Annotated in this window: 55 protein-coding genes and 2 tRNA genes (1 of these 57 only partly in view); 20 read left to right on the forward strand and 37 right to left on the reverse strand. The window is 67.9% G+C overall.

What is annotated here, in order from left to right; genetic code table 11:
* A partial coding sequence (locus NHG85_RS19845; protein WP_370363004.1) for an SPOR domain-containing protein occupies positions 1-177 on the forward strand: 177 nt, incomplete at its 5' end.
* Between the two features lie 42 nt (positions 178-219).
* On the opposite strand, the gene NHG85_RS08935 is transcribed toward NHG85_RS19845, so the two are convergent.
* The 9 genes from NHG85_RS08935 to NHG85_RS08975 all read right to left on the reverse strand — a co-directional run bounded on the left by NHG85_RS08935 (position 220) and on the right by NHG85_RS08975 (position 9368).
* The gene (locus NHG85_RS08935; RefSeq protein ID WP_253331603.1) at positions 220-1230 is read right to left on the reverse strand and encodes a hypothetical protein; all 1011 of its coding nucleotides are present in this window, start codon (positions 1228-1230) and stop codon (positions 220-222) included.
* 115 nt (positions 1231-1345) lie between these two features.
* A complete protein-coding gene (locus NHG85_RS08940; protein WP_253331605.1) occupies positions 1346-3547 on the reverse strand; it encodes a 3-hydroxyacyl-CoA dehydrogenase NAD-binding domain-containing protein in 2202 nt (733 codons plus the stop codon).
* Between the two features lie 52 nt (positions 3548-3599).
* Complete coding sequence (locus NHG85_RS08945) at positions 3600-3977, reverse strand: hypothetical protein (protein WP_253331606.1); 378 nt, start codon at positions 3975-3977, stop codon at positions 3600-3602.
* A gap of 130 nt (positions 3978-4107) precedes the next feature.
* A complete protein-coding gene (locus NHG85_RS08950) occupies positions 4108-5319 on the reverse strand; it encodes an acetyl-CoA C-acetyltransferase (RefSeq protein ID WP_253331607.1) in 1212 nt (403 codons plus the stop codon).
* Positions 5316-5963 carry a glutathione S-transferase family protein gene (locus NHG85_RS08955; RefSeq protein ID WP_253331609.1) on the reverse strand — a complete coding sequence of 216 codons (648 nt, stop codon included), beginning with the start codon at positions 5961-5963 and terminating at the stop codon, positions 5316-5318. Before NHG85_RS08955 ends, NHG85_RS08950 begins: the two co-directional genes overlap by 4 nt.
* Before the next feature lie 267 nt (positions 5964-6230).
* Positions 6231-6443 carry a hypothetical protein gene (locus NHG85_RS08960; RefSeq protein ID WP_253331611.1) on the reverse strand — a complete coding sequence of 71 codons (213 nt, stop codon included), beginning with the start codon at positions 6441-6443 and terminating at the stop codon, positions 6231-6233.
* Between the two features lie 55 nt (positions 6444-6498).
* Entirely contained in the window at positions 6499-8277 is a 1779-nt protein-coding gene (locus NHG85_RS08965) for an acyl-CoA dehydrogenase C-terminal domain-containing protein (protein ID WP_253331613.1), read from the reverse strand.
* Between the two features lie 115 nt (positions 8278-8392).
* Positions 8393-8791: a MerR family transcriptional regulator gene (locus NHG85_RS08970; protein WP_253331615.1), complete on the reverse strand. Its 399-nt coding sequence runs from the start codon at positions 8789-8791 to the stop codon at positions 8393-8395.
* 208 nt (positions 8792-8999) lie between these two features.
* Positions 9000-9368, reverse strand: coding sequence for a MerR family transcriptional regulator (locus NHG85_RS08975; RefSeq protein ID WP_253331617.1), 369 nt, complete (start codon positions 9366-9368; stop codon positions 9000-9002).
* A 117-nt stretch (positions 9369-9485) separates the two neighbouring features.
* Between NHG85_RS08975 and NHG85_RS08980 the strand changes: the two genes are divergently transcribed.
* From NHG85_RS08980 to NHG85_RS08990, 3 genes are read left to right on the forward strand one after another with little or no spacing between them, the layout of a single operon-like run.
* Positions 9486-9929: a PaaI family thioesterase gene (locus NHG85_RS08980; RefSeq protein WP_253331618.1), complete on the forward strand. Its 444-nt coding sequence runs from the start codon at positions 9486-9488 to the stop codon at positions 9927-9929.
* Positions 9926-10432, forward strand: coding sequence for a PaaI family thioesterase (locus tag NHG85_RS08985; protein WP_099278232.1), 507 nt, complete (start codon positions 9926-9928; stop codon positions 10430-10432). The genes NHG85_RS08980 and NHG85_RS08985 overlap by 4 nt, the downstream gene beginning before the upstream one ends.
* Complete coding sequence (locus NHG85_RS08990) at positions 10425-11741, forward strand: MATE family efflux transporter (RefSeq protein ID WP_253331619.1); 1317 nt, start codon at positions 10425-10427, stop codon at positions 11739-11741. Before NHG85_RS08985 ends, NHG85_RS08990 begins: the two co-directional genes overlap by 8 nt.
* On the opposite strand, the gene NHG85_RS08995 is transcribed toward NHG85_RS08990, so the two are convergent.
* Together NHG85_RS08995 and NHG85_RS09000 are read right to left on the reverse strand one after the other, a co-directional pair.
* A complete protein-coding gene (locus NHG85_RS08995) occupies positions 11738-12787 on the reverse strand; it encodes a quinone-dependent dihydroorotate dehydrogenase (protein ID WP_253331620.1) in 1050 nt (349 codons plus the stop codon). The genes NHG85_RS08990 and NHG85_RS08995 overlap by 4 nt on opposite strands.
* A complete protein-coding gene (locus NHG85_RS09000) occupies positions 12784-13122 on the reverse strand; it encodes a DUF952 domain-containing protein (protein ID WP_253331687.1) in 339 nt (112 codons plus the stop codon). The genes NHG85_RS08995 and NHG85_RS09000 overlap by 4 nt, the downstream gene beginning before the upstream one ends.
* 148 nt (positions 13123-13270) lie before the next feature.
* Between NHG85_RS09000 and NHG85_RS09005 the strand changes: the two genes are divergently transcribed.
* Entirely contained in the window at positions 13271-14833 is a 1563-nt protein-coding gene (locus tag NHG85_RS09005; RefSeq protein WP_253331621.1) for a bifunctional metallophosphatase/5'-nucleotidase, read from the forward strand.
* Between the two features lie 74 nt (positions 14834-14907).
* Here the strand turns inward: NHG85_RS09005 and NHG85_RS09010 are convergent, their stop codons facing one another.
* A complete protein-coding gene (locus tag NHG85_RS09010; RefSeq protein WP_253331622.1) occupies positions 14908-15192 on the reverse strand; it encodes an SH3 domain-containing protein in 285 nt (94 codons plus the stop codon).
* Between the two features lie 155 nt (positions 15193-15347).
* Between NHG85_RS09010 and NHG85_RS09015 the strand changes: the two genes are divergently transcribed.
* Positions 15348-16010, forward strand: a complete 663-nt coding sequence (locus NHG85_RS09015) for an SOS response-associated peptidase (protein WP_253331624.1) — start codon at positions 15348-15350, stop codon at positions 16008-16010.
* A gap of 45 nt (positions 16011-16055) precedes the next feature.
* Positions 16056-16129: transfer RNA gene (locus tag NHG85_RS09020), tRNA-Gly, on the forward strand.
* Positions 16130-16178: 49 nt separating this feature from the next.
* Here the strand turns inward: NHG85_RS09020 and NHG85_RS09025 are convergent.
* The 3 genes from NHG85_RS09025 to NHG85_RS09035 form a co-directional block, all read right to left on the reverse strand.
* The gene (locus tag NHG85_RS09025) at positions 16179-17387 is read right to left on the reverse strand and encodes an alpha-hydroxy acid oxidase (RefSeq protein WP_253331626.1); all 1209 of its coding nucleotides are present in this window, start codon (positions 17385-17387) and stop codon (positions 16179-16181) included.
* Between the two features lie 117 nt (positions 17388-17504).
* Positions 17505-18296 carry a tryptophan synthase subunit alpha gene (gene trpA, locus NHG85_RS09030; protein ID WP_253331628.1) on the reverse strand — a complete coding sequence of 264 codons (792 nt, stop codon included), beginning with the start codon at positions 18294-18296 and terminating at the stop codon, positions 17505-17507.
* 65 nt (positions 18297-18361) lie between these two features.
* The gene (locus tag NHG85_RS09035) at positions 18362-18796 is read right to left on the reverse strand and encodes a VOC family protein (RefSeq protein ID WP_253331630.1); all 435 of its coding nucleotides are present in this window, start codon (positions 18794-18796) and stop codon (positions 18362-18364) included.
* A gap of 135 nt (positions 18797-18931) precedes the next feature.
* Here NHG85_RS09035 and ychF point away from each other — a divergent pair, with 135 nt between their 5' ends.
* Complete coding sequence (ychF, locus tag NHG85_RS09040; RefSeq protein WP_253331632.1) at positions 18932-20029, forward strand: redox-regulated ATPase YchF; 1098 nt, start codon at positions 18932-18934, stop codon at positions 20027-20029.
* A gap of 69 nt (positions 20030-20098) precedes the next feature.
* Here the strand turns inward: ychF and NHG85_RS09045 are convergent, their stop codons facing one another.
* Both NHG85_RS09045 and NHG85_RS09050 read right to left on the reverse strand, forming a co-directional pair.
* Positions 20099-21547, reverse strand: coding sequence for a UdgX family uracil-DNA binding protein (locus tag NHG85_RS09045; protein ID WP_253331633.1), 1449 nt, complete (start codon positions 21545-21547; stop codon positions 20099-20101).
* Between the two features lie 12 nt (positions 21548-21559).
* Positions 21560-22792, reverse strand: coding sequence for a putative DNA modification/repair radical SAM protein (locus NHG85_RS09050; protein ID WP_253331635.1), 1233 nt, complete (start codon positions 22790-22792; stop codon positions 21560-21562).
* Between the two features lie 90 nt (positions 22793-22882).
* Between NHG85_RS09050 and NHG85_RS09055 the strand changes: the two genes are divergently transcribed.
* Positions 22883-23770 carry a metallophosphoesterase gene (locus NHG85_RS09055; protein WP_253331637.1) on the forward strand — a complete coding sequence of 296 codons (888 nt, stop codon included), beginning with the start codon at positions 22883-22885 and terminating at the stop codon, positions 23768-23770.
* 76 nt (positions 23771-23846) lie between these two features.
* Positions 23847-23936 (forward strand) — tRNA-Ser (locus NHG85_RS09060).
* 268 nt (positions 23937-24204) lie between these two features.
* On the opposite strand, the gene NHG85_RS09065 is transcribed toward NHG85_RS09060, so the two are convergent.
* The 3 genes from NHG85_RS09065 to NHG85_RS09075 form a co-directional block, all read right to left on the reverse strand.
* Entirely contained in the window at positions 24205-25686 is a 1482-nt protein-coding gene (locus tag NHG85_RS09065) for an inorganic phosphate transporter (protein WP_253331638.1), read from the reverse strand.
* Between the two features lie 93 nt (positions 25687-25779).
* Positions 25780-26253 carry an NUDIX hydrolase gene (locus NHG85_RS09070; protein WP_253331640.1) on the reverse strand — a complete coding sequence of 158 codons (474 nt, stop codon included), beginning with the start codon at positions 26251-26253 and terminating at the stop codon, positions 25780-25782.
* A gap of 56 nt (positions 26254-26309) precedes the next feature.
* Entirely contained in the window at positions 26310-26474 is a 165-nt protein-coding gene (locus NHG85_RS09075) for a hypothetical protein (protein WP_253331642.1), read from the reverse strand.
* Positions 26475-26534: 60 nt separating this feature from the next.
* Between NHG85_RS09075 and NHG85_RS09080 the strand changes: the two genes are divergently transcribed.
* Positions 26535-26741, forward strand: coding sequence for an RSP_7527 family protein (locus NHG85_RS09080; protein ID WP_253331644.1), 207 nt, complete (start codon positions 26535-26537; stop codon positions 26739-26741).
* A gap of 53 nt (positions 26742-26794) precedes the next feature.
* Here the strand turns inward: NHG85_RS09080 and NHG85_RS09085 are convergent, their stop codons facing one another.
* Positions 26795-30226: an indolepyruvate ferredoxin oxidoreductase family protein gene (locus NHG85_RS09085; RefSeq protein WP_253331646.1), complete on the reverse strand. Its 3432-nt coding sequence runs from the start codon at positions 30224-30226 to the stop codon at positions 26795-26797.
* 129 nt (positions 30227-30355) lie between these two features.
* Between NHG85_RS09085 and NHG85_RS09090 the strand changes: the two genes are divergently transcribed.
* Positions 30356-30820, forward strand: coding sequence for an Lrp/AsnC family transcriptional regulator (locus NHG85_RS09090; protein WP_253331649.1), 465 nt, complete (start codon positions 30356-30358; stop codon positions 30818-30820).
* A 4-nt stretch (positions 30821-30824) separates the two neighbouring features.
* Here NHG85_RS09090 and NHG85_RS09095 read toward each other — a convergent pair whose 3' ends face one another.
* The 11 genes from NHG85_RS09095 to paaG all read right to left on the reverse strand — a co-directional run bounded on the left by NHG85_RS09095 (position 30825) and on the right by paaG (position 40710).
* The gene (locus tag NHG85_RS09095) at positions 30825-31433 is read right to left on the reverse strand and encodes an acyltransferase (protein WP_253331650.1); all 609 of its coding nucleotides are present in this window, start codon (positions 31431-31433) and stop codon (positions 30825-30827) included.
* On the reverse strand, positions 31433-33478 hold the full coding sequence (paaZ, locus tag NHG85_RS09100; protein WP_253331652.1) for a phenylacetic acid degradation bifunctional protein PaaZ: 2046 nt from the start codon (positions 33476-33478) through the stop codon (positions 31433-31435). Before paaZ ends, NHG85_RS09095 begins: the two co-directional genes overlap by 1 nt.
* 3 nt (positions 33479-33481) lie before the next feature.
* Positions 33482-34552 (reverse strand): ferredoxin--NADP reductase, encoded by a 1071-nt coding sequence (locus NHG85_RS09105; RefSeq protein ID WP_253331653.1) that lies wholly within the window; start codon positions 34550-34552, stop codon positions 33482-33484.
* Positions 34552-35037 carry a 1,2-phenylacetyl-CoA epoxidase subunit PaaD gene (paaD, locus tag NHG85_RS09110; RefSeq protein ID WP_253331654.1) on the reverse strand — a complete coding sequence of 162 codons (486 nt, stop codon included), beginning with the start codon at positions 35035-35037 and terminating at the stop codon, positions 34552-34554. The genes NHG85_RS09105 and paaD overlap by 1 nt, the downstream gene beginning before the upstream one ends.
* Before the next feature lie 5 nt (positions 35038-35042).
* Positions 35043-35792, reverse strand: a complete 750-nt coding sequence (gene paaC, locus NHG85_RS09115) for a 1,2-phenylacetyl-CoA epoxidase subunit PaaC (RefSeq protein ID WP_253331655.1) — start codon at positions 35790-35792, stop codon at positions 35043-35045.
* Complete coding sequence (gene paaB / locus NHG85_RS09120; protein WP_253331656.1) at positions 35792-36076, reverse strand: 1,2-phenylacetyl-CoA epoxidase subunit PaaB; 285 nt, start codon at positions 36074-36076, stop codon at positions 35792-35794. Before paaB ends, paaC begins: the two co-directional genes overlap by 1 nt.
* Before the next feature lie 5 nt (positions 36077-36081).
* Positions 36082-37053 (reverse strand): 1,2-phenylacetyl-CoA epoxidase subunit PaaA, encoded by a 972-nt coding sequence (gene paaA / locus NHG85_RS09125; RefSeq protein WP_253331657.1) that lies wholly within the window; start codon positions 37051-37053, stop codon positions 36082-36084.
* Positions 37054-37210: 157 nt separating this feature from the next.
* Entirely contained in the window at positions 37211-38062 is an 852-nt protein-coding gene (locus NHG85_RS09130; RefSeq protein WP_253331658.1) for a PaaX family transcriptional regulator, read from the reverse strand.
* Between the two features lie 57 nt (positions 38063-38119).
* Positions 38120-39430 (reverse strand): phenylacetate--CoA ligase PaaK, encoded by a 1311-nt coding sequence (gene paaK, locus NHG85_RS09135; RefSeq protein WP_253331659.1) that lies wholly within the window; start codon positions 39428-39430, stop codon positions 38120-38122.
* Between the two features lie 42 nt (positions 39431-39472).
* Positions 39473-39916 (reverse strand): hydroxyphenylacetyl-CoA thioesterase PaaI, encoded by a 444-nt coding sequence (gene paaI / locus NHG85_RS09140; protein ID WP_253331660.1) that lies wholly within the window; start codon positions 39914-39916, stop codon positions 39473-39475.
* Positions 39913-40710, reverse strand: coding sequence for a 2-(1,2-epoxy-1,2-dihydrophenyl)acetyl-CoA isomerase PaaG (gene paaG / locus NHG85_RS09145; RefSeq protein WP_253331661.1), 798 nt, complete (start codon positions 40708-40710; stop codon positions 39913-39915). Before paaG ends, paaI begins: the two co-directional genes overlap by 4 nt.
* 171 nt (positions 40711-40881) lie before the next feature.
* Here paaG and NHG85_RS09150 point away from each other — a divergent pair, with 171 nt between their 5' ends.
* The 5 genes from NHG85_RS09150 to NHG85_RS09170 are packed head-to-tail and all read left to right on the forward strand — an operon-like array spanning position 40882 to position 45427.
* Complete coding sequence (locus NHG85_RS09150) at positions 40882-42024, forward strand: ABC transporter substrate-binding protein (RefSeq protein ID WP_253331663.1); 1143 nt, start codon at positions 40882-40884, stop codon at positions 42022-42024.
* Positions 42025-42035: 11 nt separating this feature from the next.
* Entirely contained in the window at positions 42036-42908 is an 873-nt protein-coding gene (locus NHG85_RS09155; protein ID WP_253331665.1) for a branched-chain amino acid ABC transporter permease, read from the forward strand.
* Positions 42908-43939 (forward strand): branched-chain amino acid ABC transporter permease, encoded by a 1032-nt coding sequence (locus NHG85_RS09160; protein WP_253331667.1) that lies wholly within the window; start codon positions 42908-42910, stop codon positions 43937-43939. Before NHG85_RS09155 ends, NHG85_RS09160 begins: the two co-directional genes overlap by 1 nt.
* Complete coding sequence (locus NHG85_RS09165) at positions 43936-44724, forward strand: ABC transporter ATP-binding protein (RefSeq protein WP_253331668.1); 789 nt, start codon at positions 43936-43938, stop codon at positions 44722-44724. Before NHG85_RS09160 ends, NHG85_RS09165 begins: the two co-directional genes overlap by 4 nt.
* Positions 44717-45427, forward strand: coding sequence for an ABC transporter ATP-binding protein (locus NHG85_RS09170; protein ID WP_253331670.1), 711 nt, complete (start codon positions 44717-44719; stop codon positions 45425-45427). Before NHG85_RS09165 ends, NHG85_RS09170 begins: the two co-directional genes overlap by 8 nt.
* Before the next feature lie 56 nt (positions 45428-45483).
* Here the strand turns inward: NHG85_RS09170 and NHG85_RS09175 are convergent, their stop codons facing one another.
* The 5 genes from NHG85_RS09175 to NHG85_RS09195 form a co-directional block, all read right to left on the reverse strand.
* On the reverse strand, positions 45484-46503 hold the full coding sequence (locus NHG85_RS09175; RefSeq protein ID WP_370363003.1) for an ABC transporter ATP-binding protein: 1020 nt from the start codon (positions 46501-46503) through the stop codon (positions 45484-45486).
* Positions 46500-47477 (reverse strand): ABC transporter ATP-binding protein, encoded by a 978-nt coding sequence (locus NHG85_RS09180; protein ID WP_253331674.1) that lies wholly within the window; start codon positions 47475-47477, stop codon positions 46500-46502. Before NHG85_RS09180 ends, NHG85_RS09175 begins: the two co-directional genes overlap by 4 nt.
* 4 nt (positions 47478-47481) lie before the next feature.
* The gene (locus NHG85_RS09185; RefSeq protein ID WP_253331676.1) at positions 47482-48390 is read right to left on the reverse strand and encodes an ABC transporter permease subunit; all 909 of its coding nucleotides are present in this window, start codon (positions 48388-48390) and stop codon (positions 47482-47484) included.
* Positions 48390-49397: an ABC transporter permease subunit gene (locus tag NHG85_RS09190; protein WP_253331678.1), complete on the reverse strand. Its 1008-nt coding sequence runs from the start codon at positions 49395-49397 to the stop codon at positions 48390-48392. Before NHG85_RS09190 ends, NHG85_RS09185 begins: the two co-directional genes overlap by 1 nt.
* A gap of 332 nt (positions 49398-49729) precedes the next feature.
* Positions 49730-51313: an ABC transporter substrate-binding protein gene (locus NHG85_RS09195; protein ID WP_253331680.1), complete on the reverse strand. Its 1584-nt coding sequence runs from the start codon at positions 51311-51313 to the stop codon at positions 49730-49732.
* 226 nt (positions 51314-51539) lie between these two features.
* Here NHG85_RS09195 and NHG85_RS09200 point away from each other — a divergent pair, with 226 nt between their 5' ends.
* From NHG85_RS09200 to NHG85_RS09210, 3 genes are all read left to right on the forward strand, one after another.
* A complete protein-coding gene (locus NHG85_RS09200) occupies positions 51540-52976 on the forward strand; it encodes a hypothetical protein (RefSeq protein WP_253331682.1) in 1437 nt (478 codons plus the stop codon).
* Positions 52977-53047: 71 nt separating this feature from the next.
* Positions 53048-54100, forward strand: coding sequence for a quinolinate synthase NadA (gene nadA, locus NHG85_RS09205; protein WP_253331684.1), 1053 nt, complete (start codon positions 53048-53050; stop codon positions 54098-54100).
* Positions 54101-54107: 7 nt separating this feature from the next.
* Positions 54108-54702, forward strand: part of the annotated coding region (locus NHG85_RS09210; RefSeq protein ID WP_253331686.1) for an L-aspartate oxidase (this coding region is incomplete at its 3' end). 529 nt of the annotated region lie beyond the right edge of the window; 595 of its 1124 annotated nt are in view.

The following is a 54702-nucleotide window of genomic DNA, read 5'->3' on the forward strand; positions in this document are numbered from 1 at the left end:
GCCAATGCCGAGCGCGCCGCGGCGCGGCTCAGGGCGATGGGGCTTCAGGTCGCGCGCGGCCAGAGCGGCGGGCTGCAGATCGTGGCGACCGGTCCCTATGCCGATGGCGCACCGCTGGCGCGGGCGCTGTCCACGGTGCGGGCGGCGGGCTACAGCGACGCCTTCGCGCGCAACTGACCTGCGGTCCGGCGTCCCGGCGCCGGATCCCGCCTTTCGGGGTCAGTCGCGGCAGATGCCCTGCAGGCTGACCCAATCGCCATCGGAGATGACCGGCCCCGCCGAACCGGCGGGTTCGGCGGCCACGAGAACCGCCGAAACATCGCCGCGCGGGTCGGTGGCGCGGGCCCAGGGGCCGATCGGTACGCCGGCCGCCGCGAAACCGTCGAGCAGCAGATCATCCTCGGCGCGCGGCGCGGGCGTCGAGATCAGCTGCTCGGCCCGCTCCTGCAGCTTTTCGGTCGGGATGTCGCCCGTGGTCAGAAGCTTGAGCACGGTGGCAAAGCCCGCCTCGCGCAGCAGCGCATCGAGCGGGTCGTGTTCCATGCGGCTTGCCTGCGTGGCCAGCACATGGCCCGCGATGACGGCGGGGTCCTCGGTGCTTTCGACAAGCTCCTGTGGCAGCACGAGGATGCCGCCGGGCAGGTAGAGCGGCCCGGCCAGCCCCTCGGGCAGCACCACGATCTGCCCGCCATCGCGGCCCAAAAGCCGGTCGCGCATGCGGCCCAGCGCCTCGCTGCCCAGAGGGTCGCGGCAGCTGGGACCGGTGGTCTTCTGGATCATACCGAGCAGCGTCGCGCCGATCTCCGAGCGCTTGCCGGGCGGCACCACGCTCAGGGTCTGCTGCATCAGCGCGCCGGGCAGCCAGAACAGCGCAAGCCCGAGGCCGAGCACAAGCCCGCCCGCGATCATCCCCTGCCGCAACCGCCCGGGCCGGGGCTGGCGCGCGGCGACGGCCCGGCTCACCCGCTCCAGCGCGCCGATCATCGTGTCGTCCTCGATCTCCAGCGTCTCGCTCGCCTCGGCGTCGGGGGCATAGAGCGCAGGGCGCACGCCGGGGTTGAGCCGGTGCAGCGCGGGCAGGGACCAATGGGTGACCGGAAGGCCGCTGTCGTCGGAGAGCACCAGCGTCGCCTCGCCAAAGGAGATGGTCACCGCGCGCGGCTCCGCCCCCGGTTCGCAGAACCAGATGCCATCCGTTTCCAGCCGGGCGAATTCCTTGAGTGCGGTCATCGTTCCTTTCGCGGGCCCGACGTCCCGGACTGCCGTTTGGATGAGCATAGCCATGGGTGTGGCCGAGGAACAGGGGGCGCGTGTGGCGGCGCGAGGGCCGCCACAGGCTTGTGGTTCAGGCGGCTTTGGCGGCGCGGCCGTCGCCGAAACGGTCATAGAAGCCCGCGCCCTGCGCGGCCATCTCGCGCAGCAGATCGGGGCAGGCGAAGCGCGGCCCGTGCTGCTCAGACAGCGCGTCGCAGCGCTCGGCGGCAAAGCCCGCGCCGATCATGTCGAGCCAGGAGAAGGGCCCGCCCGACCACGGCGCGAAGCCCCAGCCGAGGATCGCCGCCACGTCGCCCTCGCGGATGTCGGTCAGCACCCCGTCCTCGAAGGCGCGCACCGCTTCGAGCACCTGCGCGAACAGGAGCCGCTGCTGCACCTCGACGAGGTCGGGCTGCTCCCCGGCCACCGCGAAGCGCTCCGTAAGCCCCTCCCACAGCCCGGTGCGCTGGCCCTTCTCGTCATAGGCGTAGAAGCCGGAGTTCGACTTGCGGCCCATCCGGCCCTGGTCGGCCATCCAGAACAGCACCTCGTCCACCGCCTCGTCCGGATAGGCATCGCCCATCGCGGATTTGGTCGCCTTGGCGATCTTCACGCCGAGATCGATCGAGGTCTCGTCGACGAGCTGCAGGGGCCCCAGCGGCATGCCGACGAGCCGCGCCGCATTCTCGATCAGCGCGGGCTCGACGCCCTCGGCCACCATGCGGATGCCCTCGTTGATGTAGGGGATGATGCAGCGGTTGGCGTAGAAGAAGCGCGCGTCGTTGACGACGATTGGCGTCTTGCGGATCTGCCGGGTGAAGTCGAGCGCCTTGGCCACCGCGCGATCGCCGGTCTTCGCGCCCTTGATGATCTCGACCAGCATCATCTTGTCGACGGGCGAGAAGAAGTGGATGCCGATGAACTGATCGGGGCGCGCGCTGGCCTTGGCGAGCTCGGTGATCGGCAGGGTCGAGGTGTTGGTGGCGAAGATGCAGTCCTCGCCGATCACGGCCTCGACACGCTTGGTCATCTCGGCCTTGACGCCGACATCCTCGAACACCGCCTCGACGATCAGGTCGCAGCCCTTCAGCGCCTCGATCTCGGTGGTGGCGGTGATGCGGGCCAGCACCTCCTCCTTCTTCTCGGGGGTGACCTTCTTGCGCTTGATGCCCTTGTCGAGCAGCGCCTCGGCGTGGGACTTGCCCTTGTCGGCGGCGGCCTGCTCGCGGTCGATCAGCACCACCTCGATACCCGCATTGGCCGAGACATAGGCGATGCCTGCACCCATCATGCCCGCGCCGAGGATGCCGACCTTCTTCACGCTCTGGTCCGGGGCCTCGGGGCGGTTCGCGCCCTTTTCCAGCGCTTCCTTGTTGAGAAAGAGCGAGCGGATCATCGCGGTGGAGGAGGGGTCCATCAGCACCTTGGTGAACCAGCGCGCCTCGATCTTGAGCGCGGTGTCGAAGGGCACCAGCGCGCCCTCGTAGACCGCCGAGAGGAGCGCCTTGGCCGCCGGATAGACGCCCTGCGTCTTGCCATGAACCATGGCGGAGGCACCGACGAAGGTCATGAAGCCCGCCGGGTGATAGGGCGCGCCGCCGGGCATCTTGTAGCCCTTGGCATCCCAGGGCTTCACGATATCGGCGTCCTTGGCCCCAAGCACCCAGGCCTTGGCGGCGGCGAGCGGGTCGTCCACCACCTCGTCGATCACGCCGAGCGCCTTGGCCTTCTTCGGGTCGTTCAGCTTGCCTTCGAGCAGCAGCGGCGAGGCGCCCATCGCGCCGAGCTTGCGCGCCAGCCGCGTGGTGCCGCCGGCGCCCGGAAAGATGCCGACCATGATCTCGGGCAGGCCGATCTTGGCCTTCGGGTTGTCGGCGGCGAAAATGCGGTGGCAGGCGAGCGGGATCTCCAGCCCGATGCCCAGCGCCGTGCCGGGCAGGGCCGCGGCGACGGGCTTGCCGCCCTTGTTGGTCTTGGGGTCCAGGCCGGCGCGCTCGATCTTGCGCAGCACGCCATGCATGCGCATCACGCCCTCGAACACGGCCCGGGCGGGCTCGTCGCCGCCCGCCTGCTTCATCCCGGCGATCACGCCGAGATCCATGCCGCCGGCGAAATCCTTCTTGCCGGAGGTGATGACGATGCCCTTGACGGTGTCGTCGGCCAGCGCCTCGTCGAACAGCGCCTCGAGCTCCTCGAAGCCCTGCATCGACATGACGTTCATGGAGCGGTCGGGCACGTCCCAGGTGATGACGGCAACGCCGTCGGCATCGCGCGCGATGGTGAAATCGGTCATGTCGACCTCCTGTTGGCAGGATATGTGGGTTGGGGGCGGCCCGCGGGCCGCGTCAGTCGTCCGTCCGGGGCGGCGCGCCAAACTCGATCATCTCGATCACCGGGCGCGGCGTGTCGAAGCGACAGTAGTAGATGATCGAGAGGTCGACGCGCTCGTGCCCCTCGCATCCGAAGCTGCGCTCGATCCAGACCCGAAACCGGCCCTTTCGCGGCAGCTCCAGCGTATGGATGCGCATCACGTCCTCGCGCAGGCGCCGGGTGCCGAGATCGGCCTGCCAGCCCAGCAGCCAGTCGCGGTAATTCTCGCGCGTGGCGAGGACCCGTATCCCGTCCATCCCCTGCACGGGCAGGGGATATTCGCAGTCGTCGAGCATCTCCTCGATCCGCCCCTCGCGGAACAGCCTGCCGTGGCGTTCGATGAATTCCGACATGAGGCAGGACATGCTGTCGATCCTCCCGGGCGTTGGGTTTCGCAACGTACAGGACACTAATCCGCGCGGAGGCGATGTCCACGCGGCGGCTCCCGGCGCCTCGGAAGAGAGGGGTGCATTGCGTCATCATTCAGACCCGTTCGATGATCGTCGCCGCACCCATGCCGGAGGCGACGCAGAGCGTGGCGAGACCGGTGGATTGTCCCGTACGCTCCAGCTCGTCGAGCAGGATGCCGAGGATGATCGCGCCGGTGGCGCCGAGCGGATGGCCCATGGCGATGGCGCCGCCATTGGGGTTGAGCACGGCGGGGTCGATGTCGAAGGCCTGCATGAAGCGCAGCGGGATCGCCGAGAAGGCCTCGTTGACCTCGAACAGGTCAATGTCCGAGATCGCCATGCCGCTGTCGGCGAGGATCTTCTCGGTCACCGGCACCGGGCCGGTGAGCATGATGGTCGGATCGGTGCCGATCTTGGCTGTGGCGCGGATGCGTGCGCGCGGCTTGAGCCCATGCGCCTTTCCGAATTCCGCATCGCCGATCAGAATGCCGGCGGCGCCGTCGACGATTCCGCTCGAGTTGCCCGCGTGGTGCACGTGGCGGATCCGCTCCAGATGCGGGTATTTCATCAGCGCGACCTTGTCGAAGCCGGGCATGACCTCGCCCATCGCCTTGAAGGACGGCTCGAGCGATCCCAGCGCCTGCATGTCGGTCTGGGGCCGCATGTATTCGTCGCGGTCGAGAATGGTCAGCCCGTTGATGTCACGCACCGGCACCACGGAGCGGTCGAAATGCCCCGCATCCCAGGCCGCCTTGGCGCGGCGCTGGCTCTCGACGGCGAAGGCGTCGACATCGTCGCGCGAAAAGCCGTACTGGGTCGCGATGATGTCGGCCGAGATGCCTTGCGGCACGAAATAGCTCTTCATCGCGAGCGAGGGGTCGACCGCGATCGCCGCGCCGTCCGAACCCATGGGCACGCGGCTCATCGCCTCCACGCCGCCTGCGATATAAGCGCGGCCCGCGCCCGCGCGCACCTGGTTGGCGGCGAGGTTCACCGCCTCCATGCCGCTGGCGCAAAAGCGGTTGATCGACAGGCCCGGGATGCGCTCGTCGAGCGAGGAGGCCAGAACGGCGGAGCGGGCGAGGCAGCCGCCCTGTTCGCCCACTTGCGTGGCATTGCCCCAGATCACGTCCTCGAGCACGTGTCCCTCGATGCCGTTGCGCTCCGCCAGCGCGTCGAGCACGCCTGCCGAAAGCTTCAGGCTCGAAACCTCGTGCAGCGCGCCGTCCTTGCGGCCCTTGCCGCGCGGCGTGCGGATCGCGTCGTAGATGAAGGCGTCGGTCATGTCGTTGCTCCTTCCCGGTCCTTGGGCGAGCCGGGCATCAGGTCGTAGGGATGTTTCCAGCCGGGCAGGGCCGCGATGCGGTCGAGCCAGCGGTCGATATTGGGGTGCTCGGCGCGGTCGAAGCCGAAGGGTTCGGGGTAGTAGAGATAGCCGCAACAGGAGAAATCGGCGTTGGTCGGCCCGTCGCCCACCAGCCAGTCGCGCGAAGCGAGCGCACGGTCGAGCGTGGCATAGGTCGGCGCGAGGCGGCCCTTGAGCCAGGCGATCACCTGCTCGGGCCGCTTTTCAGGCGGCAGGAAGTTCATCAGGAAGCGCAAGCCCCCCGCCTGTCCCGAAAGCTTGTGGTTGTCCCACAGCACCCAGCGCAGCACCTCACGGCGCTCATCGGGGGTGGTGCCGCCGAACTTGCCGGTGCGTTCGCTGATCCAGTCCTGGATCGCGCCGGACTGGCTGAGCCGGAGGCCATCGTCGGTTTCGAGCACCGGCACCTCGCCCATCTCGTTGAGGGCGCGAAATTCGTCCGAACGGGCCGCGCCCGCGAAGAAATCGACCTTCACCGGCTCCCAGTCGAGCCCGGCGAGGGTCATCGGCAGGGCCGCCTTGTAGGCGTTGCCGCTTTCGCCGAAGCAATGCAGTCGGATCATCTCGTCTCCTTGGATCGTGGCGCCCCGCCAGAGCCGGGCCTTTGCGTATTTGAAGAAAGATGAAAGGGAAGAGGCGTCCTTAACCCATCGTCAACATCCTGCCGGCAGGCTCGCAGTCGCGGTACAGGCTGGCGAGCCGATGGCCGTGGAAGATGAACCCCGCGGCGCCCGCCTCTTCGATCGGATGCCATGCGCGGCGGGGGGAACGCCGGCCCGTTCATCTTTCTAAAAATACGCAAGTCCTCCATCTGCCCTCCCGCGCAGGCCTCACCGCTTGCGCGCCTCCAGCTCCGAATTGAACAGCCTCAGCCTGTGGCCGAAGGTCTCCTCGTCGAGCACGCTGTCGAAGTTCTCGAACAGGAAGGAGAGCGCCTCGCCCTCATCGAGTCCGGCCTCGCGCGCGAAGCGCTTCAGGCGACGATAGCCGTCCTCGCTCATCGCGACGGGAAATCTGCGGGTCAGTCTCAGGCGCTTTGGCATCTCGTCCTCCGGGTCCGTCCGGGGCGAGCCTCGCCCCGGACGAACCGCGCGTCCATCAGAAAGCGTCGGCGTCCAGCGCCATCACCGGGGCGGCGCCGCTCTCGATCCGAGCGAGATGCATCTTCGTCGCCGGAAGCTGGCGCGCCATGTAGTAGCGCCCGGTGGCGATCTTGGTCTCGTAGAAGGCGCGGTCTCCGGTGCCAGCATCGAGCCCGGCCTGAGCCGCGCGGGCCATCTTGGCCCAGGTCCAGCCCAGGCAGACATGTCCCATCAGATGCATGAAGTCGGTGCTGCCCGAGAGCGCGGCCTCGGGGTTCTTCATGCCGCTTTGCATGAAGAACATCGCCGCCTGCTGCATGTCCTTCGACGCCGCTTTCAGCGGATCGACGAAATCGCGCGCGAATTCGGCATCCTTGGCGTTCTCCTTGCAGAAGACCTTGATCTCCTCGATCAGCGTCATCATCGGCTTGCCGCCCTGCGCCGCGAGCTTGCGGCCGACGAGGTCGAGCGCCTGCACGCCGTTGGCGCCCTCGTAGATCATCGCGATCCGGGCATCGCGCACGAATTGCGACATGCCCCATTCCTCGATGTAGCCATGCCCGCCGAAGACCTGCTGCGCCTGCACGCACATCTCGAAGCCCTTGTCGGTCAGGAAGCCCTTGATGATCGGGGTGAGCAGGGAGATCATCGCCTCGGCCTGCGCGTCGCCGGTCCTGTGGCTGCGGTCGATCAGCATCGCGCCCCAGTAGGTGAAGGCGCGCGCCGCCTCGTTGAAGCTTTTCTGGTCCATCAGGCTGCGGCGGATGTCGGGATGCACGATCAGCGGATCGGCGGGGCCGCTGGGGTTCTTCGCACCGGTCACGGCGCGGCCCTGCAGCCGGTCCTTGGCATAGGCGAGCGCGTTCTGATAGGCGGCCTCGGACTGAGCCCAGCCCTGCAGGCCGACGCCCAGCCGCGCCTCGTTCATCATGGTGAACATCGCGCGCATGCCCTTGTGCGCCTCGCCCAGCAGGTAGCCCTCGGCCTCGTCGTAATTCATGACGCAGGTGGCGTTGCCGTGGATGCCCATCTTCTCTTCGAGCGCGCCGCAGGCAACGCCGTTGCGTGCGCCGAGCGTGCCGTCCTCGTTCACGAGGACCTTCGGCACCACGAAGAGCGACACACCCTTGATGCCCTCGGGGCCGCCGGGGATCTTGGCCAGCACGAGGTGGACGATGTTCTCGGCCATGTCGTGCTCGCCGGCCGAGATGAAGATCTTCTGGCCCGAGATCCTATAAGTCCCGTCCTCCTGCGGCACCGCCTTGGTGCGCATCAGGCCGAGATCCGTGCCGCAATGCGGCTCGGTCAGGTTCATCGTGCCGGTCCATTCGCAAGAGCCGAGCTTCGGCAGCCAGCGGGCCTTCTGGTCGACGGTGCCGTGGATGTTGATCGCGGTATAGGCGCCGTGGGTCAGGCCCTGATACATGTTGAGCGCCATGTTGGCCGAGACCATCGGCTCGTTGGCGGCGGTGTGCATGAGGTAGGGCAGGCCCTGTCCGCCGAACTCCTCGGCGACGTCGATGGCGGTCCAGCCGCCGTCGCGGATCTGATCGAACGCCGCCTTGAAGCCCTTGGGCGTGCGGACCACGCCGTTCTCGAGGTGGCAGCCTTCGCGGTCACCAGACAGGTTCAGCGGTGCCAGCACGGCGGAGGAGAGCTTGCCCGCCTCTTCGAGGATCGCGGCGGTGAAATCGGCATCGAGATCGGCGTAACCCGGCGTCTCCTGTTCGGAGACGCGCAGCAGCTCATGAAGCACGAACTGGATGTCGCGGATCGGTGCGGTGTAGCTTGGCATTCCCTGTCTCTCCTCCGGCGGGCCATGCGGGGCCCGGTCTGGTCCGATGCGCGCGGCCCGGGCTCCTCCCCCCGGACCGCGCAGTTTCATCTCGACCAGATGAGGGAGAGGGCGGTCAGGCCGCCGCTGCCCGTGCGCGCAGCTGGTTCAGCCGCTCTGCGCCCCAGTTCATCTGCGTCTCGAGCTCCCGGATCGCCTCGTCGAGGGCGGCGCGCTGCTCCTGCATCTCCTTGAGATGCCGTTCGGCCACCTCGAAGGTGCGCGCAAGCTGCACCTCCTGCTGGTCGTCGGTCTCGTAGAGGTCGAGCAGCTGGCGGATCTCCTCGAGCGAAAAGCCGAAGCGCTTGCCGCGCAGGATCAGCTTGAGCCGGGCCCGGTCACGCCGGGTGAAGAGCCGCTTGGTGCCTTCTCGAATGGGAAACAGAAGCTCCTTTGCCTCGTAGAAGCGTAATGTGCGCGGCGTCACGTCGAAGCTGTCGCACATCTGGCGGATGGTCATGGTCTGGTCGGTCATTTTTTTCTTAAACCCTTGGTGTCCGGTCAGACGATTCACCTGCGGGTTCTGAATGGACCTTACAAGCAAAGGTGACGCGAACGTAAACATGACGCGACGTCAGCAGCGGCATGACGAAAGGTCAAGAAAAATCCGCCTCTTGCCGAGAAATTTTGTTCTCTTGGTCAAAAATGGCCGTGCCCGCTTGGGTTGTCGTCTCGGGCAGGGATCACTTTGAGGATGCAATGGATTCGTCGCGCAGCTTGCGCAGATCCGCGATGGTCTCCTCGAGGTCCTTGCGCTGCGCCTCGAGCACCTCGATCTGCCGTTGCGCCATCTCCACCCAGGCATCCATCTGCGCCTGCGTGCCCTCGGTCTCGTAGAGGATCAGGAACTGGCGAATCTCCTCCAGGCTGAAGCCGAACCGGCGCCCGCGCAGGATCAGCGTCATCCGCGCCACCTCGCGTTTGCCATAGAACCGCGCGCGCCCCTGTTTTTCGGGGGCCAGCAGCTCGATGTATTCGTAATAGCGCAAGGTGCGAGGGGTCACCTCGAAACGCTCGCACATTTCTTTGAAAGTCATGGGGGTATCGGACATGTCTCGGGCTCCTTCGGGCAGACATTAGGAGCGGGGCCCCGTGACGACAACACGGCTTCCGCCCCCTTGGTTCAAGTTTGCGCTTGCGGGGATCACGAGGATCGCGAAGTTGTCCTCATGACAGAGAATTCCTCCTCCGAACTGGCCCGCGCGCAGCAGTTCATCGACGCGCTGCCGCATGCGCAGGCGCTGGCGATGCAGCTGACCGCGCTGGGCGACGGGCACGCGGCGATCCGCATGCCCTGGGCCGCGCAGCTGGTCGGCGATCCCGAGACAGGGGTGATCCATGGCGGCGCCGTCTCGGCGTTGATGGACACCTGCGCGGGGGCGGCGGTGATGTCGCACCCCTCGGCCCCTGCCAGCACCGCGACGCTCGACCTGCGGATCGACTACATGCGCCCCGCCACGCCCGGACAGACCATCACCGCCAAGGCCGAATGCTGGCACGTCACCCGCTCGGTCGCCTTCGTGCGCGCCGTGGCCTGCGACGAGGACGAGGCGCGCCCCGTGGCGACCGCCACCGGCGCCTTCACGGTCGAAACCCCGAAGGACAAGCCATGAGCCGTCAACGCCCCGAACCGGTGCAGGTCATCAAGACGCGGCGCGACGCGGCATTGGAGCGGCTGGTGGGCGGCGTGCCCTACATCGCCTTTCTGGGCATCCGCTTCGAGCGGCACGGAGACGAGCTGACCGCGGTGCTGCCCTATGCCGACCGGCTGATCGGCAACCCGATGCTGCCGGCGCTGCACGGCGGGGCCACGGCGGCGTTTCTGGAAACCACCGCCATCGTCGAGCTGGCCTGGAGCCGGATGTGGGGCCTCATAGAGGCGGGCACGCCCGAGGCGCAGGCCGAGGCCGAGGCCCGGCCCAACTGGCCGCGCACCATCGACATCACCGTCGATTACCTGCGCTCGGGCCTGCCGCGCGACGCCTATGCCCGCGCCCGGATCAACCGATCGGGCCGGCGCTATGCGAGCGTTCATGTCGAGGCCTGGCAGGACAACCGCTCGCGGCTCTTCGCGCAGGCAACGGGGCATTTTCTGATGCCGGGGCGCGATGGCTGAGACCGCCGCGCCGCTGACCCATCGGCGCGTGCTGAAGATCGCGCTGCCGATCGTTCTGTCGAACGCCACCGTGCCGATCCTCGGCGCGGTCGATACCGGCGTCGTGGGGCACCTCGGGGCCGCGGCCCCGATCGGTGCGGTGGGCATCGGCGCGGTGATCATCTCGGGCATCTACTGGATCTTCGGCTTCTTGCGCATGGGCACCACCGGCCTCGCTGCGCAGGCGCTGGGGCGCGGGGACGGGGCCGAGGTCTCGGCGCTGCTCAGTCGCGCGCTGATGATCGCCTTTGCCGCGGGTGCCGCGCTGATCGCGTTGCAATGGCCGATCTTCGCCGCCGCCTTCACCGTGGCCCCGGCCAGCGCGGAGGTCGAGACGCTGGCCCGCGACTATCTTGCCATCCGGATCTGGTCGGCCCCCGCCGCCATCGCGATCTACGGGCTGACGGGCTGGCTCATCGCGCAGGAGCGCACCGGCGCGGTGCTGGTCCTGCAGCTGTGGATGAACGGCGCGAACATCGCGCTCGATCTGTGGTTCGTCCTCGGCCTCGGCTGGGGCGTGCCCGGCGTCGCCGTCGCCACCTTCCTCGCCGAGTGGTCGGGCCTGGCGCTCGGGCTCTGGCTGTGCCGCGACGCCTTCGCCACCCCCGGCTGGCGCGACCGGGCGCGGATCTTCGATCCTGCGCGGCTTAGGCACATGGCGGCGGTGAACACCGACATCCTGATCCGCTCGGTGCTCTTGCAATCCATCGTCATCAGCTTCCTGTTCTGGGGCGCGGGCTTCGGCGACGTGCCGCTCGCGGCCAATCAGGTGCTGCTGCAGTTCCTCAACATCACCGCCTTCGCGCTCGACGGCTTCGCCTTTGCCGCCGAGGCGCTGGTGGGGCAGGCAATGGGCGCGCGCGCCGCGCCCCGGCTCAGGCGCGCGGCGATCCTGCCCTCGATCCATGGCGGCGTGGTGAGCCTCGCGCTGGCGCTGGGCTTTTGGGTCTTCGGGCCCATGGTGATCGACCTGATGACCACCGCGCCGGAGGTCCGCGCGGCGGCGCGCGATTACCTGCCGTGGATGGTGGCGACGCCGATCTTCGGGCTGATCCCGTGGATGCTCGACGGGATCTTTATCGGCGCGACCCGCAGCCGCGACATGCGCAACATGATGCTGCTCGCGGCGGTAATCTACTTCGCCGCGGCGATCCCGCTCACGGCCGCCTTCGGCAATCACGGGCTCTGGGCCGCGATGCTGGTGAGCTACGTGGCGCGGGGCGCGACGCTCGGCGCGCGCTACCCGGCGCTGGAGCGCGCGACGGCCTAGAGCCAGTCGACCCGGCCCGTGCCCACCGCCTGCGCCACATTGGCGAAACCGTCGCGCTCCAGAAGCCGGTCCAAACCGCGCGCGATCTCGCCCGCGAGGCTGACGCCGCCATAGACCAGCGCGGTGTAGAGTTGCACGGCGGAGGCGCCTGCGCGGATCTTGGCATAGGCCTGCTCGGCCGAGCCCACCCCGCCCACGCCGATCAGCGGCAGCGCGGTGAGCGACGACAGCCGCGCCAGCACCCGCGTCGATCGCTCGAACAGCGGCTGGCCCGACAACCCGCCCATGTTGTCCTTCTGCCTGTCGGTGAGCCCTTCGCGCGACAGCGTGGTGTTGGTCGCCACGATGGCCGAGACGCCCGTCTCCTCGGCCACGCGTGCCACGTCCTCGATCTCGGCCTCCGACAGGTCTGGCGCGATCTTGAGAAACACGGGCAGGGGACGGGCCAGCCCGGCATTGGCCTCCATCACGCCCGCGAGCAGCGCGGCAAGTGCGGCGCGCCCCTGCAGATCGCGCAGGCGTTCGGTGTTGGGCGAAGAGACGTTGACGGTGGCGAAGTCGAGATGCGGGCCGCAGCGGGTCAGCACGGTGGCGAAATCCGCCGCGCGGTCGGCGCTGTCCTTGTTGGCCCCGAGGTTGAGGCCGAGGATGCCGGTGGGGCGATGCGCCAGCCGCGCGGCGATCGGCTCCATCCCGTCGTTGTTGAAGCCGAAGCGGTTGATCGCGGCGCGGTCGGCCTTGAGCCGCCACAGCCGCGGGCGCGGGTTGCCCTCCTGCGGGCGCGGCGTCGCGGCGCCGACCTCGACGAAGCCGAAGCCGGTCTTCGCCAGCGCGTCGAGCGCCACGGCGTTCTTGTCGAACCCCGCCGCCAGCCCGACCGGGTTGGGCAGATCGAGCCCGGCGACGCGGCTGGCGAGCCGCGCGCTCGTCACCGGCCCACCCTTGGGGCCGAGCCCCGCCTTCAGCGCCCTGAGCGCCAGCCCGTGCCCGGTCTCGGGGTCGATCCGGTGCAGCGCGGCAAGGCCCAGCTTTTCGAGCGCGCTCATGTCATGTCCTTCGGAAACTCGTGCCGCCCGCCCGCAAGCGGCAGCTTTGTCGTCCACAGCACCTCTTCGCGCTTCAGCGGCCTGTGAAGATGCGGGAAAAGCTGCCCGCCGCGCGCGGGCTCCCATTTGAGATCACCGCCCAGCGCTTCGGTGTCGATCGCGGCGAGGAGCAGCCCGTCCTCGCCCGCGAAATGCTTGGCGGCCGTCTCGCGCGCCTGCTCGGCGGTCGAGAAATGGATGAAGCCATCGGCCAGGTCGACGGGGGCGCCGCGGGTCTCGCCCGCCAGCTCCAGCTCGGCCCATTCGGGCGCGCGGAATATCTTATAGATCAGCATGACCGCGTCATGGCCGCGCCCCGCCGCGACGTCAAGCATCGCTGTCATCGAGCCGTCATGCCGCTAGGGCAGGACAAGAGCGGCTTTGACAGGTGCGCCGCGCTTGGCGCAGGCTCTGAGCCATAACGAAACCGACAGGGACGCCACAATGAAACTCGGACTCTTCGGCACCACCGCCGCGCTCGCCCTCTTGGCCGGCGCCGCGCAGGCGGAGTACAGCCTGACCCTTCTGCACACCAACGACTTCCACGATCGCTACGAGCCGATCTCGAAATACGACTCGACCTGCTCGACCGAGGACAACGAGGCCGGCGACTGCTTCGGCGGCGTCGCGCGTCTCGTCACCGCGGTGAACGAGGCCCGCGCGCGGGCGGGCGACAACCTGCTGCTCGTCGATGGCGGTGACCAGTTCCAGGGCACGCTGTTCTACACCTACTACAAGGGCGAGATGACGGCCGAGTTCATGAACCAGCTCGGCTATGACGCGATGACCGTGGGCAACCACGAGTTCGACGACGGCCCCGAAGTGCTGCGCGCCTTCATCGACAATGTCGATTTCCCGGTGCTGATGTCGAACGCCGATGTCTCGGGCGAGGAAAAGCTCGCCGATGCGATCCAGAAGAGCACCGTGATCGAGCGCGGCGGCGAGAAGATCGGCCTCATCGGCCTGACCCCGCAGGACACCGACGAGCTGGCGAGCCCCGGCCCCAACGTGATCTTCACCGACCCCTCCGAAGCCGTGCAGGCCGAGGTCGACCGGCTCACCGAAGAGGGCGTGAACAAGATCGTCGTGCTCAGCCACTCGGGCTTCGAGACCGACAAGCGCGTGGCCGAGGCGACCACCGGCGTCGACGTGATCGTGGGCGGGCATTCCAACACGCTTCTGTCGAACGAGCAGGAGGACGCGGTCGACGTCTATCCGGTGATGGTCGGCGACACCGCCATCGTGCAGGCCTATGCCTATGGCAAGTTCCTGGGCGAGCTGAACGTGACCTTCGACGACGAGGGCGTGATCACGCAAGCCTCGGGCGAGCCGGTGCTGATCGACGGGCAGGTGGTCGAGGATCAGACGGCCGTGGACCGGGTGGCGGAGCTCGCCAAGCCGCTCGACGAGATCCGCAACCGCGTCGTCGCCAGCTCGACCGCGCCGATCGAGGGCAACCGCGATGTCTGCCGCGCGCAGGAATGCGAGATGGGCAACCTCGTGGCCGACGCCATGCTCGAGCGCGTCGCCGATCAGGGCATTCAGGTCGCCATCGCCAATTCGGGCGGCCTGCGCGCCAGCATCGACGAGGGCGAGGTGACGATGGGCGAGGTGCTCACCGTGCTGCCGTTCCAGAACACGCTCTCGACCTTCCAGATCTCGGGTGCCACGCTTCTGGAGGCGCTGGAGAACGGCGTGAGCCAGATCGAGGAGGGCGGCGGCCGCTTTCCGCAGGTGGCGGGCATGACCTTCGCGGTCGATGCGGCGGCCGAGCCGGGCAGCCGGATCTCCGACGTGATGGTGGGTGGTGAGCCGCTCGACCCCGAGGCCACCTATGGCGCCGTGTCGAACAACTACGTCCGCAACGGCGGCGACGGCTACAAGATGTTCGTCGATGCCGAGAACGCCTATGATTTCGGCCCTGACCTCGCCGATGTCACCGCCGAATACATGGCCGCGCAGGGCGATTACGAGCCCTATACCGATGGCCGCATCACGATGAAGTAAGGCCCCCTCGGGGCTGGTGAGGGCGCGCGCCGAGGGAACCGGCGCGCGCCCTTTTTCGTGGCGACGCGGCAGGCTCAGATATCGGAGAGGTAATCCGCCGAGACGTAGCCGCCGAGGCCCGGCGCATCGGCGAGTGCCACGCGGCACCACAGCTGGCCGACTTCGGTCACGCAGTCGCGCCGCGTCAGCCGCGTGCCGTCGGGCAGGCCGAGGATCACCTTGTATCCCAGACCGGGCCCCGCCCGCAGTTTCAGCAGTTCGTCCGGGCCGGCCCCGTCGACGATGGTCCGGCTGCCGGAGGCGGCGCAACCGGCGACGAGCACGAGCGCTGCGAGCGCTGCAATGGAGGGGCGATGCATGGGCGGGCCTCGATCTTGTCCTGTTTCGCATGGGTTCTGTCAGGCCCGCCGCGCCAAGTGAAGCGCGAAGCCGTCCGGCAGGCTGGCAATCGCCCATCGTGTCGTGGATGCTATGGCTTAAGCTGGAGCGACAGGAGCCACCACAGGAGTCCCCCATGTGCGGACGCATGGCCATCACGCTGCCCCATGACGCCATGGTGCAGATCTTCGAGGCGCAGCCCTCGAACGACCTGCCCGAGGTGCCCAACTACAACGTCTGCCCGACCGTGCAGGTGCACACGGTCACCTCCCACGAGGGGACCCGCCGCCTGCGCCCGATGCGCTGGGGCTTCATCCCGCATTGGTACAAGGCGCCCAATGGCGGGCCGCTGCTGATCAATGCCCGCGCCGAGACGGTGGCCGAGAAGCCCGCCTTCAAGCAGGCGGTGCGCGAGCGGCGCTGCCTGATCCCGGCCTCGGGCTTCTACGAATGGACCGTCGACGATGAGGGCAACAAGCTGCCGTGGTTCATCCACCTCGAGGACGGCGCGCCGCTGGCCTTCGCGGGGCTGTGGCAGGATTGGGAGCGGGACGGCGAGGGCTTCACCACCTGCGCCGTCGTCACCACCGCCGCCGCGGGCGCGATGTGCGACATTCACAGCCGGATGCCGGTGATCCTCGAAGCCGGCGACTGGCCGCTCTGGCTTGGCGAGGCGGGGCACGGGGCGGCGGTGCTGATGCGCGCGAACCCCGATCCGCTGGCCTTTCACCGGGTCGATCCCAAGGTGAACTCCAACCGGGCGCAGGGCCCCGAACTGATCGAGCCGATTGACGCCTGAGCCGTCTTGAAGCCCCCCGCGCGAGCCGCTATCAAGGCCCCCGAAGCGGGCGTGATGTAGTGGTAGCCTGTCAGCCTTCCAAGCTGAACGTGCGGGTTCGATTCCCGCCGCCCGCTCCAATCCTCATCTAGTCGAGCGGGCAGGGGCGGACACGCCGCCCCCATGGTGTCAGGCGGGCACCGATGTCGCCCGGTCCGAGGCGCGCGCGCCGCTCTCTTGCCATTCGCCCTCGAAGTCGCGCGGCACCAGAAGGTTGTGCGGGCCCAGATCGGCCACGTCGCGCTCCCCGCACAGCGCCATGGTGAGGTCGAGCTCCTTGCGGATCACCTCCAGCGCCGTGGTCACGCCCTTTTCGCCCATGGCGCCGAGGCCATAGAGCCAGGCCCGGCCGATCATCGTGCCGTCCGCGCCCAAGGCCAGCGCCTTGAGCACGTCCTGGCCCGAGCGGATGCCGCTGTCGAGCCAGATCTCCGTCTCGCCCTTCACCTCGCGCACGATCGAGGGAAGGATGCGGATCGAGCTGAGCGCCCCGTCGAGCTGCCGGCCGCCGTGGTTCGACACGACGATGGCATCGGCGCCGCATTCGACCGCCTTTCGTGCGTCATCGGCGTCGAGAATCCCCTTGAGGATCAGCTTGCCGTCCCATTTGGCGGCGATCTTGCGCACCTTCTCCCAGTCGAGCTTGAGGTCGAACTGCTCGGCCGTCCATTTCATCAGCGATCCGGTATCCTCGACATCCGAGGCATGGCCGACGATGTTGCCGAAGAAGCGCCGCTTCGTGCGCAGCATCTCCAGCCCCCATGTCCACTTGGTCGAGAGGTCCAGCATCGTGGTGGGGGTGAGCTTGGGCGGGGCCGACAGCCCGTTCTTGAGGTCCTTGTGCCGCTGGCCCAAGAGCTGCAGGTCGAGCGTCAGCACCAGCGCCGAGCAGCCCGCGCGCTTGGCCCGCTCGATGATCCGGTCGACGAAATCCTCGTCGCGCATCACGTAGAGCTGGAACCAGAAGGGGGCGGAGGTGTGCTCGGCCACGTCCTCGATCGAGCAGATCGACATGGTCGAAAGGGTGAAGGGCACGCCGAACTTCTCGGCCGCGCGCGCGGCCTTGATCTCGCCATCGGCGTTCTGCATGCCGGTCATGCCGACGGGGGCGAGCGCCACGGGCATCGCGACCTTTTCGCCGAGCATATGGCCTACGGTCGAGCGGTCGGACATGTCCACCGCCACCTTCTGGCGCAGGCGGATCCGCTCGAAATCGGTGGTGTTCTCGCGGAAGGTCTGCTCGGTCCAGCTGCCGGATTCGGCATAGTCGAAGAACATCTTCGGCGCGCGCCGCTTGTGCAGCCGTTTGAGATCCTCGATGCAGGTGACGATTGACATGGCATTCCCCCCGATTGGTAAGGATGATTTACCAGCCACTGTCCTGCGCTGCAATGAAAACAGCGCCCGCGTAGGGGCGCTGTTGGATTCGCGTATTTTCGGAAAGATGAACGGGGGTCAGGCCGAATGCGCGCCGTCGGCCAGCGATTTCACGAAGGCCAGCACCTCGTTCACCGGTTTGCCCTCGGCGATCTGGCTGACGATGGCCGAGCCGACCACCGTGCCGTCCGCAATCCCGGCGATGGATTTCGCGGTCTCGGGCGTTCTCACGCCAAAGCCCACGATGATCGGCAGATCGGTCTGCGACTTGATCCGCGCGACTTCGGGGGCGACGGCATCGGCCTGCGCCTCTGCAGCGCCGGTGATGCCGGTGATCGAGACGTAATAGACGAAACCGGAGGTGTTCTGCAGCACCTTCGGCAGGCGCGCGTCATCGGTCGTCGGCGTGGCGAGGCGGATGAAGTTCAGCCCCGCCTGTTGGGCCGGGATACACAGCTCCGCATCCTCCTCGGGCGGCAGGTCGACCACGATCAGCCCGTCGATCCCGGCCTCCCTGGCCTGTTCGAGGAACTTGGGCACGCCGCGCGAATGGATCGGGTTGTAATAGCCCATCATCACGATCGGGGTCTGGTCGTCGGTCTTGCGCAGGTCGCGCGCGATCTCCAGCGTCCGGTCGAGCGTCATGCCCTGCGCCAGCGCCCGCTGGCCGGCGAGTTGGATCGTCGCGCCGTCGGCCATGGGATCGGTGAAGGGCAGGCCCAGCTCGATGATGTCGACGCCAGCACCCGGCAGGCCGCGCACGATCTCCTTGGAGGTCTCGAAATCCGGGTCGCCCGCCATGACATAGGCCACGAAGGCCTTGCGCCCTTCGGATTTCAGCCGCGCGAAAGTGTCGTCGATCCGTGTCATGCCCGTCCCCTCTGGCCCGATCCCCTCGCGGTTTGGGCCAAAGGGGGGCGGAAATCAATGGGGCGTCAGGCCGGGGCCTGTTCCGGCATCGGCACCTCGACCCCGATCATCCAGCGCGTGCCGAAGCGGTCGGTCAGCGTGCCGAAGCCCTCGGACCAGAAGGTCTTGGTGAACTCCATGTGGATCTGGCCACTTTCGGCCAGCGCGTCGAACACCGCGCGGGCGCGGGTCACGTCGGGCAGGTCGATGGTGATCGAGCAGCCCGCCATCTCGGGGCTGCCGCCCATGATGTCGTCGCTGGCATAGATCCAGCCCTCGCCGATCTTGAGCGCGGCGTGCATCACCGCCTGCGGGCTGGCTTCGGGGATGCTCTCGCGCATCTCCTGGGGGGCTTCGGAAAAGGTCATGACATTGGCCGGGGCCGCGTCGAAGATCCGGGCGTATTCGGCCAGCGCATCGGCGCAGTTGCCATGGAAGGTGATATAGGGAATCGGGATCATCGCGCGGGCTCCTTGCTGTATGGGCCGAGCATGGCACGCGAGCCCCCTTCGCACCAAGGCCCGCCGGCAAGCTTGGCTTGCGCGCGGGCGCGCCTGCGGATAGGACCGCCGCGATGTGCTGCTAGGAGGCGTGACATGGGCTTTCGCATGGGGATCGTGGGGCTGCCGAACGTCGGCAAGTCCACCCTGTTCAACGCGCTGACGCGCACCGCCGCGGCCCAGGCCGCCAATTTCCCGTTCTGCACGATCGAGCCGAACGTCGGCGACGTCGCCGTGCCGGACCCGCGGCTCGACAGGCTGGCCGAGATCGCCAAGTCCAAGCAGGTGATCCCCACGCGGATGACCTTCGTGGACATCGCGGGTCTCGTGAAGGGCGCGTCCAAGGGCGAGGGCCTGGGCAACCAGTTTCTCGCCAACATCCGCGAGACGGACGCCATCGCCCATGTGCTGCGCTGCTTCGAGGATGGCGACGTGGTCCATGTCGATGGTCGGGTCGATCCGGTGGCCGATGCGCAGGTGATCGAGACCGAGCTGATGCTCGCCGATCTGGAATCGGTCGAAAAGCGGCTGCAGAACATCGGCCGCAAGGTGCGCGGCGGCGACAAGGAGGCGGTCGATCAGGAGCGCCTGCTGAAGGCCGCCCTCGCCATGCTGTCGGAGGGCAAGCCCGCGCGCATGGTCGAGGTGTCGGACGATGACGCCAAGGCGTGGAAGATGCTGCAGCTGATCACCGCCAAGCCGGTGCTCTATGTCTGCAACGTCGAAGAGGCCTCGGCCGCCTCGGGCAACGAACACTCCGCCAAGGTCGCCGAGATGGCCGCCGCCGAGGGCAACGCCCATGTCGTGATCTCGGCCCAAATCGAGGAAGAGATCAGCCAGCTCGACGCGGACGAGGCCGAGATGTTCCTCTCCGAGATGGGCCTCGACGAGGCCGGTCTCGACCGGCTCATCCGCGCGGGCTACGAGCTTTTGCACCTCGAGACCTACTTCACCGTCGGCCCCAAGGAAGCGCGCGCCTGGACGATCCGGCAGGGCACGCTGGCTCCGCAGGCGGCGGGCGTCATCCATGGCGATTTCGAGCGCGGCTTCATCCGCGCCGAGACCATCGCCTATGATGATTTCGTGGCCTTGGGCGGCGAGCCTGCTGCCAAGGAGGCGGGCAAGATGCGCGCCGAGGGCAAGGGCTACACTGTCAAGGACGGCGACGTGATGCATTTCCTGTTCAACACCTGAGGTCACACTGGTCAGGCTTCCGGATACAGCGCGCCGCATCACCGATACGACGCGTTTTGCGTTGCAAGTTTACTGCGCGCGCAACTCTTCGAGATGCGCCTGCGCGGATTTCAGATCGGCGCGGAATTTCTCGGTCTCGTCCTCGCGCAGCGCCGGATCTGGCAAGCGCAACAGGTAGGAAGGGTGGACCGTCAGGAACACCGGCACGCCGTTTTCGGTCGCCTCGATCGTGCCACGCCGCGCGAGGATGCCCTTGCGCGAGCCAGTTAGGCTCTCGGCCGCGGTGCCGCCCATCGACAGGATTAGCTTGGGTTTGATCAATTCGATCTCGGATTGCACCCAGAAGCGGCAGGCCCTGATTTCCGAGGTGTTCGGGTTCTGGTGGATGCGCCGCTTGCCGCGTGGCGTGAACTTGAAATGCTTCACCGCATTGGTGACGAAGGCGCGGGAGCGGTCGATCCCGGCCTCTTTCGCGATGCGGTCGAACATCTGCCCCGCGGGCCCGACAAAGGGCCGCCCGGCAAGATCCTCCTGATCGCCCGGCTGCTCGCCCACCACCATGAGGTCGGCATCGCGCGGCCCCTCACCCGGCACCGCCTGCGTCGCGTTTTCGTAAAGCGGGCAGCGGGTGCAGGCGTTTTCTTGCGCACGAAGTTGATCGAGATCGTCGGCCATCGGGCGCAGAACGCTCGGAGCGGCGAGCCGCTCGGTGATCTTGGCCGCGCGCGGGGGCGGCAGGGTCGGTGCGGCGTCCTGCATGGCGCGGGCGCGGGTCTCGGCGCTGGCGATCATCTCGGGGATATGCCGCGCCTCGGGCAGGTTCTTCCAGTATTTCTTGGGCATCTCCGACATCATCGCCCCGACCTTGAGTCGGGTGGGGTTGAAGATGTTGCGGAAATAGGTGCCCCAAAGCTCTTCGGTCGCGTCCTCGGGGATGTCGGGCTTGGGCTGGCCCTCGGCGAAGCCGAGCGCGCCATCCTCGAACACCGCCGTGAGATCCGGCGTCGCGATCATCCAGTCCATGTCGGCAAAGCGGCGCGCGAAGAAGGGCGCGGTCGGCTCAAGCGTGTAATGCGTGGGCTCGAACCACGCGGCAAAGCGGCGGCGCGCGTCATCCGGCGCGCCGATCTCGCGAAACCGCACGAAGGCGGTCATCTTGTGCTTGTCGCGACGCACCGCCTTTTCCATCGCGCGCAGCTTGGCCAGATCCGCATCGCCACGATCCTCCATCAGCCCTTTTTCGGAGCCCAGCCGCCACAGCATCGCGTAGAGCCGGGCGAAGCGCTCGGGGTCATTGTGCCAGACCACGGTATTGGCCAGCTCCACGAAGCTGCGCGGCACCGAAATCGTCTTGGCCGCGGGCGCGATCTCCTCGGGCGGGGTGGCGAAGAGATCGGCCTCCGCCACGCCCCGGCTCCATGTCACCTCCGCGGGCGGCACCCCGCGCGACACGAGCCCCCGCGCGGCGTCGCGCCAGGCGGTGTCGGTTCCGATGTGAGGCAGGGCGACATGGGGCATGGGCACCAAACCTCAGAACAGCGACAGCTGTTCCGGCTTGGGCGCGAAGCGCGCGGCAAGATCGGGGCTGTCGAGCAGCGCGCCGGGGGTCCAGTCCGCGAGGCTGACGAAGGGGCGCGCATTCTTCATGTTGGCCCCCATCCGCGCCAGATCGTCCCAGCGCAGCCGCCGATGCCGCCGGGCCGCAATGATCCGCTGCACCGTGCGCTCGCCGAAGCCCGGCACGCGCAGCAGCGTTTCACGGTCGGCCCGCATCGGATCGACCGGAAAGGCATGGCGATTGCGCAAGGCCCAGGCGAGCTTGGGGTCGATCGAAAGATCGAGATTGCCGTCCGTCCCGGCGGTGATCTCATTTGCGTCGAAGCCGTAGAACCGCATCAGCCAATCGGCCTGGTAGAGCCGATGCTCACGCAGGAGCGGCGGCTTGATCAGCGGCAGCTTGGCAGTGGCATCGGGAATGGGCGAAAAGGCCGAGTAATAGACGCGCTTCAAGCCGTAGGAGGAATAGAGCCGCGTCGACTGGCCGAGGATCGTCGCATCGTTCGACCCATCCGCGCCGATGATCATCTGCGTCGATTGCCCGGCGGGCGCGAAGCGGGCGGGTCGCTTGCCGGTATGGCTGCGGTCCTTCGACGCCTCCTTGCGCAGCCGCACCCCCGCCATGGCGCGGCGGATGGTGTCGGGCTTCTTCTCGGGCGCGTATTGCGTCACGCTGGCATCGGTCGGCATCTCGACATTGATCGAGACCCGGTCGGCATAGAGCCCGGCCTGCTCGATCAGCTCCTGGCTCGCCTCGGGAATGGTCTTGAGGTGGATGTAACCGCGAAAGTTCTCTTCCTCGCGCAGCTTTTTGGCGATGCGGACCATGTCCTCCATCGTCTTGTCCGGGCTCTGGATGATGCCAGACGACAGGAACAGCCCCTCGATGTAGTTGCGCCGGTAGAACTCCAGCGTCAGCTTCACCACCTCGTCCACCGAGAACCGCGCGCGCTCCACGTTGGAGGAGACCCGGTTCACGCAATAGGCGCAGTCGAAGATGCAGAAGTTCGTCATCAGGATCTTGAGCAGGCTGATGCAGCGCCCGTCCGGCGCATAGGCATGGCAGATGCCCGAGCCTTCGGTCGAGCCGAGGCCCTTTCCGTCCTTGGAGTTGCGTTTCGACGTGCCCGACGACGCGCAGGAGGCGTCGTATCGAGCGGCGTCCGAGAGGATGGCGAGCTTGCGCTCGAGGCTGTGCGTTGTCATGAAGTTCAGGTAATGTTCATGCCCTCGCGGAACAAGCGCGGCAGCCTGCGACAGCTTGTCCGGCAGCGCCATCCCGCTAGGTCGGGGCTCATGCAGCCCATCGACGCGATCCCCGACATCCATGCCGACCCCGACCGGCTCGAACGCAGCCTTGATGCGGTCGAACCCGGCGCGCGGATCGCCTTTCTGGGCGATTTCATCGACGCCTTGCCGGGGCAGGCGGCGGTCTCGGACCGCGCCGTGCTGGAACGGGTGCGCGATCTGGTCGAGACGAAGCGCGCCGTCGCGGTGATGGGCAATCACGAGCTGAACGCGATCCTGTTTCACCGCCTCGGCATCGACGGCGCGGCGCTGCGTCGCCACAGCCCGCGCAACCACGCCCAGCATCGCAGCTTTGTCGCCGATTTCGGGATCATGACGCCGCAGGCGCTGGGTTGGACGGAATGGTTCCTGACCCTGCCGCTGTGGCGCGAGGAGGGTGGGCTACGTCTCGTCCACGCCTGCTGGAGCGCGCCCGCGATCGAGACGGTGGCCGCGCGGCGACCCGACGGGCGACTGCGCGCGGCGGACCTGCCCGAGATCGCCTCCCGCTCGACTCGTTTCGGCCAGGCGGTGCAACTGCTGGTGACGGGGCCGGAGCAGCGCCTGCCGGAGGGGATGGGCTTTCACGACAGCCACGGTGCCATGCGCCGCCGCGTCCGGCTGGCCTGGTGGCGGCACGGAGCGAAGAGCTGGCGCGACGCCGCCCTCTCGGTCCCCGATCCCGAAGAGCTGCCGCGAACGGCACTGCCCGCACACCCGGAACTGTCCTTCTACCCCGCCGATGCGCCGCCGGTGCTGTGCGGCCATTACAAGATGCGCGGCGCGCCCTGCATCGAGGCGCGCAACGTGGCCTGTCTCGACTATCCCGACGCCCCCTGCATCTACCGCTGGCGGGGCGAGACGCGGCTCATGGACGAGCATCTGCAGGCGGTCTGAAAACGCGTGGCAGTTTTCTGCAAGATGGCCGATTTCACCCTTGTTTTCATCCCACACGCCGCATAGACACACCGGCGGAGACGTGGCCGAGTGGTCGAAGGCACACCCCTGCTAAGGGTGCAGGCGGGAAACCGTCTCGAGGGTTCGAATCCCTTCGTCTCCGCCATTACCCCCTTCAAATTCACAGAGCTACTATTGTACGGGTGTTTCGTCTTGCGAGCCATGTGCATCGTGCAGGCGCGTTCCCCTATCGGAAGCCTGCAATCATAGGAGCCCTTGGTCTTGTGGCGCCGTGCGGATGTTCGATCGAATGATCGAGGCGTCTGCCGCTGGAGGCCGGCGAAACTTGTTCCGGCGACAAAGCACCCTTCTAAACTCCGGCCGCCTCGACCGATCCCTCGGGATCGGAACGAGACGGCGCATGGTCCGAGGCGTCAGAAGCCGATCTGGCGCAGCAGCACGAAGCACAACGCCGAGAGCAGCGCCGCGGCGGGGACGGTGATGACCCAGGCCGCGATGATGGTGAGGAAATGCGAACGCCGCACCAGCTTGCGCCGCGCGCGCTCCTGCTTGGCGATCCGCGCCGCGGGCGGGCGGCCGTCGTTGATCTTGCGGGCGCGCCGCTCGGCGTGCCACTCGCGGAAGAAGCCGACGCCGAAGACACCGCCCACCGCGATATGGGTCGAGCTGACCGGCAGGCCGAGCCACGAGGCGGCGATCACCGTCACCGCCGCCGAAAGCGCCACGCAATAGGCGCGCATCGGGTTGAGTTTGGTGATCTGGCTGCCGACCATGCCGATCAGCTTTGGCCCGAACAGCACCAGGCCGACCGAGATGCCGACCGCGCCAATCACCATCACCCAAAGCGGGATCGCGACCTCGCCCGCCACGCCCGAGGCCTGCTGGGCATAGACCACCGCCGCGAGCGGCCCGACCGCATTGGCCACGTCGTTGGCGCCATGGGCGAAGGACAGCAGCGCCGCCGAGACCACCAGCGGCACCCTGAACAGCACCTTGAGCGACTTGTTGCGGTTCTCCAGCCCGACGGATTGCCGCCGGATCAGCGGCCGCGACAGGGCGGTGAAGAGCATGCCCGCCGTGGCGCCGATCGCCAGCGCGGTCAGCATGTCGATCTTGACCAGCCGCTTGAGACCCTTGAGCGCGAGATAGGCGGCGAAGGCGGCGGTCATCAGGCCGATCAGCACCGGCACCCATGTGCGCGCGGCGGCGATCTTGTCCTCGACGTAGATGATGCGCCACTTGATGAAGGCGAGCATCGCCGCCGCGATCACGCCGCCCAGAACGGGGGAGATGACCCAGCTTGCCGCGATGGCGCCCATGGTCGGCCAGCTGACGGTCGAGAGGCCCGCCGCCGCGATGCCCGCGCCCATCACGCCGCCGACCACCGAATGGGTGGTCGAGACCGGCGCGCCGACCCAAGTGGCGATGTTGACCCAGATCGCGGCCGAGAGCAGCGCCGCCATCATCGCCCAGATGAAGATCTGCGCATTGGCGAGGCCGGCGGGATCGATGATCCCCTTGGAAATGGTCGAGACCACGTCGCCGCCCGCCAGAAGCGCGCCCGCGCTTTCGCAGACGGCGGCGATGACGATCGCGCCGGCCATCGAGAGCGCCTTGGCGCCGACGGCGGGGCCCATGTTGTTGGCGACGTCGTTGGCGCCGATGTTGATCGCCATGTAGGCGCCGAAGGCGGCGGCGACGACGACGACGAGGCTTTGCGGCTCACCGCCGGTCAGCACCGCCGCGACGAGCGCGGCGAGGGTGACGAAGACGAGCGAGGCCCCGACGCCGACGAGCGGACGCGAGGCATACATCGAGGCGGATTCGAAGCGCGACAGCCGGTTCAGGTCCCGGTCGAGCGTCTTCCACTGATGCGAGGGATCGTTCTGGGTCAACGGTCGGCTCCTTGCGGGCGGGGGCGGGGCGAGAGAGGGCGAGGCGAAAAAGAGCGGGACGAAGGACGGCAGCGGCGGGCAGGGCGCATCGGCTCAGGCGCGCTTGCGAAGGCCGGCGGGCAGATCGCGCAGCAGCGTCTTGAGCTGCGGCTCCTCGACCTTCTCGGCGGCCTCCTCGGGCGACATCCAGCGCCGTTCGCGCCGGTCGGCCTCGGGAAAATCCGCCTGCAGCTCCGCCCCCTCGAAGGCGTAGACATCCACATCCGTCACCACCGGCACGTTGCCGCGCAGGCGCTTGGTGTAGCGGTAGCGCCCGATCAGGCCCTGTCCGCCGCCCACGGGGCGGATGCCGGCCTCTTCCCAGGCTTCGTCGAGCGCGGTGCCCTCGGCGTCGAAGCCCTTTTTCGGCCAGCCTTTCGGCAGGATCCAGCGCTTGGTTTCCAAGGAGGTCACCAGCAGCACCTCAAGGCCCCGGTCGCTCTCGCGGTAGCACAGGGCCGCCACCTGGTAGCGCGGAGGACGCCGCAAAAGCGGCGCGATGAAGTTCATCCAGAGTTTGGCTAGCACGGCAATTCACCTGAATTGTTGAAGCCCAATCGTCTAGACCGGTGGCAGGCGTCGCATCAAGCATCGTGACCGGATTTTTTGCACATCCCGCAGGGCTTCGCGACGTCGAACGGCGTCGCCACCCCGTTTCGCGCATCATGGCGGTCCCGGCCGGGCCGAATCGCTTCAAAGCCGCGCGCCGCCTGCTGCGGGCGCGCGGCGCAAGTGCTGCGCGCGGTCATGCGTTTGCCGCATGGCGGCATTGACTGGCATTCGAACGCAAACACGCCCATTTGGCAGGCATGAGGGCGATGAAGCCCCCAGTTGTTCCAGATGAGCTTGTGATGACCCATAACGATCTCTACGCCCGCCCGACCCAAGCCGAAATCGAAGCCCTCATGTCCGAGGCACGGCAGATGCGCGCCGATCATGTCGCAGACGTTTTCCGCGCCCTGGCCCGCAAGCTGCGCGGCCTGACCCTCGGCGGCAAGGCTTCGGCCGCGGCCTGATCGCGATCGGCGGAACGACCCCCGAGGGGCCGTTCCGCCGCGCTCCGGCCGGGCTAGCCCAGCGCGGCGCGCAGTTGCTCGACGCGGGGCTTTACCCGCGCCACCGCCTCGGCCTTGACCGGTCCGAAGCCCCGGATCTCCATAGGCGCCGCCAGCATCTCGCGGCAGCTGTCGAGATCCCCCGCATTGGCCGCCTTGCGGCAATCCGACATGACCGCCTCGAACCAGCCGATCAGGGCGCGCTCCATGCGCCGCTCCTCGGTGTAGCCGAAGGGATCGAGCGCGGTGCCCCGCAGGCGCCTGAGCCTGGCCAGCCCCCGGAACCCCGGCTTGATCCAAGGCCCGAAGGCGCGCTTGCGCGGACGGCCCCGACTGTCGCGGCCCAAGGGAAGAAGCGGCGGCGCGAGGTGATGCTTCACCTTGAAATCGCCCTCGAACTCCGCGCGCAGCCGCTCCTCGAAGCCGGTCTCCTCGTGCAGCCGCGCGACCTCGTATTCGTCCTTGTAGGACATCAGCTTGAACAGCGACTTCGCGGCCAGCCGGGTCAGCTCCTCGGCCGCGTCTTCGGGCAGCTCCAGCCCGGCGCGGAAGGCCGAGAGGCGGTCGCGGTAACGCTGCGCCCAGGCCTCGTCCTGATACGCGACGAGGAAATCGGCGCGCCTCTCGATCAGCTCCTCCAGCGTCCGAGACGCGGCAGGCTTGCGGCCCAGGGCCCCGTCGAGGGTTTCGGGCCTTGCCGCCAGAAGCCGCCCGTAAGCCAGCGCCAGCCGGTTCTTCTCGATCGCCACGCCGTTGAGTTCCACCGCCTGCTCCAGCGCCGCGAGGCTGACCGGCACGAGGCCGCTTTGCCAGGCATGGCCGAGCATCATCACATTGGAAAACACGGCGTCGCCCAAGAGCGCCTCGGCCACGGCGTTGGCGTCGAAGGCGTCGAGCTTCTCGGCGCCCACCGCCTGCGCGATCGCCGCTTCGCGCGCGTCGACCTTGAGGTCGGCGTCGCGGTGCAGAACCAGATCGCCGGTGGGCATCTCGGCGCGGTTGAGCACGACCCGTGTGCCACGGCGGTAGCAGACGCTCGCCTTGGGCGAGGACGAGGCGACGATGTCGCAGGCGATCACCGCATCCGCCGTGCCAGCCTCGATCCGGACCTGATGGATCTCCTCGGGGCTGCGGGCGAGGCGGATGTAGCTCAGCACCGTGCCGAACTTCTGCGCGAAGCCGGTGAAGTCGAGCACGCTCGACCCCTTGCCCTCGAGATGCGCGGCCATGGTGATCAGCGCGCCGACGGTGACGACGCCGGTGCCGCCGACGCCCGAGACCAGAAGCTCGTAGGGTTTCGACAAGGCAGGAAGATCGGGCAGAGGCAGTTCACGCGCCAGCGCCAGCGCATCAAGCCCCGCGCCCTCGCGCTTGCGGCGCGTCGCCCCCTCGACGGTGACAAAGCTCGGGCAGAAGCCTTCGAGGCAGGAGAAATCCTTGTTGCAGCTCGACAGGTTGATCTTGCGCTTGCGGCCGAACTCGGTCTCCTTCGGCTCCACGCTCAGGCAGTTCGAGGCGACCGAGCAATCGCCACAACCCTCGCACACGAGCTCGTTGATGTAGGCGAAGCGCTTGGGGTCCTCCATCGTGCCGCGCTTGCGGCGGCGGCGCTTTTCAGTGGCGCAGGTCTGCTCGTAGATCAGCACCGTGACACCGGGGATCTCGCGCAGCTCGCGCTGGATGCGATCGAGCTCGCGGCGATGATCGATGGTGGTGCCGCGGGGCAGGTCCGAAGGCTCGAACTTCATCGGATCGTCCGAGACCAGTGCGATCCGCTCGACCCCCTCGGCCCGGCAGGAGTGGGCGATGGCCTGCACGCTGACGGGGCCGTCGACCGGCTGGCCGCCGGTCATGGCGACGGCATCGTTGTAGAGGATCTTGTAGGTGATGTTGGTCTTGGCCGCGACGGCCTGCCGGATCGCGAGGCTGCCGGAGTGATACCACGTGCCTTCGCCCAGGTTCTGGAAGATGTGGCGATTGCCGTTGAACTTCGAGGTCACGGCCCAAGGCACGCCCTCGCCGCCCATCTGCGCGTAGCCCAGCGTCTCGCGGTCCATCCACGACGCCATGACGTGGCAGCCGATGCCGGAATTGGCTTGGCTGCCCTCGGGCAGCTTGGTCGAGGTGTTGTGCGGGCAGCCCGAACAGAAATAGGGCGTACGGGTCGCGCCGGGAATGGTCAGGACCGGTGGCGGTGTTTCGGTCAGCGCCTTCGCCTTGGCCGGGAAACCCTCGCCGGGGAACAGCTTGTCGAGACGCTGGGCCAGAACCGGCAGCAGCACCTTGGGCGACAGCTCGCCGGTCCAGGGCAGGAGCGCGTTGCCCGGCCCGTCGAACTTGCCGACCATGCGCTCGGGCTTGTGGCCGGGCCAGTCGTAGAAATATTCCTTGAGCTGGCTCTCGATGATGCCGCGCTTTTCCTCGACGACGAAGACCTCCTGCTTTTCCTGCACGAAGTCGAGCGCGGCCTTTCGCGCCAGCGGCCAGACCATGCCGACCTTGTAGACGTCTATGCCAAGGCGGCGGCATTCGGTCTCGTCGAGGCCCAGCAGCCGCAGCGCCTCCATCAGGTCAAGATGGCCCTTGCCGGTGGTGACGATGCCGAAGCGGGCCTCCGCGACGCCATATATCGCATGGTCGATCGGGTTGGCCTCGGCAAAGGCCTGCACGGCGGCGAGCTTGTGCTGCATCCGCGCCTCGATCTCGGGGGAGGGCAGGTCCGAGAGCCGGACATGCAGCCCGCCCTGCGGCGCGGTGTAATCGGGCTGGGCGAAGTCGCGCGGCGGCAGCAGCTCGACCGACTGGCCGCTCTCGACCGTCTCCGACACCGCCTTGAAGCCGACCCATGTGCCCGAGAAGCGCGACAGGGCGAAGCCCCATTCGCCGAAGGGGAGGTATTCGGCGACCGAGGCCGGGTTCAGCACTGGCATGAACCACGACATGAAGGCGACGTCGGACTGGTGCGACATGGAGGACGACACGCAGCCATGATCGTCGCCCGCGACCACCAAAACCCCGCCCTTCGCGGACGAGCCGTAAGCGTTGCCGTGCTTGAGCGCATCGCCCGAGCGGTCGACGCCCGGCCCTTTGCCGTACCACATCGAGAAAACGCCCTCGACCTCGCGCTTGGGGTCGAGCGCGACCTGCTGCGCGCCGAGCACCGCCGTCGCCCCGAGATCCTCGTTCACCGCGGGCAGGAATTCGATCCGGTGCTCCTTCAGCTGCTTCTCGCCGCGCCACATCTCCATGTCGAGCGCGCCCAGGGGCGAGCCGCGATAGCCCGAGACGAAGCCCGCGGTGTTCAGCCCGGCCTTGCGGTCGCGCCGGGCCTGGTCGAGCATGACGCGCACCAGCGCCTGCGTGCCCGTGAGGAACACGCGCCCCTCGGTGCGGTCGTAGCGGTCGGACAGCTTGTAGCTGCGGAAGCTGTGCGATTGATCGGTCATGGCGGAGTCCTCCCCGACTCTGGCTTGCCTCACTGTGGACCGCGCGGCCTGGATATTGCTTTCAGTTTCGCGCGATCAGCGGTAGTTTGCGGGATGCCGTTTCACGGCGAGCGCCCTTGATGGAATGCCATGGTCACCTCACTCGATCCCGCCGATATCCGCATCCTGACGGCGCTGCAGGAGGACGGGCGCCTGTCGAATGCCGATCTGGCCGAGCGGGTCGCTATGTCGGCCTCTTCCTGCTGGCGGCGGGTGCGGGCGCTGGAGGAGGCGGGGGCGATCGAGCGGCCGGGCGTGCGGCTCAATCCCGAGGCCTGCGGGCTGTCCTTTCAGGCGATCGTGCATGTCAGCCTCGTGCGCCACGAGATGCGGCCTGTGGAGGATTTCATCCGCGCGGTGCAGGCCCGGCCCGAGGTGCAGGAATGCTATGCCACGACGGGGCAGGCTGATTATCACCTGCGGGTGCTGTGCCGCGACCTCGCCGCCTACAACGCGTTTCTCGAAGAGTTCCTGTTCCGCCAGCCGGCGGTGGCCAGCGCGCAGACCAACATGGTGCTGCGCGCGGTCAAGACGCGCGGCGTGCTGCCGCTCTAGCGCGTCATTTCTGCGGCGTGGCGAGGTATTTCGGATCATAGGCCGGGGCCTCGACCCTCTTGCGGCCCTCTTCGGCGCGGGGCAGCGGATCGCAGGCGACGAGCTTCCCGCCCGCCTCCGCCGCGAGCCGCGTGTAGACCGCGGTGCCCTGGCTCTTCCACGCGACCTCGTCTTCGGTGAGCTCGCGGATCATCTTGGCGGGCATGCCCACGACCATCGAGCGCGGCGGGATCTGCATCCCGGCCTTCACGAAGGCGAGTGCCGCTACGATGCTCTCGGCCCCGATGACCACATCGTCCATGATCACCGCGTTCATGCCGACCATCGCGTTCTCGCCGACGCGGCAGCCATGCAGCACCGCGCCATGGCCGACATGGCCGCGCTCCTCGATCACCACGTCCTTGTTGGGAAAGGCGTGCATCACGCAGGTTTCTTGCAGATTGGCGTTGGCGCCGACGACGACCCGACCGAAATCGCCGCGCAGGATCGCGCCAGGGCCGACATAGGCGCCTGCGCCCACATGCGCATCGCCGATCAGCACCGCCTCGGGGTGGACGAAAGCGGTCGGATCGACCACCGGCACCACCCCGTCATAGGCATAGACGCGGGCCATCAGAGATCGCGCTGCTGTTTCGCCACGAGCGTCAGCACGTCGTATTGCGCCACCACCTCCGCGTCGTCGCGCAGCACGGTGCAGTCCCAGCGGACCTCGCCATAGTCATCCGTTTCGCGCGGGTTGATCTGCTTGGCGGTAAGCTGGACGCGCAAGCTGTCGCCCGCGTTCACCGGGGTCATGAAGCGCAGGGAATCAACGCCGTAATTGGCGAGCACCGGGCCCTCGTCGGGCTGCACGAAAAGACCGGCGGCGAAGGAGACGATCAGGTAGCCATGCGCGACGCGGCCTTCGAAGAACGGGTTCCGCGCTGCGGCGTCCTCGTCCATGTGGGCATAGAAGGTGTCGCCGGTGAAATTCGCAAAATGCTCGATGTCCTCGAGCGTGACCTTGCGCGCGGGCGTGACGATGGTGTCGCCGATCTCCAGCTCCGCAAGCGACCTGCGGAACGGGTGCACCTCGGTTTCGCGGCGCGCGGCGCCCGGCATCCACTGGCCGATGACGGCCGTCAACTGATCCGGCGTGCCCTGCAGCGCGGTGCGCTGCATGAAGTGTTTCACCGCGCGCATGCCGCCCAGCTCCTCGCCGCCACCGGCGCGGCCCGGCCCGCCATGCACCATCTGGGGCAGGGGGGAGCCGTGGCCCGTGGAGGTCTTGGCCGAGAGGCGGTTGCCGAACAGCACCCGGCCATGCAGCTTGGCGATGCCGCGGCCCAGCGTCTTGGCGACCTCCGTGTCGTCGGTGAAGACCGAAGCCACGAGCGAGCCCGCACCGCGATTGGCGATCTCGATGGCCTCGTCGAGGCTGTCATAGGGCATCAGCGTGCAGACCGGGCCGAAGGCCTCGATCTCGTGCGGGGCCTTCGCGGTCAGCGGATCGTCGCAGACCAGAACGCAGGGCGCGACGAAGGCGCCTTTCTCGGGCACCGAACCCGGCGCGATGGCGACGCGCGCTTCGGCACCGATCGCCTCGACGGCGCGGCGCACCTCCTCGACCTGGTCGGTCGAGGCCAAAGCGCCCATGCGAGTCTCCTTGTCGGCCGGGTGGCCGATCACCGTCTTCTCGATCCGGGCGCGCAGCGCCTCGACGGCAGGCTCGACCAGTGCGCGTGGCAGGATGGCGCGGCGGATCGCGGTGCATTTCTGGCCCGCCTTGGCGGTCATCTCGCGATGCACTTCCTTCACGAACAGCTCGAATTCCGGGCTGTCGGGCGTGGCGTCCGACCCGAGGATGCAGGCGTTGAGGCTGTCAGCCTCAGCGGTGAAGCGCACCGCGTTCTCGATGATCGCCGGGGTATTGCGCAGCTTGCGCGCGGTGGCCGCCGAGCCGGTGAAGGTCACGACGTCCTGGCAGGTCACCCGATCCAGAAGATCGCCGGTGCGGCCGCAAATGAGCTGCAGCGCGCCCTCGGGCAGCTCGCCGGTCTCCAGCATCAGCCGGACGCAGGCCTCGGTGAGATAGGAGGTCTGGCTGGCGGGCTTCACGATGGCGGGCATGCCTGCGAGCCAAGTCGGCGCGAGCTTCTCCAGCATGCCCCAGACCGGGAAGTTGAAGGCGTTGATGTGGATCGCGACACCTTCGAGCGGCATCAGGATGTGCTGGCCGATGAAGCTGCCGTCCTTGGACAGGATCTCGGGGGGCCCGTCGGGGATGACATGGGCGTTGGGCAGCTCACGACGCCCCTTCGAGGCATAGGACAGCATCGTGCCGATGCCCCCCTCGATGTCGATCCAACCGTCGGAGCGGGTGGCGCCGGTGGCGGTCGAGATTGCGTAGAGCTCTTCCTTGCGCTCCATGAGCGCCAGCCCGATCCGCTTCATCATCATCGCGCGCTGATGCGTCGTCATTTCGCGTAACCTGGACCCGCCCACCTCGCGGCCGTGGCGCAGCATCTCGCCCATGTCGATGCCGGTGGCGTCGACGCGGGCGACCGGGTCGCCGGTCGCGGCATCGGTGACGACCTGGCCCTCGCCGGTGCCGGCCTGCCAGCGGCCCGCGACGTAGCTTTCAAGGCGGCGCGGCTCTGTCGGGATGGCGTCCAGCATGTCTCAGTGTCCTTCGTATTCGATGGTGATCTCGTCCGACAGCGGCAGGCACTGGCAGGTCAGCACCAGCCCGTCCGCCACCTCGTTGTCCTCGAGAGCGTAGTTCTGCATCATTTCCACTTCGCCTGATTTCACCCGGCCGATGCAGGTCGAGCAGACGCCCGCCTTGCACGAATAGGGCGCGTCGATGTCGTGCTCGCGCGCGGCCTCCAGCACCGACTGGCCGCTGCGCGGCATGGTGAAGCTGCGCGACACGCCGTCGAGGATGACGGTCGCACGGACCATATCACCGCTTTCGCGCGCGGCCTTGGCACCCTCGCGCATCTTGGCGCGTCCCGGCTGGGCGGCGCCGAACAGCTCGAACTTGATCTTGTCCTTCGGCATGCCCGCCTCTTCGAGCGCGGTGGCCACGTCCTTCATCATCGCCTCGGGGCCGCAGATGAAGGCCATCTCGGCCTTTGGGCTCACCCATGGGCCGAACAGCGCGCGGCATTTTTCGGCGTCGATCCGGCCCGAGAACAGCTCGATCTCCTGCGCCTCGCCCGAAAACACATGCACGACGTTGAGCCGGTCGAGATAGCGGTCCTTCAGATCGCCGATCTCGCTCTTGAACATCACCGAGGAGAGCTGCCGGTTGCCATAGACCAGCGTGAAACGCGCCTGTAGCGAGCCCTGCAGGATGCTCTTGGCGATCGACAGGACCGGCGTGATGCCGGAGCCCGCGGCAAAGCCGAGATAATGCTTCTCACCCGCCTCCTCGGGGGCGTGGAAGCGGCCCTGGGGCGGCAGCGCGTCGAGCCTGTCGCCGACCTGCAGTTCGTGCTTGGCAAAGCTGGAGAAGGCCCCGCCATCGACCTTCTTGATGCCGACGCGCAGCCCCTCTTCGGGGGTGGCGCAGATCGAGTAGGAGCGGCGCAGCTCCTCGCCGTCGAAATCGCGGCGGAAGGTGAGGTACTGGCCGGGGCGGAAGCGGAAGCGCTCGCAATCGCCCTTGGCGGGGGCGAGCGAGACGACCACGGCGTCGCGCGTGTCGTGGTCGATGCCGGTGACGGTCAGCGGGTAGAACTCTTGCATCAGATCGCCTTGAAGTAATCGAAGGGCTCACGGCAGTCGCGGCAGCGGAACTGCGCCTTGCAGGGGGTGGAGCCGCGCCCCGCCAGCATCTCGGTGTTCTCCGAGCCGCATTGCGGGCAGGCGGCGGTCTGGGCCGAGAGCATGCCCGCGCAGTTGGCGGCATTCAGCTGCGGGGGGGCTATGCCGTAATCGAGCAGCTTCTGCCGGCCCTCGGGGCTGATCCAGTCGGTCGACCAGGCGGGCGACATCTTGCGGCGCACCTCGACCTTCTCGATGCCGCGCGCGTGCAGCGCCGTTTCGATGTCGAGCGCGATCACCAGCGTCGCGGGGCAGCCCGCATAGGTGGGTGTGACGTCGACCACCAGCGTCTCGCCCTCCCAGCCGACATCGCGGACGATGCCGAGATCGACCACCGAGATCGCCGGGATCTCGGGGTCGGGGACCTCGCCCAGCCAGCCGCGTACGGTGTCGGTGTCGGGCCGCATGGCGGTCACCAGCGGGCGTCGGGGTAGCTGCGCGGGACCGATTGCATCTCCGCTAGGATGTAGCCCATCGTCTCGGTGTGGATGCCGCTGCGGCCGCCGGTGCGGGCGTGGCCGTTCTCGGGAATGGCAAGCGTCGCGCGCTCCAGCGTGGCGGCGGTCTCGGCGTCGAAGGCGCGGCGCACCCGGTGGAGATCGGGCAGCACGCCCTGCTCGGCGAGCGTCTTCTCTACCTCGTCGGTCGCCATCAGGTCGGCGGCATAGGGCCACAGCGCATCGAGCGCGCCCTGCATCTTGGCGCGGCTTTCCTCCGAGCCATCGCCCAGACGCACGATCAGGTCGCGCGAGCGGTCGATGTGGTAGCGCACCTCCTTCACGGATTTCTGCGCCAGCCCGCGGATCGGCTCATGGCCGCTTTCGCACAAAGCCTCCTGCATCGGCAGGTGCCACGCGTCGAAAAGATACTGCCGCATCAGCGCGTGGGCGAAGTCCACGTTCGGCCGCTCGACCAGCTGCGCGTTGAGGAACTGCCGCTCGGTGCGAAAGAAGGCGAGGTCGTCGGGCGTGCGGCCCTTGCCCTCGGCCTCTGCCGCGATCTCGTACCACAGCTGGGTCTGGCCGATCAGGTCGAGCCCCATGTTGGCGAAGGCGATGTCCTCTTCCAGCACCGGCGCGTGGCCGCACCAGGCGGCGGTCTGCTGGCCGAGGATCAGCGCCGTGTCGCCCATGCGCAGGCAGAAGGTGACGAGCGGATCCATCACATCGCCCCCACGTCGTCGGGGATCTCGAAGAAGGTCGGGTGGCGATAGACCTTGCTCTTGGGGGCTGCGAAGTTGTGCTCGGCAGTGTCGGGGTCGAAGGCCGCGATCTTGGCGGATTCGACCACCCAGATGCTCACGCCCTCGTTGCGGCGGGTGTAGACGTCACGCGCGTTCTTCAGCGCCATCTCGGCATCGGGCGCGTGCAGGGAGCCCACATGCCGATGCGACAGCCCATGCTGGCCGCGAATGAAGATCTCCCACAGGGGCCATTCCTTGCTCATGTCGCTCACTCCGCCGCGATCTGTTGCTTTTGCTTCTCGGCATGGGCGGTCAGCCCGTCGCGATACCACGCGCCGTCGTCCCAGGCCTTGTTACGGGCGGCGAGGCGGTCCTTGTTGCACGGCCCGTTGCCCTTGATGACCTCGAAGAACTCGGACCAGTCCGGCTCGCCGAAATCGTAGCCGCCCTTGTCCTCGTTCCACTTCAGCTCCGGGTCGGGGACGGTGAGGCCCAGCCATTCGGCCTGCGGCACGGTCTGGTCGACGAATTTCTGCCGCAGCTCGTCATTGGTGTTCTGCTTGATGCCCCAGCGCATCGATTGCTCGGAATGGACCGAGTCCTTGTCCGACGGCCCGAACATCATCAGCGAGGGCCACCACCAGCGATTGAGCGCGTCCTGCGCCATCGCCTTCTGCTCCTCGGTGCCCTGGCACAGCTGGCGCATCACGTCGAAGCCCTGCCGCTGGTGAAAGCTCTCTTCCTTGCAGACGCGGATCATCGCGCGGGAGTAGGGGCCGTAGGAGCAGCGCTGCAGCGGCACCTGGTTCATGATCGCCGCGCCATCGACGAGCCAGCCGACGGCGCCCATGTCGGCCCAGGTCAGGGTGGGGTAGTTGAAGATCGAGGAATACTTGGCCTTGCCCGAGAGAAGCTGCGCCGTCATCTCATCGCGGCTGATGCCCAGCGTCTCGGCGGCGCAGTAGAGATAGAGCCCGTGGCCCGCCTCGTCCTGCACCTTGGCCAGCAGGATCGCCTTCCTTTGCAGGCTCGGCGCGCGGGTGATCCAGTTGCCCTCGGGCAGCTGGCCCACGATCTCGGAATGCGCGTGCTGGCTGATCTGGCGGATCAGCGTCTTGCGGTAGCCCTCGGGCATCCAGTCGTTCGCCTCGATCCGCACGCCGCGGTCGATCTTGGCCTGGAACTCCCGGTCCTTCTCCGAGGTCTCGGCGGCCCCGGTCTCGACGAGCTGTGCATACATGTCGGATCTCCTGCGGCTGGCGGCGACGCGATTCCCGCACGGGATTCTTCGCCTCATGCGAATTATGTGACACGTGATGCGGCACAATTCAAGTCACAAGATCGAATGAGTGTGATGTATCGCGACGCGGTTCCGCCCCGCGGAACGCGACCGTGTTTCAGTCGTAGGAGAGATCGGCGATGCGCCGCGCGATGCGCGTGGGATCGGCCCGAAGCGGCCCGTCGCGATCGACGAAATCGCGCGCCACGGCGGCATCGGCGCCGGGGGTGAGATGCAGGTAGAGCCGCGCGAAGAGCGCGCGCACCGCCGGGCCCTGCCAATCCTCGGGCAGCATTCCCAGCGGCAGCGCCGGGTCCGACAGAGCGATGTCGCGGTAGACATGCACCAGCAAGAGCCGCAGCCCCAGCGCCTCCTCGGGGCTGCAGGCCACGCCGTCGAGCGGTGCGAAGCCTTCCATGAAGCGGGCCATCCGCTCGGCCAGCGCATCGAGCGGCCAGGCGGCGCGGGCCATCTCCGTGAGGTCGTCCTCGGTGGTGGCGCGGAAATGCGGCGCGCCCAGCGGGGGCAGGGGGTCGCCCCGGTCGGGCAGGATCGCGAGATAGGGCTCGGCCATGCCGAAGCGCAGCCGCGTCAGCCGGCTGACCAGCGCCTCGCGCCCCGGCCCCTGCGGCAGCGTCACGAGGTGCCAGCCCTGCAAGGGGGCGGCGCGCGGGCGGCGGTAGATCAGCCGGGCGGCGCGCTGGAATTCCTTTTCCGCCGAGGCCGTCAGCCGGTAGTAGCTGCGCCGCCCGTCCTTCACCCCCTCGATCCGCTCCGAGGCCACGAGGCGCGACACGGCGGTGCGCACCCGGCTCTCGCTCAGCCCCACGGCGGCGCAGGCCGATATGATGTTGCCCATCCAGATCTCGCCACCGCGCGGGGCCACCACGTCGCCATAGAGCGTCACGATGAAGGCCCCGGCGCTGACCGGGTTGGCGGAAAGGGCGTGGTCGAGGGCGTCAGGCGACATGTCGGCTCCGGGTTGTGCGCGCGCCCCGGTGTAGGGCGCGCGCGTCACAGGCACAATTCAGCCCTTGGGCCGGGCGTCGACGACGCGGCGTGCCTTGCCTTCGGAGCGCGCGATGCTGCCGCAGGGCTTGATTTCGACCTTGCACGATACGCCGACCACGCTTTTCACATGCCCCATCAGCTCGCGCGCGGCGGCCTGGGCCCCCGCCTCGTCGCCATCCACCTTGCACTCGCAATGGATGCACATCTCGTCCATCCGGCCGCTGCGCGTGAGATGGATCTGGTAATGCGGGGTCAGCGCCGCGCATTTCAGGATCTGCTCCTCGATCTGGGTCGGGAAGACATTGACGCCGCGCAGGATTATCATGTCGTCGCTGCGCCCCGTCACCTTCTCCATCCGCCGCATCGAACGCGCGGTGCCCGGAAGCAGCCGCGTCAGGTCGCGGGTGCGGTAGCGGATGATCGGGAAGGCCTCCTTGGTCAGCGAAGTGAAGACCAGCTCGCCCTCTTGGCCATCCTCGACCGGCTCGCCGGTCACGGGGTCGATGATCTCCGGGTAGAAGTGATCCTCCCAGATATGCAGCCCGTCCTTGGTCTCGACGCATTCCTGCGCCACGCCCGGGCCCATCACCTCGGACAGGCCGAAGATGTCGACCGCGTCCATGTCGAAGGCCTGCTCGATCTCCGTGCGCATCGCGTTGGTCCAAGGCTCGGCGCCGAAGATGCCGGTCTTGAGCGAACTTTCACGCGGGTCGAGCCCCGCGGCGCGGTAGGCGTCGAGGATCGACAGCATGTAGGACGGCGTGACCATGATGATCGAGGGTTTGAAATCCTCGATCAGCGTGATCTGCCGCTCGGTCATGCCGCCCGAGACCGGGACCACGGTGCAGCCCAGCCGCTCAGCCCCGTAATGCGCGCCGAGCCCGCCGGTGAAGAGGCCGTAGCCATAGGCGACGTGGCAGATGTCGCCCGGCGCGCCGCCCGCCGCACGGATCGAACGCGCCATCACGTCGGCCCATGTGTCGATGTCGTTTTGCGTATAGGCCACCACGGTCGGCTTGCCCGTGGTGCCCGAGGAGGCATGCAGCCGCGCGATCCGGCTTTGCGGCACGGCGAACATGCCGAAGGGGTAGTTGTCGCGCAGGTCCTGCTTCACTGTGAAGGGAAACTTCTTCAGATCCGACAGGCTGTGCAGATCGTCGGGATGGACGCCCGCCGCGTCGAACTTGGCCTTGTAGAAGGGCGAGCCCTCATAGGCATGCCTGAGCGTCTGCTTCATCCGCTTGAGCTGCAGCGCCGTGATCTCGTCGCGCGAGGCGGTTTCGATCGGATCGAGGGGCGCGCGCGCCCCGGTGGGTCTGGTGAGCATGTCGTCCTCCCTGAGGCGCCCTCCCGCGGCGCCAATATCTGTTCACTTGGCGCGTGGCGTCACGATCCGCGAATTGCCGCGAAAGCTGGCGATCAGCGTGCCGTCCTCGCGCTGCACCGCCACGTCGTAGAGCCCCGAACGCCCCGCGCGCGTCACCTCCCGGCCAACGCCGATCAGCACGTCGCCCAAGCGGCCCGGCGCGTGATAGACGATGTCGCATTGCACGCCGACGGCCTGGTAGTCGTAGCTGTTGGCGGCAAAGGCAAAGACGCTGTCGGCGAAGGCGAAGGTCAGGCCGCCATGCAGCGTGCCATGGCCGTTCACCATGTCCTCGCGCACCTTCATCCGCATCTGCGCATGGCCGGGGCCGACCTCCACGAGCTCCATCCCCATGGCCCTGCTGGCGGTGTCCTCCTCCCACATTTCCTGCGTGCGCTTTTCGGCCTGCGCCTGCGGGTCGAGCCTCGTCTCCACCGCGCCGCTCATTGCGCCCGCCCGGTGAAGATCGGCTCCCGCTTCTCGGTGAAGGCGCGCACGCCCTCGGCATAATCGGGCGAGAAGCCCGCCTCGCGTTGCAGCTCGCGTTCGAGGTCGAGGCTGGCGTCGAGATCCTGCCCGCCCGCGGCCTGGATCGCCTGCTTGGTCAGCCCGTATCCATGGGTCGGCCCCTTCGCGAGGCTCGCGGCCAGAGCCCCGGCCTCCTCCATCAGCGCCGCATCGGGCACCGCGCGCCAGATCAGCCCCCAATCGGCGGCCTGGCTGGCGGGGAGGGGCTGGCCGGTCAGCGCCAGCGCCTTGGCCCGCGCCTCGCCCAGCGCCCGGGTGAGCGTCCATGTGCCGCCCGAGTCCGGCACGAGGCCGAGCTTGGCGAAGGACTGGATGAAGCGCGCGCTCTCGCCCGCGATGACGATGTCGCAGGCGATGGCGAGGTTCGCGCCCGCCCCCGCCGCCACGCCGTTGACCGCGCAGATCACCGGCTTGGGCAGGGCACGGATCGCGCGCACCAGAGGGTTCCACAGCGTGCCGATGGTCTCGCCCAGATCGGGCGCACCGCCCGTCGCGTCGGGATGCCGCTGGCCCAGATCCTGCCCGGCGCAAAAGCCGCGCCCCGCGCCGGTCAGCAGCACCGCGCGCACCGCCTCGTTCCCGGCGGCGCGGTCGATCGCCGCGCGCAGGCCTGCGTGCAGCTCGGGCGTGAAGGCATTGAGCCGGTCGGGCCGGTTCAGCGTCAACCGCAGCACGCCCTCCGACAGGTCTTCGAGCAGAACTGGCTCGGTCATGGTCCCTCCCACGGATCATGCGCCATGTCATCGCCGCCTCCCCTCAAAGGAGCACGAAATCGGGGCGCTTTCGGCAAAAATGTGTTGCATGACGGAGGCGACTGGTCAATGAATAAAGCGTCACGCAATGCCGAAAATGCGCAGCCAAATGTGACAAAAGGGAGGAATGACATGACAAGACAAGCCGTTGCCGCCGGTGTCTCGGCGCTGGCCCTGCTGGCGGGCACCCCCGCGCTGGCCGAGATCAGGATCGGCGCCTCGCTCGCCATCACAGGTCCGGCCGCCTTTCTCGGCGATCCCGAGGCCAAGACGCTGGAGATGCTGGCCGAGGAGCTCAACGCCAATGGCGGCATCAACGGCGAGGAGGTCGAGCTGATCGTCTATGACGACGGCGCCGACCCCAACAAGGCGCGCACCTTCGCCACCCGCCTGATCGAGGAGGATGAGGTGGTCGCGGTGATCGGCGGCTCCTCCACCGGCGCGACCATGGCGATGGCGCCGCTCTTCGCCGATTACGAGATTCCCTTCATCTCCCTCGCGGGTGCGGTGGTCATCATCGACCCGGTGCAGGAATTCGTCTTCAAGACGCCCCACACCGACCGCATGGCCTGCGAGAAGATCTTCGCCGACATCACCTCGCGCGGCATGTCCAAGGTGGGCCTGATCTCGGGCACCGGCGGCTTCGGCGCCTCTATGCGCGAGCAGTGCCTCGACGTGGCCGAGGCCTCGGGCGTCGAGATTGTCGCCGACGAGAGCTATGGCGGCTCCGACAGCGACATGACCCCGCAGCTGACCAACATCGCCTCCACCGAGGGCATCGAGGCCATCGTGAACCCGGGCTTCGGCCAAGGCCCGGCGGTGGTGACGCGCAACTACGCCCAGCTCGGGATCGAGCTGCCCTTCTACCAGAGCCACGGCGTCGCCTCCGACGAGTTCATCAAGCTCGCCGGGGACGCCGCCAACGGCCTGCGCCTTCCCGCGACGCCGCTCCTGATCCCCGACCAGCTGGCCGAGGACGACCCGCAGCGCCAGCCGGTGCAGGACTACATCGCCGCCTATGAAGAGGCCTACGGCGAAAAGCCCTCGACCTTCGGCGGCTATGCCTACGACGCCTTTCACCTGCTGGTGGACGCGATCGAGCGGGCCGGCTCCACCGACCCGGTCGAGATCCGCGACGCGCTGGAGGCGACCGAGGGGCTCGCGGGGGTGACCGGCGTCTATAGCTTCTCTCCCGAGGACCACATGGGCCTCGATCTCTCGGCCTTCCGCATCCTCGAGATCGAGGATGGCGGCTGGAAGCCGGTCGAAGAATAAGGGAACGCATCTTGTCGGAGCTATCGCAATTCCTCGTCTCCGGGGTCACGGTGGGCGCGATCTACGCGGCCATCGCCCTCGGCTTCACGCTGATCTACAACGCCTCGGGCGTGGTGAACTTCGCCCAGGGCGAGTTCGTGGTGATCGGCGGCATGACGGCGGCGGCGCTGATCGGCGCGGGCGTGCCGGTCTGGATCGCGGCACCCCTGGCGGTGTTCGCGGGGATGCTGGTGGGGGTGGTGCTCTACCAGCTTGCCATCAAGCCCGCGCGCGAGGCGCCGCTGGTCTCGCTGATCATCATCACGATCGGCGCCAGCATCTTCCTGCGCGGCGCCATGCAGGCGGTCTTCGACAAGCAGATCCATCGCTATGACGGCTTCTCCGGCGACGCGCCCTTGCGCGTCGGGGGGGCCACCATCCTGCCGCAGAGCCTGTGGATCGTCGGCGGCAGCATCGCGGTCTTCGCCTTCCTCGCCTGGTTCCTGAACCGCACGCGGGCGGGCCGGGGCATCAAGGCCACCGCCTCGAACCGCATGGCCGCGGCCCTCGTCGGCATCAACACCGGCCGGGCCATGAACCTCTCCTTCGCGCTTTCGGCCGCGATCGGCGCGCTGGCGGGCGTTCTGGCCACGCCGGTGACCTTCACCAGCTACGACGTCGGCGTTCTCATGGCGCTCAAGGGCTTCTCGGCCACCATGCTGGGCGGCGTCGGCTCGCCGCTGGGCGCGCTGGCGGGCGGTCTGCTGATCGGGCTGATCGAGGCGATGACGGCGGGCTACATCTCGTCGGACTACAAGGACGCCAGCGCCTTTGTCGTCATCCTTCTCGTGCTGTTCTTGCGCCCGCAGGGCCTGTTCGGCGCGCGCATCACGGAGCGGGTGTGATGGCGGGGCAGGGGACGACGACCGTGCCGAACGGGGCCGGGCAGACTGCCGCGGCCAAGCCCAGGCGCGCCGCGCGACGCGGCATCGGGCCGGGGCTGCGCACCTTTCTGATCTTCGCGGTCCTTGTGGGCCTCGGCGCGCTGATCTTCCCGTCGAGCTATTTCTACCGCGTCGGCACGCTGGTGTGGATCAACACGCTCGCCGTCACCGGCATCGTGGTGCTTCTGGGCTATGTCGGCCTCGTCAGCTTGGGCCATGCGGGCTTCTTCGCCATCGGCGCCTATGCCACGGCGATCCTGCCGAACTACGGCATCCCCTCGCCTCTGGCGATGCTGGCGGGCGTGGCGCTGGCGGGAGGTCTCGCGCTCGTCGTCGGGCGGCCGATCCTGAAGCTTTCGGGTTACTACCTCGCCATCGCGACGCTGGGGCTCGGGATGCTGATCTGGATGGTGCTCTCCAAGGAAGCATGGCTCACCGGCGGGCCCGACGGCATGGTCGTCTCGGGCATGAACGCGCGCAACCTGTTCAAGCTCGTGGGGCTGAAGCTCAAATCCGCCGAGGCGTGGTACTGGGTCGCGGGCTTTGCCGCCGCCATAGGCGCAGCCATCGCGGTGAACCTCGCAGGCTCCCCCACGGGCCGCGCCCTGCGGGCGATCCACGACAGCGACGTCGCCGCCCGCTCGCTCGGCATCGACGTGGCGCGCGCCAAATCGCTCGCCTTCGTGATCTCGGCGCTCTACGCCGCCGTAGCGGGCGCGCTTCTGGCGCTGGCCAATGGCTACATCACGCCCGAGACAGGCGGCTTCATGCATTCGGTCGAGATGGTCACCATGGCGGTGCTGGGCGGGGCCTCTTCGGTCTTCGGCGCGCTGGTGGGCGCGCTGATCCTGACCGCGCTGCCGCAGCTGCTCACCGTCTTCGCCGATTACGAGCACATGGTGCTGGGCGGGATCATGGTGCTGACCATGACCCTGATGCGCCGCGGCCTCGTGCCCTTCATCGCCGACCTGTGGACCCGGAGGAAATCATGAGCCTCGAAATCGACGGCATCGGCATCGCCTTCGGCGGCATCAAGGCCGTGGACGATGTGAGCTTCACCGCCAGGCCGGGCGAGGTTACCTCGATCATCGGCCCCAACGGCGCGGGCAAGACCACGCTCTTCAACCTCGTCTCGGGCGTCTATACCGCCAGCTCCGGCCGCGTGCGCATCGACGGGCAGGAGGTGACCGGCCTGCCGGCACACGCGCTGGCGCGGCGCGGCATGGCGCGGACCTTCCAGAACCTGCAGGTCTTTCCGCAGATGTCGGCGCTCGACAACGTCATGACCGGCTGCCACATGCAGGAAAAGTCGAACCTTTTCGCAGACCTGCTGGGCCTTGGCCCGGCGCGGCGCGAGACCGCGAAGAGCCGCCTCAGCGCCATGGCCGCGCTCGCGCGAGCGGGCCTTGCCGAGCTGGCGCGTCGCCCGGCCTCCGAGATGTCCTACGGCCAGCTCAAGCGGCTGGAGATCGCCCGCGCGCTGGTCACCGGCTGCACCATCCTTCTGCTCGACGAGCCGGCGGCGGGCTGCAACGCGGTCGAGACGCGCGAGGTCGACGATCTCATCCATGCCATCGCCGCCGAGGGCAAAACCGTCGTGCTGATCGAGCACGACATGCGCATGGTGATGCGGATCTCGGCGCATATCGTCGTGCTCGACCAGGGCCGCAAGATCGCCGAAGGCGGGCCAGAGGAGATCCGCAACAACCCCCACGTCATCGCCGCCTATCTCGGCGCCCATGGCGCCGCCGAAGCCGAGGCCGCCGCACATGTCTGATCCGCTTCTCTCCATCGAGGGCCTGCACACCGCCTACGGCCCGATCGAGGTGCTGCACGGCGTCGATCTTGTCGTGAACGAGGGCGAGATCGTCTCGCTCGTCGGCGTCAATGGGGTGGGCAAGACGACCCTGATGCGCTGCATCTCGGGCGTACAGCCGGTGAAATCGGGTGCGATCCGGTTCAGGGGCGAGGATCTGACCCGCCGCCCCGACCATGCCCGCGCGAGCCTCGGCATCACGCATTCGCCCGAGGGGCGGCAGATCTTCGGCGATCTCAGCGTCGCCGAGAACCTCCGCCTCGGCGGCTATCACCGCAGCGACGATCTGGGCGCGGACATGGAAGAGGTCTTCGGCCTCTTTCCGATCCTGCGCGACAAGGCCGATCTCGACGCGGGCGGGCTGTCGGGCGGCCAGCAGCAGATGCTCGCCATTGGCCGCGCCATCATGGGCCGCCCGAAGCTGATGCTCCTCGACGAGCCCTCGATGGGCCTTGCCCCGGTGCTGGTCGACCAGGTGCTCGCGGTGGTCAAATCCTTGCGCGACCGGGGCGTGACGCTCTTGATGGTCGAGCAGAACGCCTATGCCGCGCTGTCGATCGCGGATCGCGGCTATGTCATGGAGCAAGGCGAGATCACGCTGTCGGGCAAGGCCGCGGATCTCATCGCCGATCCGCGCATTCGCGAGGCCTATCTCGGCGCGTGACGCCGGACGCGTGACAGGCAAAGGAAAAAGGGGGCCGCGCGGCCCCCTTTCTCGTCTCAGCTCTCCGGCGCCTCGGCCGATGGCTTGCCCTCGCCTTCGGGGAAGAAGCAGGCCGATTTCTGCGTTGCTCCGTCGAGCAGCGGCCGCGCGGCGCGGCACTTGTCCTGCGCCTTCCAGCAGCGCGGCGCAAAGGCGCAGCCCGGCGGCACTGCGAGCGGCGAGGGCAGCTCGCCCTCGAGCTTGATCCGCTCCTTGGCGGCCTCCGGGTCGGCGCGCGGCGTCGCCGAGAGGAGCGCCTTGGTATAGGGGTGCTGCGGGTTGTCGAAGATCATGTCCTTCGGACCCGTCTCGACCGCCCGGCCCAGATACATTACCTTCACCTCGTCGGCGACATGGCGCACCACCGAGAGGTCGTGGCTGATGAAGAGATAGGCCAGCTGCATCCTTTCCTGCAGGTCGATCAGCAGGTTCAGCACCGAGGACTGGATCGACACGTCGAGCGCCGAAACCGGCTCGTCGAGCACCAAGACCTCGGGCTCCAGCATCAAGGCCCGGCCGATGGCGATGCGCTGGCGTTGTCCGCCCGAGAACATGTGCGGGTAGCGGTCGAAATGCTCAGGCCTGAGCCCCACCAGCCGCAGCATCTCGCGCGCCTTCTCCTCGCGCTCGGATTGCGGCATCTTGGGGCGGTTGATCAGCAGCGGCTCCATCAGGATCTGGCCGATCCGCTGGCGCGGGTTGAGCGAGCCGTAGGGGTCCTGGAACACGATCTGCACCTTGGAGCGCAGGCTCTTCCAGGCGTCTGGCGTGGCCTTGGTGCCACTGATGCTCATCTCGCCGCGGGTCGGCTCCTCGATCAGCGTCACGACGCGGGCCAGCGTGGACTTGCCGCAGCCGGATTCGCCCACCACCGCCAGCGTGCGGCCCGGCGTCAGCTCGAAATCGAGATCCGACAGCGCGCGCACGACCTTGGGTTTGCCGAACAGCCCGCCGCCCACCTCGTAGTGGCGGGTCAGGCCGCGCGCGGTGACGACGGGGGCAGTGCTGGTCGGGGCGTCTGTGGTCACGGCACTCACGAGGCAAGCCTTTCGTCGGTGTTGAGCGGGTAGTGGCAGCGCGCCAGCCCGAGGTCAGGCCCGCGCGGCGCGGGCGGCACCTTGCGGCAGTGATCGTCGGCAAAGGGACAGCGCGGCGAGAAGAGGCAACCCTGCGGCCGGTCGAACTGTCCCGGCACCACGCCGGGGATGGTCGGCAGCCGCTTGTCGGTGGCGCGCTCGGGCAGGGCGGCCAGAAGCGCCGAGGTATAGGGGTGGTGCGGCGCGCGAAACAGCGGGCGCACCGGCTGCTCCTCGACCTTCTGGCCGGCGTAATGCACCGAGACGCGTTGCGCCGTCTCGGCCACCACGCCCATGTCATGGGTGATCAGCACCAGCCCCATGCCGGTCTCGTCGCGCAAGCGCACCAGAAGATCGAGGATCTGCGCCTGGATCGTCACGTCGAGCGCTGTGGTCGGCTCGTCGGCAATCAGCAGCTTGGGGTTGCAGGAGATCGCCATGGCGATCATCACCCGCTGGTTCATGCCGCCCGACATCTGGTGCGGAAAGGCCTTGAGCCGCTGTTCGGGCGCGGGGATGCCCACGAGCTCGAACAGCTCCACCGCCCGCGCCTGCGCCGCCTTGCGGTCCATGCCGAGATGGATGCGCAGCGTCTCGCGGATCTGGAAGCCCACGGTGAAGCATGGGTTGAGCGAGGACATCGGCTCTTGGAAGATCATCGCCAGATCCTTGCCGACGATTCGGCGGCGGGCCCGGGCCGACATTTTCGACAGGTCGTGCCCGTCGAAGACCATTTCGTCGGCCGTCACCTTGGCCGTCCATGGTAGCAGGCCCATCAGCGCCAGCATCGACACCGACTTGCCCGATCCGCTTTCGCCGACGATGGCGAGCACGTCGCCCTTGTCCACGTCGAGATCGACCTGGTCGACGGCGCGGAAGCGGCCGCCGGTGGTCGCGAACTCGACCGAGAGGTTGCGCAGTCTCAGAAGGCTCATGAGATCAGCTCCGCTTCAGTTTCGGGTCGAGCGCATCGCGCAGACCGTCGCCCATCAGGTTGATGGCGAGCACGGTGACGAGGATCGCGAGGCCGGGCAGGGTAACCACCCACCAAGCGCGCAGGATGAACTCGCGCGCCTCGGCCAGCATGGTGCCCCATTCCGGGGTCGGCGGCTGCGCGCCCATGCCGAGAAACCCGAGCGCCGCGGCGTCGAGGATCGCGGTCGAAAACGACAGCGCCGCCTGCACGATGATCGGGGCGAGGCAGTTGGGCAGCACGGTAACGAACATCAGCCGCCACAGCCCGGCCCCCGCGACGCGGGCCGAGGTGACGTAGTCCTTGCCCAACTCGCCGATCACGCTGGCGCGGGTCAGGCGCACGTAATGCGGCTGCAGCACGATCGCGATGGCGATCATCGCATTGGTGAGCGACGGGCCGAGGATCGCCACCAGCACCAGCGCCAGCAGCAGCGACGGGAAGGCGAGGATGATGTCCATTAGCCGCATGATCAGCGCGTCGAGCCATTTCGGCGAGAACCCCGCCAGAAGGCCCAGAAGGATGCCGCCAGAGGCCGCGACGACCACCACGACAATGCCGACGAAGAAGGAATACCGCGCGCCGTTCAGCAGGCGCGAGAGCATGTCGCGGCCCAGAGGATCGGTGCCCAGCGGGAAGGTCCAGTTGCCGCCCTCCTGCCAGACCGGCGGGATCAGCGCGAACTCGCGGAACTGCTGGGTCGGGTCATGCGGCGCGATCCACGGCGCGGTGGCCGCGATGATCACGAAGACCACGAAGACCCAGAAGCCGAAGACGGCGCCGCGGTTTTCGCGGAAATAGAACCAGAATTCGCGCAGCCGACCAGGGCGCTGCTCGACCTGCGTCTCGACTTCCTTTGAGAGTGCGTGGTCCATCAGCGCTTCCTGATCTTGGGGTTGATGAGGCCGTAGAGCAGGTCGACGGTCAGGTTCACCACCATCACCATCACGGCGATGAGCAGAAGACCGCCCTGCACGACCGGGTAGTCACGGCGGAAGATGCTGTCGACCATCCACTTGCCGATGCCCGGCCAGGAGAAGATCGTCTCGGTGAGGATCGCGCCGGCGAGCAGCGTGCCGACCGACAGGCCGATCACGGTGATCACCGGGATCAGCGCGTTCCTGAGCGCGTGCAGCCCGTTGATCCGCCCCGGCGGCAGGCCCTTGGCGCGCGCCGTGCGGATGTAGTCCTCGCCCAGAACCTCCAGCATGGCGGACCGCGTCTGGCGCGCGATCACCGCGAGCGGGATGGTGCCCAGAACGATGGTCGGCAGGATCAGGTGCCGCACGGCGGAGGTGAAGGCGCCGCTCTGGCCCGACAGCAGGCTGTCGATCAGCATGAAGCCGGTGGTGTCGGGAAAGAAGTAGAGCAGGTCGATCCGGCCCGAGACCGGGGTCCAGCCCAGGTTGCCCGAGAACACGATGATCAGAAGCAGCGCCCACCAGAAGATCGGCATGGAGTAGCCGATGAGCGCCGTCGACATCAGCGCCCGGTCGAAGAACTTGCCGCGGTTCATCGCGGCGATCACGCCCGCGGGCAGGCCCAGCGCCACGGCGAAGATCATCGCGCAGATCGACAGCTCCAGCGTCGCAGGAAAGAGCGCGAAGAACTCATCCCAGACCGGCTTCTTGGTGACGTAGCTGGTGCCGAGATCGCCCTGCAACACGCCGGTCAGGTAATCCCAGAACTGGGCATAGATCGGCCGGTCGAAGCCGAACTGCACCACCAACTCGTCATAGCGCTCCTGCGTCATGCCGCGTTCGCCCGCCATGACGATGATCGGATCGCCCGGCAGCACGCGGATGAAGGCAAACGAGATGAGGGTCACGCCGATGAAGGTCGGCACGAAGGTCGCAAAGCGCGACAGCACGTAGCGCAGCATCTAGCGGCCCGCCTTGCTGGGGACGGCGCGCGCGGGCGCGGCGGGTCCGGGGAAATGGGGGATGACCATGCCGGTACGGGTCTCCTGTTGCTTGGCAATCGGGCAATCGGGGGCGATCGGGGTCTCGGTCGTCGGCGGCCCGGAACGGGCCACCCGGTGAGCGCGCCTCGTATCACACGGATCACGATCCTGTCGAGAATTCGTGATGCCTGACGCGGGGTCTCACCCAGATTGCGCGCGCGGCGGCGCTTCGGTCAAGCGGCGCGCGCCTTGATATGCGAAGGGTCCGGGGCCTGCACGGCCCCGGACCCTCCTGTCTTTCGGCGCGCGATTTACTCGGCGATCGAGACGTTGTCGAAGAGATGGCCGCCCAGCGGGTGGACGACATAGCCCTCGACCTCTTCGCGCATCGGCATGGCGACGACCGAATGGGCGATGGTGGCCCAGGGCGCCTGCTCCTTGAAGACCTTCTGGGCCTCCATGTAGATCTCGGCCCGCTCTTCCTGGGTCGACTTGGTCTTGGCCTCCTGGATCAGCGCCTCGAACTCCTCGTTGCACCACTGCGCGCGGTTCGAGCCGCCGACGCCGTCACAGCCCAGCAGCACGGCGAGGAAGTTGTCCGGATCGCCGTTGTCGCCGGTCCAGCCCAGCAGCACCGCGCCATCGCGATCCTCGTCCTTCGACCGCTCGAGATACTCGCCCCACTCGTAGGAGACGATCTCCACATCGACGCCGATCTCGGACATGTCCTCCTGGATCAGCTCGGCCATGCGCCGCGCGTTGGGGTTGTAGGGGCGCTGCACCGGCATCGCCCAGATCTTCATCGACAGATCCTCGACACCGGCATCCGCGAGCATCTGCTTGGCGGCCTCGGGGTCGTAGTTGTCGTCCTCGATCTCCTCGTTGTAGGACCACATGGTCGGCGGGATCGGGTTCTTGGCGATCTTGCCCGAGCCCTGGAACACCACGTCGAGGATCGCCTGCTTGTCGATCGCCATGTTGAGCGCCTTGCGGACCTCGGGCTGGTCGAACGGCGCCTGCTGGGTGTTGTAGGCGAGGTAGCCGACGTTGAGGCCCTCCTGCTCCATCACCTCGATGCCCTCGGCCTCCTTCATCGCGGCGATGTCGGCCGGGTTGGGGTAGGGCATGACGTGGCACTCGCCCGCCTGCAGCTTCTGGTAGCGCACGCTCGCGTCGGGGGTGATCGCGAAGATCAGGTTCTCGACCTTGGCGGGCTCGCCCCAGTAATCGTCGAAGCGCGAGAAGCGGATCACCGCGTCCTTCTGGTAGGCCACGAATTCGAACGGGCCGGTGCCGATCGGCTCCTGGTTCAGCATTTCGGGGCTGTCGGCGACCGCATCGGCGTATTCGGCCGAGAGGATCGAGGCGAAGTCCATCGCCATGTTGGCGATGAAGGGCGCCTCGGGGCGGGTCAGCTTGAACTTGACGGTGTAATCGTCGACCTTCTCGATGCTTTCGATCAGGTCGGGCATCGACATGCCCTGATAATATTCCCAGGTGCCGCCCGAGGCCATGTGGAACGGGTGGTCCTCGTTGCCCTGGCGCTCGAAGGTGAAGAGCACGTCATCGGCGTTGAAATCGCGCGACGGCGTGAAGCGGTCGTTCGAATGGAACGGCACGCCCTGGCGCAGCTTGAAGGTGATCTCGGTGCCGTCCTCGGAGACCTCCCAGCTTTCGGCGAGGCCGGGGACCACCTCGGTGGTGCCGGTCTTGAACTCGACGAGCTGGTTGTAGACCGTGTGCGACGAGGCATCGAAGGTGGTGCCGGAGGTGTAGAGCGCCGGGTCGAAGCCCTCGGGGCTGCCTTCCGAGCAATAGACGAGGTTCTGCGCCTGAGCAGCGCCCGCGAGCGCGAGTGTGGCCGCACCGGCGGCGAGCCATGTCTTCATCTTCATGTCGTTCTCCCTGTCTGCCCGGCCATTTTCCGGCACGCGAGGTGACGGTGGGCCGATGCGTTGTGCCGGCAGGTTGTCCCAGCGCGGCGCGTCAGGCAAGACCCCGCGTTCCTCTGACCCGGCGGAAACGCGGCGAACGTCCCGGCGGGGCGGGCCCAAAGGTCCCCCGCTTGCGGCGCTCCGCCGGGGCGGGCATGGTCGCGCCGAAACCTCCGGACTTCGACTCATGACATTCCCGTTCCGATCCCTGTCGCGGCGCGGCACAAGGCCCGCGCAAGCGGACGGGTCCGGCGCGCCTGCCGAGCCGCTCCTTGGCGCGGCGCTGGTGGTGTTGACGGTACTGGTCACGCTCAAGGATTGGGCGCCGGGCACGCAGGCGGGGCTCTGGGCCGCGTGGTGCGTGCCCCTGGTGGTGGCGCTTCTGGCCCTGCGGCTGCGCGGACGGCGGCTCGGCTTCGTGGTGGTGGCGCTTCTCGTCACGGCGGCGCTCTGGGCGCAGGGCGGCGACTGGGGCGCGCGGGTTCTGGCCGGATTGGGGTCGGCGGCCTTCATCGGCGCGTTCTTCGTGGCGCTCTCCACCCTGCGCGCGGCGGCCGAAACCTCGCTCGCGATCCGCGCCTGCGGGCAATATCTCGCAGAGCAGCCGCCCGGACGGCGCTACCTCGCGCTCACCTTGGGCGGGCAGGCCTTTTCGGTGCTGCTCAACTACGGCTCGATCGCGCTGCTGGGCAGCCTTTCGGTCGCCAGCTCCGAAAAGGAGAGCGACCCCGAGATCCGCTTTCACCGCAGGCGCCGGATGCTGCTGGCGATCCAGCGCGGCTTCGTCTCGGTGCTGCCGTGGTCGCCGCTCTCCTTCTCGGTCGCGATCACCGGCGCGCTGCTGCCCACGGCCCCCTACAAGGCCACGGTGCTGCCCGCGATGGTGACGGGGCTGATCGTCGCCGGAACCGGCTGGGCCATGGACCAGATCTTCAAGCCCCGGCTCGCCCACGCCCCGGTGCGCCACGCCCCCGAGGGCGGGCCGGGGGCGGTGCTGCCGCTTCTGGGGCTGCTGGCGCTTCTGGGCCTGCCGGTCTGGCTGTTGCACGTGGCCTTCGAGGTGCGCGTGGTCGGCGCGGTGCTCTTGGTGGTGCCGCTCCTGGCGCTGGGCTGGGTGCTTCTGCAGGCGGGTCCGCGCGGCGCATGGGGCCGCATGGGGCGTTTCGCGGCCCTTGAGCTGCCGCGCTACCGCCCCGAGCTGACGCTGCTGATGATGGCGGGCTACATCGGCACCGCCGGGGCCGGGCTGATCGCGCCGCATGTGGCCGAGTTCGCCCCCGTGATCGCAGCGCTGCCTGGGCCGCTGATCCTCGCGCTGCTGGTGTGGTTCATCCCCGTCACCGGGCAACTCGGCATGAACCCGATCCTCGGGGTGACGCTGCTGTTTCCGCTGCTGTCGAGCGCGGAGGCGATGGGCGTCAGCCCGGTGGCGCTGTTCATCGCGATCACCGCCGGATGGGCGCTGTCCGGCATCACCTCGCCCTTCACGGCGACGACGCTGCTCACCGGGAGCTTTGCGGGCAAGAGCGCGCTGCACGTCGGGCTGAAGTGGAACGGCGCCTATGCTCTGGTCACCGGCACCCTGCTGACGCTCTGGGCCGTGGGCTTCGGTCTCTGGGCCTGATCGCGCGATCTGGAACTCCCTTTCTCGCCGCGCTATGAGCCGACCCGACCGGTTGACGCAAGGTGAGGCACATGTACGAGACAGGCATCATGCGCAAGGAGCTCGCGCGGCATTACGATCTCGCGCCCTCCATGGAGGCGGCGGGGCGGCAGGCCGATCTCTTCGCGCGCATGGACAAGGTGCTGAGCCCGGTCGACTGGGCCATGCACGCCCCCTATGTCGAGGCGATCAACCGCCTCAAGCGCGAGCGCGGCGCGGTGATCCTCGCGCACAACTACATGACGCCCGAGATCTATCACGGCATTGCCGACGTGGTGGGCGACAGCCTGCAGCTCGCGATCGAGGCGACGCGGGTCGAGGCGGATGTCATCGTGCAATGCGGCGTGCATTTCATGGCCGAGACCTCGAAGATCCTGAATCCCGCCAAAACGGTGCTGATGCCCGACATGGAGGCGGGCTGCTCCTTGGCCGAAAGCATTGACGCCTCCGGCATCGCCGAGATGCGCGCGCGTCATCCCGGCGCGCCAGTGGTGAGCTACGTCAACACCACGGCGGAGGTGAAGGCGGCCTCCGACATCTGCTGCACCTCGTCGAACGCGCTGCAGATCGTCGAGGCGCTCGATGCCGAGACGATCATCATGACCCCCGACCAGCACCTCGCGCGCAACGTCGCCAAGCAGTCCAGCAAGCGCATCGTCTGGTGGGAGGGCAGCTGCATCGTGCACGAGCAATACACCGCCGAGGAAATGCGCGCCTACCGCGCGGCCGACCCGGAGGTGAGGATCATCGCCCACCCCGAATGCACGGTCGAGGTGACGGCGGAGGCGGATTTCACCGGCTCGACCAGCGGCATCATCGACTGGATCGACCGCGAGCGTCCGAAGAAGGCGCTGCTGGTCACCGAATGCTCCATGGCCTCGAACATCACCGACGCCTTCCCGGAGGTGACCTTCCAGAAGCCGTGCAACATGTGCCCCTACATGAAGATGATCAGTCTCGAAAAGGTGCTGTGGTCGCTGCACACCATGTCGCCCGAAGTGATCGTCCCCCAAGAGATCGCCATCCCCGCCCGCCGCGCGGTGGAGCGGATGATCGAGCTGTCGCGCAGCACGGTCCCTGCGTGACACGCGCATGATCCGCCTGCGCACCGAGCGCGTCGTCGTCATCGGCGCCGGTCTCGGCGCGATTTCGGCCGCGCTGGCACTCGCGCCGCGCCCGGTGCTGATGATCGCGCCCGAACCGCCGGGGCAGGGGGCGAGTTCGGCTTGGGCGCAGGGCGGCGTCGCCGCCGCTATGGCCGAGACCGACAGCGCAGCGGCCCATGTCGCCGACACGGTGGCGGCGGGGGCAGGGACGGTCGACGCCGCCATCGCCGGAATGGTCACCCGCGCCGCACGCTCGCATATCGCCGAGCTGGCCGGGTTCGGCACGCCCTTCGACCGCGATGCACGGGGCGGCTACGTGCTCTCGCGCGAGGCGGCGCATGGCGCGGCGCGGGTGGTGCGGGTCAAGGGAGATCAGGCGGGCCGCCGGATCATGGAGACGCTGATCGCGGCGCTGGCGCGCACGCCCTCCGTGCAGCTCCTGTCCGGCGCGCTGCTCACCGGGATCGAGGCGCGCCAGGGCCGCGCCACCGGCGTGGTGATCGAGGCGGCCTCCGGCTCGGCCCCGCTCATCATCGAAGCGCCCGCCATCCTGCTCGCGGGGGGTGGATCGGGCGGGTTGT

Source organism: Limimaricola litoreus (assembly GCF_024159025.1).
GTDB lineage: Bacteria > Pseudomonadota > Alphaproteobacteria > Rhodobacterales > Rhodobacteraceae > Limimaricola > Limimaricola litoreus.

Excerpts from the sequence above, each read along its gene's own strand:
- NHG85_RS08935 (WP_253331603.1), bottom strand. The coding sequence starts at position 1,230 with ATGACCGCACTCAAGGAATTCGCCCGGCTGGAAACGGATGGCATCTGG.
- NHG85_RS08940 (WP_253331605.1), bottom strand. The coding sequence starts at position 3,547 with ATGACCGATTTCACCATCGCGCGCGATGCCGACGGCGTTGCCGTCATC.
- NHG85_RS08945 (WP_253331606.1), bottom strand. The coding sequence starts at position 3,977 with ATGTCGGAATTCATCGAACGCCACGGCAGGCTGTTCCGCGAGGGGCGG.
- NHG85_RS08950 (WP_253331607.1), bottom strand. The coding sequence starts at position 5,319 with ATGACCGACGCCTTCATCTACGACGCGATCCGCACGCCGCGCGGCAAG.
- NHG85_RS08955 (WP_253331609.1), bottom strand. The coding sequence starts at position 5,963 with ATGATCCGACTGCATTGCTTCGGCGAAAGCGGCAACGCCTACAAGGCG.
- NHG85_RS08960 (WP_253331611.1), bottom strand. The coding sequence starts at position 6,443 with ATGCCAAAGCGCCTGAGACTGACCCGCAGATTTCCCGTCGCGATGAGC.
- NHG85_RS08965 (WP_253331613.1), bottom strand. The coding sequence starts at position 8,277 with ATGCCAAGCTACACCGCACCGATCCGCGACATCCAGTTCGTGCTTCAT.
- NHG85_RS08970 (WP_253331615.1), bottom strand. The coding sequence starts at position 8,791 with ATGACCGACCAGACCATGACCATCCGCCAGATGTGCGACAGCTTCGAC.
- NHG85_RS08975 (WP_253331617.1), bottom strand. The coding sequence starts at position 9,368 with ATGTCCGATACCCCCATGACTTTCAAAGAAATGTGCGAGCGTTTCGAG.
- NHG85_RS08980 (WP_253331618.1), top strand. The coding sequence starts at position 9,486 with ATGACAGAGAATTCCTCCTCCGAACTGGCCCGCGCGCAGCAGTTCATC.
- NHG85_RS08985 (WP_099278232.1), top strand. The coding sequence starts at position 9,926 with ATGAGCCGTCAACGCCCCGAACCGGTGCAGGTCATCAAGACGCGGCGC.
- NHG85_RS08990 (WP_253331619.1), top strand. The coding sequence starts at position 10,425 with ATGGCTGAGACCGCCGCGCCGCTGACCCATCGGCGCGTGCTGAAGATC.
- NHG85_RS08995 (WP_253331620.1), bottom strand. The coding sequence starts at position 12,787 with ATGAGCGCGCTCGAAAAGCTGGGCCTTGCCGCGCTGCACCGGATCGAC.
- NHG85_RS09000 (WP_253331687.1), bottom strand. The coding sequence starts at position 13,122 with ATGCTGATCTATAAGATATTCCGCGCGCCCGAATGGGCCGAGCTGGAG.
- NHG85_RS09005 (WP_253331621.1), top strand. The coding sequence starts at position 13,271 with ATGAAACTCGGACTCTTCGGCACCACCGCCGCGCTCGCCCTCTTGGCC.
- NHG85_RS09010 (WP_253331622.1), bottom strand. The coding sequence starts at position 15,192 with ATGCATCGCCCCTCCATTGCAGCGCTCGCAGCGCTCGTGCTCGTCGCC.
- NHG85_RS09015 (WP_253331624.1), top strand. The coding sequence starts at position 15,348 with ATGTGCGGACGCATGGCCATCACGCTGCCCCATGACGCCATGGTGCAG.
- NHG85_RS09025 (WP_253331626.1), bottom strand. The coding sequence starts at position 17,387 with ATGTCAATCGTCACCTGCATCGAGGATCTCAAACGGCTGCACAAGCGG.
- trpA (WP_253331628.1), bottom strand. The coding sequence starts at position 18,296 with ATGACACGGATCGACGACACTTTCGCGCGGCTGAAATCCGAAGGGCGC.
- NHG85_RS09035 (WP_253331630.1), bottom strand. The coding sequence starts at position 18,796 with ATGATCCCGATTCCCTATATCACCTTCCATGGCAACTGCGCCGATGCG.
- ychF (WP_253331632.1), top strand. The coding sequence starts at position 18,932 with ATGGGCTTTCGCATGGGGATCGTGGGGCTGCCGAACGTCGGCAAGTCC.
- NHG85_RS09045 (WP_253331633.1), bottom strand. The coding sequence starts at position 21,547 with ATGCCCCATGTCGCCCTGCCTCACATCGGAACCGACACCGCCTGGCGC.
- NHG85_RS09050 (WP_253331635.1), bottom strand. The coding sequence starts at position 22,792 with ATGACAACGCACAGCCTCGAGCGCAAGCTCGCCATCCTCTCGGACGCC.
- NHG85_RS09055 (WP_253331637.1), top strand. The coding sequence starts at position 22,883 with ATGCAGCCCATCGACGCGATCCCCGACATCCATGCCGACCCCGACCGG.
- NHG85_RS09075 (WP_253331642.1), bottom strand. The coding sequence starts at position 26,474 with ATGACCGCGCGCAGCACTTGCGCCGCGCGCCCGCAGCAGGCGGCGCGC.
- NHG85_RS09080 (WP_253331644.1), top strand. The coding sequence starts at position 26,535 with ATGAGGGCGATGAAGCCCCCAGTTGTTCCAGATGAGCTTGTGATGACC.
- NHG85_RS09085 (WP_253331646.1), bottom strand. The coding sequence starts at position 30,226 with ATGACCGATCAATCGCACAGCTTCCGCAGCTACAAGCTGTCCGACCGC.
- NHG85_RS09090 (WP_253331649.1), top strand. The coding sequence starts at position 30,356 with ATGGTCACCTCACTCGATCCCGCCGATATCCGCATCCTGACGGCGCTG.
- NHG85_RS09095 (WP_253331650.1), bottom strand. The coding sequence starts at position 31,433 with ATGGCCCGCGTCTATGCCTATGACGGGGTGGTGCCGGTGGTCGATCCG.
- paaZ (WP_253331652.1), bottom strand. The coding sequence starts at position 33,478 with ATGCTGGACGCCATCCCGACAGAGCCGCGCCGCCTTGAAAGCTACGTC.
- NHG85_RS09105 (WP_253331653.1), bottom strand. The coding sequence starts at position 34,552 with ATGCAAGAGTTCTACCCGCTGACCGTCACCGGCATCGACCACGACACG.
- paaD (WP_253331654.1), bottom strand. The coding sequence starts at position 35,037 with ATGCGGCCCGACACCGACACCGTACGCGGCTGGCTGGGCGAGGTCCCC.
- paaC (WP_253331655.1), bottom strand. The coding sequence starts at position 35,792 with ATGGATCCGCTCGTCACCTTCTGCCTGCGCATGGGCGACACGGCGCTG.
- paaB (WP_253331656.1), bottom strand. The coding sequence starts at position 36,076 with ATGAGCAAGGAATGGCCCCTGTGGGAGATCTTCATTCGCGGCCAGCAT.
- paaA (WP_253331657.1), bottom strand. The coding sequence starts at position 37,053 with ATGTATGCACAGCTCGTCGAGACCGGGGCCGCCGAGACCTCGGAGAAG.
- NHG85_RS09130 (WP_253331658.1), bottom strand. The coding sequence starts at position 38,062 with ATGTCGCCTGACGCCCTCGACCACGCCCTTTCCGCCAACCCGGTCAGC.
- paaK (WP_253331659.1), bottom strand. The coding sequence starts at position 39,430 with ATGCTCACCAGACCCACCGGGGCGCGCGCGCCCCTCGATCCGATCGAA.
- paaI (WP_253331660.1), bottom strand. The coding sequence starts at position 39,916 with ATGAGCGGCGCGGTGGAGACGAGGCTCGACCCGCAGGCGCAGGCCGAA.
- paaG (WP_253331661.1), bottom strand. The coding sequence starts at position 40,710 with ATGACCGAGCCAGTTCTGCTCGAAGACCTGTCGGAGGGCGTGCTGCGG.
- NHG85_RS09150 (WP_253331663.1), top strand. The coding sequence starts at position 40,882 with ATGACAAGACAAGCCGTTGCCGCCGGTGTCTCGGCGCTGGCCCTGCTG.
- NHG85_RS09160 (WP_253331667.1), top strand. The coding sequence starts at position 42,908 with ATGGCGGGGCAGGGGACGACGACCGTGCCGAACGGGGCCGGGCAGACT.
- NHG85_RS09165 (WP_253331668.1), top strand. The coding sequence starts at position 43,936 with ATGAGCCTCGAAATCGACGGCATCGGCATCGCCTTCGGCGGCATCAAG.
- NHG85_RS09170 (WP_253331670.1), top strand. The coding sequence starts at position 44,717 with ATGTCTGATCCGCTTCTCTCCATCGAGGGCCTGCACACCGCCTACGGC.
- NHG85_RS09180 (WP_253331674.1), bottom strand. The coding sequence starts at position 47,477 with ATGAGCCTTCTGAGACTGCGCAACCTCTCGGTCGAGTTCGCGACCACC.
- NHG85_RS09185 (WP_253331676.1), bottom strand. The coding sequence starts at position 48,390 with ATGGACCACGCACTCTCAAAGGAAGTCGAGACGCAGGTCGAGCAGCGC.
- NHG85_RS09190 (WP_253331678.1), bottom strand. The coding sequence starts at position 49,397 with ATGCTGCGCTACGTGCTGTCGCGCTTTGCGACCTTCGTGCCGACCTTC.
- NHG85_RS09195 (WP_253331680.1), bottom strand. The coding sequence starts at position 51,313 with ATGAAGATGAAGACATGGCTCGCCGCCGGTGCGGCCACACTCGCGCTC.
- NHG85_RS09200 (WP_253331682.1), top strand. The coding sequence starts at position 51,540 with ATGACATTCCCGTTCCGATCCCTGTCGCGGCGCGGCACAAGGCCCGCG.
- nadA (WP_253331684.1), top strand. The coding sequence starts at position 53,048 with ATGTACGAGACAGGCATCATGCGCAAGGAGCTCGCGCGGCATTACGAT.